The organism is Paenibacillus chartarius (genome assembly GCF_042432825.1).
GTDB classification, from domain to species: Bacteria; Bacillota; Bacilli; order Paenibacillales; family NBRC-103111; genus Gordoniibacillus; species Gordoniibacillus chartarius.
The window spans coordinates 1-57,671 of record NZ_JBHLWN010000090.1 but is presented as its reverse complement, the minus strand read 5'-3'; the positions used below and the strand labels follow the sequence as shown (position 1 = coordinate 57,671).

General features: G+C 53.6%; 48 protein-coding genes (1 of these 48 running past the window's edge). 11 read left to right on the top strand and 37 right to left on the bottom strand.

Features of this window, described 5'->3' with window-relative positions; all coding sequences use genetic code 11:
• From ACFFK0_RS23205 to ACFFK0_RS23195, 3 genes are all read right to left on the bottom strand, one after another.
• On the bottom strand, positions 1–1,163 hold the 5' portion of the coding sequence (locus tag ACFFK0_RS23205; RefSeq protein WP_377472747.1) for a tripartite tricarboxylate transporter permease. Its footprint begins 364 nt before the window's first position; 1,163 of the gene's 1,527 nt are visible here — the first part of the coding sequence; it begins with the start codon at positions 1,161–1,163; its stop codon lies off the left edge, out of view.
• 1 nt (position 1,164) lies between these two features.
• Entirely contained in the window at positions 1,165–1,626 is a 462-nt protein-coding gene (locus tag ACFFK0_RS23200; RefSeq protein WP_377472746.1) for a tripartite tricarboxylate transporter TctB family protein, read from the bottom strand.
• A 62-nt stretch (positions 1,627–1,688) separates the two neighbouring features.
• Complete coding sequence (locus ACFFK0_RS23195; RefSeq protein WP_377472745.1) at positions 1,689–2,759, bottom strand: Bug family tripartite tricarboxylate transporter substrate binding protein; 1,071 nt, start codon at positions 2,757–2,759, stop codon at positions 1,689–1,691.
• A gap of 227 nt (positions 2,760–2,986) precedes the next feature.
• Between ACFFK0_RS23195 and ACFFK0_RS23190 the strand changes: the two genes are divergently transcribed.
• Together ACFFK0_RS23190 and ACFFK0_RS23185 are read left to right on the top strand one after the other, a co-directional pair.
• Positions 2,987–4,576, top strand: a complete 1,590-nt coding sequence (locus ACFFK0_RS23190) for an ATP-binding protein (protein WP_377472744.1) — start codon at positions 2,987–2,989, stop codon at positions 4,574–4,576.
• A gap of 15 nt (positions 4,577–4,591) precedes the next feature.
• Entirely contained in the window at positions 4,592–5,314 is a 723-nt protein-coding gene (locus ACFFK0_RS23185) for a response regulator (protein ID WP_377472742.1), read from the top strand.
• A gap of 56 nt (positions 5,315–5,370) precedes the next feature.
• Here the strand turns inward: ACFFK0_RS23185 and ACFFK0_RS23180 are convergent, their stop codons facing one another.
• The 9 genes from ACFFK0_RS23180 to ACFFK0_RS23140 all read right to left on the bottom strand — a co-directional run bounded on the left by ACFFK0_RS23180 (position 5,371) and on the right by ACFFK0_RS23140 (position 18,529).
• On the bottom strand, positions 5,371–7,938 hold the full coding sequence (locus ACFFK0_RS23180; RefSeq protein WP_377472741.1) for an EAL domain-containing protein: 2,568 nt from the start codon (positions 7,936–7,938) through the stop codon (positions 5,371–5,373).
• A 314-nt stretch (positions 7,939–8,252) separates the two neighbouring features.
• Positions 8,253–9,722 (bottom strand): methyl-accepting chemotaxis protein, encoded by a 1,470-nt coding sequence (locus ACFFK0_RS23175; RefSeq protein WP_377472740.1) that lies wholly within the window; start codon positions 9,720–9,722, stop codon positions 8,253–8,255.
• A 978-nt stretch (positions 9,723–10,700) separates the two neighbouring features.
• Positions 10,701–11,564, bottom strand: coding sequence for a sugar phosphate isomerase/epimerase family protein (locus ACFFK0_RS23170; RefSeq protein ID WP_377472739.1), 864 nt, complete (start codon positions 11,562–11,564; stop codon positions 10,701–10,703).
• Between the two features lie 125 nt (positions 11,565–11,689).
• Complete coding sequence (locus ACFFK0_RS23165) at positions 11,690–12,100, bottom strand: hypothetical protein (RefSeq protein WP_377472738.1); 411 nt, start codon at positions 12,098–12,100, stop codon at positions 11,690–11,692.
• Positions 12,101–12,342: 242 nt separating this feature from the next.
• Entirely contained in the window at positions 12,343–13,107 is a 765-nt protein-coding gene (locus ACFFK0_RS23160; RefSeq protein WP_377472737.1) for a sugar phosphate isomerase/epimerase family protein, read from the bottom strand.
• Between the two features lie 49 nt (positions 13,108–13,156).
• A complete protein-coding gene (locus tag ACFFK0_RS23155) occupies positions 13,157–14,869 on the bottom strand; it encodes a glycoside hydrolase family 2 TIM barrel-domain containing protein (protein WP_377472736.1) in 1,713 nt (570 codons plus the stop codon).
• 153 nt (positions 14,870–15,022) lie between these two features.
• Positions 15,023–15,901 (bottom strand): carbohydrate ABC transporter permease, encoded by an 879-nt coding sequence (locus ACFFK0_RS23150; RefSeq protein ID WP_377472735.1) that lies wholly within the window; start codon positions 15,899–15,901, stop codon positions 15,023–15,025.
• Positions 15,902–15,914: 13 nt separating this feature from the next.
• On the bottom strand, positions 15,915–16,817 hold the full coding sequence (locus ACFFK0_RS23145) for an ABC transporter permease (protein ID WP_377472734.1): 903 nt from the start codon (positions 16,815–16,817) through the stop codon (positions 15,915–15,917).
• A 68-nt stretch (positions 16,818–16,885) separates the two neighbouring features.
• Complete coding sequence (locus ACFFK0_RS23140) at positions 16,886–18,529, bottom strand: extracellular solute-binding protein (RefSeq protein WP_377472733.1); 1,644 nt, start codon at positions 18,527–18,529, stop codon at positions 16,886–16,888.
• 469 nt (positions 18,530–18,998) lie between these two features.
• On the opposite strand from ACFFK0_RS23140, the gene ACFFK0_RS23135 reads away from it, so the two are divergent.
• On the top strand, positions 18,999–19,892 hold the full coding sequence (locus ACFFK0_RS23135) for a transposase (RefSeq protein WP_377472732.1): 894 nt from the start codon (positions 18,999–19,001) through the stop codon (positions 19,890–19,892).
• Between the two features lie 253 nt (positions 19,893–20,145).
• On the opposite strand, the gene ACFFK0_RS23130 is transcribed toward ACFFK0_RS23135, so the two are convergent.
• From ACFFK0_RS23130 to ACFFK0_RS23090, 9 genes are all read right to left on the bottom strand, one after another.
• Positions 20,146–22,488: a helix-turn-helix domain-containing protein gene (locus ACFFK0_RS23130; protein WP_377472731.1), complete on the bottom strand. Its 2,343-nt coding sequence runs from the start codon at positions 22,486–22,488 to the stop codon at positions 20,146–20,148.
• Between the two features lie 351 nt (positions 22,489–22,839).
• Positions 22,840–23,694 carry a helix-turn-helix transcriptional regulator gene (locus ACFFK0_RS23125; protein WP_377472730.1) on the bottom strand — a complete coding sequence of 285 codons (855 nt, stop codon included), beginning with the start codon at positions 23,692–23,694 and terminating at the stop codon, positions 22,840–22,842.
• Between the two features lie 163 nt (positions 23,695–23,857).
• Entirely contained in the window at positions 23,858–26,518 is a 2,661-nt protein-coding gene (locus tag ACFFK0_RS23120) for a glycosylhydrolase-like jelly roll fold domain-containing protein (RefSeq protein WP_377472729.1), read from the bottom strand.
• 71 nt (positions 26,519–26,589) lie between these two features.
• Positions 26,590–28,179, bottom strand: a complete 1,590-nt coding sequence (locus ACFFK0_RS23115; RefSeq protein WP_377472728.1) for a type 2 periplasmic-binding domain-containing protein — start codon at positions 28,177–28,179, stop codon at positions 26,590–26,592.
• Positions 28,180–28,246: 67 nt separating this feature from the next.
• A complete protein-coding gene (locus ACFFK0_RS23110) occupies positions 28,247–29,116 on the bottom strand; it encodes a carbohydrate ABC transporter permease (protein WP_377472727.1) in 870 nt (289 codons plus the stop codon).
• A 2-nt stretch (positions 29,117–29,118) separates the two neighbouring features.
• Entirely contained in the window at positions 29,119–30,012 is an 894-nt protein-coding gene (locus ACFFK0_RS23105) for an ABC transporter permease (RefSeq protein ID WP_377472726.1), read from the bottom strand.
• A 174-nt stretch (positions 30,013–30,186) separates the two neighbouring features.
• Positions 30,187–31,767: a helix-turn-helix domain-containing protein gene (locus ACFFK0_RS23100; protein WP_377472725.1), complete on the bottom strand. Its 1,581-nt coding sequence runs from the start codon at positions 31,765–31,767 to the stop codon at positions 30,187–30,189.
• 34 nt (positions 31,768–31,801) lie between these two features.
• Positions 31,802–33,571 (bottom strand): sensor histidine kinase, encoded by a 1,770-nt coding sequence (locus tag ACFFK0_RS23095; protein WP_377472796.1) that lies wholly within the window; start codon positions 33,569–33,571, stop codon positions 31,802–31,804.
• A gap of 365 nt (positions 33,572–33,936) precedes the next feature.
• On the bottom strand, positions 33,937–34,776 hold the full coding sequence (locus ACFFK0_RS23090; protein ID WP_377472724.1) for a TrmH family RNA methyltransferase: 840 nt from the start codon (positions 34,774–34,776) through the stop codon (positions 33,937–33,939).
• Between the two features lie 199 nt (positions 34,777–34,975).
• Here ACFFK0_RS23090 and sspI point away from each other — a divergent pair, with 199 nt between their 5' ends.
• Entirely contained in the window at positions 34,976–35,188 is a 213-nt protein-coding gene (gene sspI / locus ACFFK0_RS23085) for a small acid-soluble spore protein SspI (protein WP_377472723.1), read from the top strand.
• Here sspI and ACFFK0_RS23080 read toward each other — a convergent pair.
• Together ACFFK0_RS23080 and ACFFK0_RS23075 are read right to left on the bottom strand one after the other, a co-directional pair.
• Positions 35,185–35,433, bottom strand: coding sequence for a hypothetical protein (locus ACFFK0_RS23080; protein WP_377472722.1), 249 nt, complete (start codon positions 35,431–35,433; stop codon positions 35,185–35,187). The genes sspI and ACFFK0_RS23080 overlap by 4 nt on opposite strands.
• On the bottom strand, positions 35,430–35,612 hold the full coding sequence (locus ACFFK0_RS23075) for an HAD family hydrolase (RefSeq protein ID WP_377472721.1): 183 nt from the start codon (positions 35,610–35,612) through the stop codon (positions 35,430–35,432). The genes ACFFK0_RS23080 and ACFFK0_RS23075 overlap by 4 nt, the downstream gene beginning before the upstream one ends.
• Positions 35,613–35,775: 163 nt before the next feature.
• On the opposite strand from ACFFK0_RS23075, the gene ACFFK0_RS23070 reads away from it, so the two are divergent.
• The 3 genes from ACFFK0_RS23070 to ACFFK0_RS23060 all read left to right on the top strand — a co-directional run bounded on the left by ACFFK0_RS23070 (position 35,776) and on the right by ACFFK0_RS23060 (position 37,159).
• Positions 35,776–36,390 (top strand): DUF1796 family putative cysteine peptidase, encoded by a 615-nt coding sequence (locus tag ACFFK0_RS23070; protein WP_377472720.1) that lies wholly within the window; start codon positions 35,776–35,778, stop codon positions 36,388–36,390.
• Between the two features lie 132 nt (positions 36,391–36,522).
• Positions 36,523–36,924, top strand: coding sequence for a hypothetical protein (locus tag ACFFK0_RS23065; protein ID WP_377472719.1), 402 nt, complete (start codon positions 36,523–36,525; stop codon positions 36,922–36,924).
• Between the two features lie 25 nt (positions 36,925–36,949).
• Positions 36,950–37,159 (top strand): hypothetical protein, encoded by a 210-nt coding sequence (locus tag ACFFK0_RS23060; RefSeq protein WP_377472718.1) that lies wholly within the window; start codon positions 36,950–36,952, stop codon positions 37,157–37,159.
• 62 nt (positions 37,160–37,221) lie between these two features.
• Here ACFFK0_RS23060 and ACFFK0_RS23055 read toward each other — a convergent pair whose 3' ends face one another.
• Positions 37,222–38,490, bottom strand: coding sequence for a glycosyltransferase family 2 protein (locus ACFFK0_RS23055; protein ID WP_377472717.1), 1,269 nt, complete (start codon positions 38,488–38,490; stop codon positions 37,222–37,224).
• Between the two features lie 123 nt (positions 38,491–38,613).
• Between ACFFK0_RS23055 and ACFFK0_RS23050 the strand changes: the two genes are divergently transcribed.
• Entirely contained in the window at positions 38,614–39,618 is a 1,005-nt protein-coding gene (locus ACFFK0_RS23050) for a glycosyltransferase (protein ID WP_377472716.1), read from the top strand.
• Here the strand turns inward: ACFFK0_RS23050 and ACFFK0_RS23045 are convergent.
• Positions 39,615–40,625, bottom strand: coding sequence for a polysaccharide pyruvyl transferase family protein (locus ACFFK0_RS23045; protein ID WP_377472715.1), 1,011 nt, complete (start codon positions 40,623–40,625; stop codon positions 39,615–39,617). The two genes, ACFFK0_RS23050 and ACFFK0_RS23045, sit on opposite strands and share 4 nt — an antisense overlap.
• 1 nt (position 40,626) lies before the next feature.
• Positions 40,627–42,168 (bottom strand): glycosyltransferase, encoded by a 1,542-nt coding sequence (locus tag ACFFK0_RS23040; RefSeq protein WP_377472714.1) that lies wholly within the window; start codon positions 42,166–42,168, stop codon positions 40,627–40,629.
• 251 nt (positions 42,169–42,419) lie between these two features.
• On the opposite strand from ACFFK0_RS23040, the gene ACFFK0_RS23035 reads away from it, so the two are divergent.
• Positions 42,420–42,965, top strand: a complete 546-nt coding sequence (locus ACFFK0_RS23035) for a hypothetical protein (protein ID WP_377472713.1) — start codon at positions 42,420–42,422, stop codon at positions 42,963–42,965.
• A gap of 85 nt (positions 42,966–43,050) precedes the next feature.
• Here the strand turns inward: ACFFK0_RS23035 and ACFFK0_RS23030 are convergent, their stop codons facing one another.
• From ACFFK0_RS23030 to ACFFK0_RS23010, 5 genes are all read right to left on the bottom strand, one after another.
• Entirely contained in the window at positions 43,051–44,139 is a 1,089-nt protein-coding gene (locus tag ACFFK0_RS23030; protein WP_377472712.1) for a Gfo/Idh/MocA family protein, read from the bottom strand.
• 24 nt (positions 44,140–44,163) lie between these two features.
• Positions 44,164–44,892, bottom strand: a complete 729-nt coding sequence (locus ACFFK0_RS23025) for a ThuA domain-containing protein (RefSeq protein WP_377472711.1) — start codon at positions 44,890–44,892, stop codon at positions 44,164–44,166.
• Between the two features lie 16 nt (positions 44,893–44,908).
• The gene (locus ACFFK0_RS23020) at positions 44,909–46,069 is read right to left on the bottom strand and encodes a Gfo/Idh/MocA family protein (RefSeq protein WP_377472795.1); all 1,161 of its coding nucleotides are present in this window, start codon (positions 46,067–46,069) and stop codon (positions 44,909–44,911) included.
• A 34-nt stretch (positions 46,070–46,103) separates the two neighbouring features.
• The gene (locus ACFFK0_RS23015) at positions 46,104–47,132 is read right to left on the bottom strand and encodes a LacI family DNA-binding transcriptional regulator (RefSeq protein WP_377472710.1); all 1,029 of its coding nucleotides are present in this window, start codon (positions 47,130–47,132) and stop codon (positions 46,104–46,106) included.
• Between the two features lie 152 nt (positions 47,133–47,284).
• Complete coding sequence (locus ACFFK0_RS23010; RefSeq protein WP_377472709.1) at positions 47,285–48,016, bottom strand: ZIP family metal transporter; 732 nt, start codon at positions 48,014–48,016, stop codon at positions 47,285–47,287.
• A gap of 172 nt (positions 48,017–48,188) precedes the next feature.
• Here ACFFK0_RS23010 and ACFFK0_RS23005 point away from each other — a divergent pair, with 172 nt between their 5' ends.
• Positions 48,189–48,482, top strand: a complete 294-nt coding sequence (locus ACFFK0_RS23005; RefSeq protein ID WP_377472708.1) for a Rieske (2Fe-2S) protein — start codon at positions 48,189–48,191, stop codon at positions 48,480–48,482.
• 244 nt (positions 48,483–48,726) lie between these two features.
• A protein-coding gene (locus ACFFK0_RS23000) for an IS3 family transposase (RefSeq protein ID WP_377472706.1) occupies positions 48,727–50,078 on the top strand; the annotation gives its coding sequence in 2 pieces (ribosomal slippage) (positions 48,727–49,120 and positions 49,120–50,078; 1,353 coding nt in all).
• 73 nt (positions 50,079–50,151) lie between these two features.
• On the opposite strand, the gene ACFFK0_RS22995 is transcribed toward ACFFK0_RS23000, so the two are convergent.
• From ACFFK0_RS22995 to ACFFK0_RS22970, 6 genes are all read right to left on the bottom strand, one after another.
• Entirely contained in the window at positions 50,152–50,715 is a 564-nt protein-coding gene (locus ACFFK0_RS22995) for an NAD(P)H-dependent oxidoreductase (RefSeq protein ID WP_377472705.1), read from the bottom strand.
• A gap of 167 nt (positions 50,716–50,882) precedes the next feature.
• Positions 50,883–51,725, bottom strand: coding sequence for a YheC/YheD family protein (locus ACFFK0_RS22990; protein WP_377472704.1), 843 nt, complete (start codon positions 51,723–51,725; stop codon positions 50,883–50,885).
• Positions 51,697–53,100, bottom strand: coding sequence for a glycosyltransferase family 4 protein (locus ACFFK0_RS22985; protein ID WP_377472703.1), 1,404 nt, complete (start codon positions 53,098–53,100; stop codon positions 51,697–51,699). The genes ACFFK0_RS22990 and ACFFK0_RS22985 overlap by 29 nt, the downstream gene beginning before the upstream one ends.
• A gap of 175 nt (positions 53,101–53,275) precedes the next feature.
• A complete protein-coding gene (locus tag ACFFK0_RS22980; RefSeq protein ID WP_377472702.1) occupies positions 53,276–54,853 on the bottom strand; it encodes a peptide chain release factor 3 in 1,578 nt (525 codons plus the stop codon).
• Between the two features lie 255 nt (positions 54,854–55,108).
• Positions 55,109–56,179 carry a metallophosphoesterase family protein gene (locus tag ACFFK0_RS22975; RefSeq protein WP_377472701.1) on the bottom strand — a complete coding sequence of 357 codons (1,071 nt, stop codon included), beginning with the start codon at positions 56,177–56,179 and terminating at the stop codon, positions 55,109–55,111.
• Between the two features lie 143 nt (positions 56,180–56,322).
• A partial coding sequence (locus tag ACFFK0_RS22970) for an S-layer homology domain-containing protein (protein ID WP_377472700.1) occupies positions 56,323–57,671 on the bottom strand: 1,349 nt, incomplete at its 5' end.

The following is a 57,671-nucleotide window of genomic DNA, read 5'->3' as shown; positions in this document are numbered from 1 at the left end:
AACAGCTTCACAAGCGGCATGTTGAGTACGAGCAGCATCAAGTTGCCGACGAACATGCTTGCGATCACGCCCCATGCCAGCTGCGGGTGATCCTGGAACAGCAAAGGACCCGGCTGCACATTGTACATGATGAAGGCGCCCATCAGGATCGCGGTCGTGCCGGACGACGGAATGCCGAGCGTCAGCAGCGGGATCATCGCGCCGCCGGAAGCGGCGTTATTAGCGGATTCCGGAGAGGCGACACCCTCGATCGCTCCCTTGCCGAACTTCTCGGGATGCTTGCTCAGCTTCTTCTCCATGACATAAGCGAAGAAGGAGGCGAGAATGGCGCCAGCGCCGGGCAGCAGGCCGATAAAGAAGCCGAGCACGGAGCCGCGGGCAATCGGCGCCGCGCTGTCCTTCAGATCCTGCTTCGTCGGCAGGATGCGGTTGATTTTGGCGACCTGGCCGTCGTTGCTTTCCCGCTGCAAGATCGTCTTGAACACTTCCCCGACTGCGAACGTGCCTACCGCAACCGTCAGGAATTCGAGTCCCTGATACAGCTCCGGAATGCCGAACGTGAACCGCTCTACGCCCGAGACGTTGTCGATGCCGATCGTCGCGAGCAGCAGCCCGAAGGCGGTCATTATGAGCGCCTTGACCATCGATTTGCCGGCTAGACCGCTGATAGCGAGAAGCCCGAGCACCATGAGAGAGAAATACTCGGCGGGTCCGAACTTGATCGCAACCGACGACAGCGGACGAGCCATGAAAATGAGACCGATCAAGGCGACGATGCCGGCCACAAACGAGCCGATCGCCGCTATTGACAGCGCCGCTCCCGCTCTGCCTTGCTTCGCCATCTGATAGCCGTCGAGCGTAGTAACGACAGATGACGATTCGCCCGGCGTATTGAGCAGGATGGACGTCGTCGAACCTCCGTACATCGCACCGTAGTAAACGCCCGCCAGCAAAATGATCGAGCTCGTCGCCGCTTCCTCCGGGCCCATGCCGGCTGTCATCGTCGCCGTGATCGGAATCAGCAGGGCGACGCCGCTCATCGGGCCGATCCCCGGCAATACGCCGACTACCGTACCGATCAGCACGCCCAAGAACACGAAGAGGACGTTGTGCCATTGCATCGCCGTGCTTAAACCGTGAAAAACATAATCGATCGTGCTCATGTCAAGCTCCTCCTAACCAAGCTGGAAAACCGGGCAGCGAGCCTTCCAGCACATGCACATACAAAAAATAAACGCCATAGGAGAAGCAGCCGGCAATGAGCAGGGACGCCCACACCTTCCCCTTCTGCATCGTCTGAAACCCGATCATCAGGAACAGGAAAGTCGAAATGACAAATCCGATCTCTTCCAGAAACCATGCGTACAGCACGGCCGAAACCAAAATGATTAGAAACCTCTTGTAGTCCAGCTGCTCCTTACCCTTCTCGGCTTTCTGCTTGCGAAACGTGTCGATCAGCAATCGAACGCTCATGATGGACAAGAATGCGCCGAGCAGCATCGGGAACATGTTCGCGCCGACATTGCTGCCGTAGGCGCTTGTCGATATGCTCTGCGCACCGACGATAAAAGCGATGCCGACGGCGAAAAAAACAATCGCCGCATAGCGGTCAAACGTCGTATTCATCTCTCTTCCTCCTGCCCTAAGGGCAAGGGAGAATATCGGCTATTCTCCCTATACCGTCCGGTTTATTTCTGCATGCCGAGCGCCGTCAGCATGTCTTTCAGCTGATTCTCCTGCTGGCTTAGGAACGCTTTGAAATCGTCAGCCTTCTTGTAGTCCGTTTCCCAGTTGTTGGCTTGCATTTCCTTCTTCCAGACATCGGATTCCACCATCTTCTTAATGGTGGCTTCCCAGTAGCTCTTGGCGCCTGCGCTCATGTTCTTCGGACCGAAGAAGCCGCGCCAGATCAAGAACTCGGCGTCGATGCCCTGCTCTTTCATCGTCGGAACCTCCTTCAAGCTGCCGCCGAGCCGGGACGGTGCGGCAACGGCGAGAATGCGGATTTTGCCGGCCTTCACGTATTGATCCAGCGACGAAGCGTCCGTACCGAGGACGTTCGCATTGCCGCCGAGCAGCGCCGTTACGGCTTCCCCGCCGCCGTCATAGGATACGTACTTCACCTTCTTCGGGTCGATGCCGTATTTGAACGCCGGGAGAATGGATACCAGGTGGTCCATCGAGCCGGGCGCCGAACCGCCGGCAACCGTCAGTTTGGAAGGATCCGCCTTCATGTCGTCGAGCAGCGATTTCAAATCTTTATATTTCGAATCCGCCGCAACCGCAACAGCGCCGTAATCTTTCGTCAGTTGGGCGAGCGGCGTCGTATCGTTGTAGCCGAACGGCGAGTTGCCTTCCTTCTTCAGATGGTTGATCAGAATCGGCGGCGAACTAACGAACAGCTTGTAGTCGTCCTTCACGTCTTTGGTCGCATATTCCGCCAGGAATACGGCCCCGCCTCCGCCCGGCTTATTCTCGACCGTGACCGGCTTGTCGATCGCTTTCGACTCCGCCAGCACTTTGGCGATCGTACGCGCCGTCATGTCCCATCCGCCGCCGGCGCCGGAAGGTGCGACGATGCTGACCGCTCTTTCCGGGTAGCCGGATTTCGCCGCCGGTGCAGCCGGCTCTTTGCCTGCGCCCGCCGGGGCCGCCGTATCCGACGGCTTCGCCGCATTGCTGCCGCAAGCCGCTAAGCCCGCCGCCAGAATGCCGATCGCCGTAACTTTCCAGGAAACTGCCGCAAGACGTTGTATCATTAGAAACCCCTCCAATGTTGTTTTCGCCTACTTGTATACGCTTTCTTTGAAGCGCTTTCAGAATAACATCCCTTCCCTCGTTCCGAATAGTTTAACGAAATTAGTTGCATTAACGCTGTTGTGGACATTTTGTTCATATTGTTCACGACCGTCACCGGCTGAAACCGGGCAAATGGAAAACGCTTTATGATACAATACAAACAAAAAAAACGGGAGCCATCTCAGTCATGAAGCTGCAAACCAAGCTTATTCTCGTTATTTGCTCGCTCCTGCTGCTCCTCATCGTCGGTCTTGGCAGCGCATTTGATTCCATGATGACAAGCGCGCTTGAGGATCAAATCGGTACACGCGCCCTCAAGGTTGCCGAAACCGTGGCCAATATGCCCGAAATTCGCCGTGCTTTTCAAACCTCCGAGCCTTCCTCCATCATCCAGCCGATTGCGGAAGCGATCCGCGGCAAAATCGATGCGGAATACATCGTGGTCGGCAACCGCAGCGGCATCCGTTATTCCCACCCGCTGCCCGATCGAATCGGCAAGGAGATGGTTGGAGGCGACAACGGCCCCGTTCTCGAAGGACGTTCGATTATTTCCAAGGCCTACGGCTCGCTGGGGCTCGCGCTGCGCGGCAAAGCTCCGATATTCGATGAGCAGGGACAAGTGATAGGGATTGTGTCCGTCGGCTTTCTTGCGGAAGATATCGATTTGATCGCGGCCGCGTACCGGTCGCGAATTATGCTGATTTCCTTGACCGTGCTCGCCGTCGGCCTGATCGGGTCGGTCTTCATCGCCCGCAACGTGCGAAGCGCCATTCTTGGGCTTGAACCTAAAGAAATCGGGGAACTATATACAGAGAAGCAGGCCATTCTGGAGTCGATTCGCGAAGGTGTTATAGCCGTAAACAAAGATGGCATGATTACGCTGGCGAACCGTTACGCAACGCAGCTGCTGGACCTGCCCGTAAGCGCTGCCATCAAGGGAAAGCATATTGAGGACGTTCTCCCTAACAGCCGCTTGTACGAGGTCGTCCGTACGGGCGAAGCCCAATTCGACCACGAAATGCTGATCGGCGATCACGAAGTGATCGTCAACCGGGTGCCGATCATAAGCCGCAAACGCGAAGTGACCGGAGCGGTGTCGAGCTTTCGCAGCAAATCCGAGCTGTACCGCCTGGCCGAGGAGCTGTCGCAGGTGCGGCAGTTCGCCGATGCGCTGAGGGCGCAGACGCACGAATTTTCGAACAAACTGCATGTCATCGCCGGACTCATTCAGCTGGAATCTTACCAGGAAGCCGTCGAGCTCATTTCCAAGGAATCGGATGTTCACCAGAACCGGGTTCAGTTCCTGATGCGCGAAATTCCCGATCCGGTGATCGGGGGGCTGCTGATCGGCAAGTTCAATCATGCGCAAGAATTGAAATTAACCTTCGAAATCGATCCCGAAAGCTCGTTTGCGGACATCCCGGAGCACATCGACCGGAGCTTGCTGGTCACCATCATCGGCAACTTGATCGACAATGCGATGGAGGCGGTTCTTGCCGGCGGGGAAAACACGGAACTGTATGTCAAATTGTTTTTGACGGACCTGGGCGAGGACTTGATTATCGAATGCGAGGACCGGGGAATCGGCATCCCGGAGGAGATCGGCGGCTCTATTTTTACAAAGGGCTATTCGACCAAAGGGGAGCAGCGCGGAATCGGGCTGGCCTTAGTGCAGCATGCCGTCGATCGGCTGTCCGGATATATTACGTTTCATCGCAATCCGTCGGGCGGCACCGTATTTACCGTTGCGATTCCGAAGCATCCTCATTCCCGCTGACAAGGAGGCCGTACCATGAACCCGGAGCCGCAGCATCCGATCATTGATGTTCTGATCGTCGAAGATGAAGTCAAGATTGCCGAAATCCACCGGAGGTTTGTGGAGAAGCTGGACGCGTTTCGCGTTGTCGGTATCGCCACGGACGGAGATCAGGCCAAAGAGCAGCTCGACATTCTCAGACCCCAGCTCGTGATGCTGGATGTATATGTCCCTGGCACCAGCGGCTTGGAGCTGCTCACGTACATCCGGCAAACGTACCGGAATACCGATGTCATTATGATTACGGCGGCCAAAGAAGTCGAGACGGTTCGGGAAGCCGTTCGCGGCGGAGCTTTCGATTACATTATGAAGCCCGTCTTACTGGAAAGGCTGAAAGAAACGCTGCACCGTTACCTGGATTTTCATCAGCAGCTGATCCGCCTGGACGAATCCGGAACGATCAATCAGAGCGATGTCGACCGCTTATGGGCGGGACCGGGCAAGAAAGAGTCTCTTTCGAATACCTCCGACCTCCCCAAAGGCATCGACAAATTAACGCTGGTGAAAATCGTGCAAGCGATATCCGCCGCGGCAACCGGCAAGACGGCGGAGCAAATCGCCAAGGAGATCGGCGTCAGCCGTTCGACAGGCCGCCGCTATTTGGAGTATCTCGTCAGCTCGGGCGAAGTATACGCCGACCTGTCTTACGGCATCGTCGGCCGCCCCGAGCGGGTGTACCGGAAGAAATCGCCGGATTGAATGGTACGGTTCGCCATCTCGGGGGTCCATACCGATTTCACTGCGCTGCACTCCTTTTAAGGAATATAAAATTTTGAGCACCACTCCGCCGAACTGTCCCTAATCCACTGCTCCGCTTCGCTCGCCGGCATCGGCCGGCTGAAGAAATAGCCTTGTCCCTCGCTGCATTTGCGGGCTGCCAGGAAGAGGAATTGCTCTCTCGATTCCACTCCTTCTGCCACCACATTCAAATGCAGCCTTCGCGCGAGAGCGATAATCGTCTTAATGATCGCGATATCTTTAGGGGAATCCGGAACATCCTGAAGGAACGAGCGGTCGATCTTCAACGTATCGATAGGGAAATATTTCAAATAGCTTAACGACGAGAATCCGGTTCCGAAATCATCGATCGAAATATGAACGCCCGCCTCTTTGAGCTCTCTCAGCTTCATAATCGTCTTCGCGGCGTTATTCATGACAATGCTTTCCGTCAGCTCGAGCTCAAGCCATTGCGGTTCAAGCGAAGCTTCCTGCAGCGCCCGCTGCACGACTTTCACGAATTCGTCCCGGTGAAACTGGACGGCGGAGATGTTGACGGAAATCCGGAACGGATCCATGCCGTCATCCTGCCAGCGTTTATTTTGCCGGCATGCGGTCTCAAGAATCCATTCCCCAAGCGGAACGATCAAGCCGATCTCTTCGGCGAGCGGAATAAACTCCGCCGGGGACACCAGCCCCGATTCGGGATGCTGCCACCGGACGAGGGCTTCCATGGCCGCAATCGTTCCGCCCGTTAAACCGATTCGCGGCTGATAGTATATTGTAAACTCCCCCCGCTCCAACGCTCTGCGCAAATTCACTTCCAGGCGCAATCGCTCTGTCGACATCGCATGAAGGCTGCTGTCGTAGATTCGGAACGTGTTTCTCCCCTCTCCCTTCGCTTTGTACATCGCCATATCCGCGCTTTTGATCAAACCGTCGCGGCTGTTCCCGTCGAACGGATATAAGCTGATTCCGATACTGACGGAGACGACCAGTTCATGCCCATTGACGACAATCGGCTCGGCGAAGCGACCGATGATGCTCTCGGCAGCGACCCTGACCTCACCTATGCTTTTGATCCCGGGAATGAACAGCATAAATTCATCTCCGCCCATCCTCGAAACCAAATCGTCATGCCGCAAACACCGTGTTAACCGATCGGCCACCGTCTTCAGCAATACATCCCCTGCTTCATGACCCAGCGTATCGTTAATATGCTTAAACCGGTCCAAATCCAGAAACATGACGGCGAGCATGTGGTTGTTCTTTTCTGCAGCCGCGAGAGCATGCTCTAACCGTTCATTGAACAAAACGCGGTTAGGCAGCCCGGTCAGCGCATCGAAAAACGCGAGCTGCTCGATCTGTTTCTCGTGACGCGCACGTTCGGCAATCATCGAGTCAAACGCTTCGATCATCTTATTGAATGCGATCGACACATGTCCAAGCTCGTCCTTTGAATCGATGTCGACCCGCGTCGTCAAGTCGCCCCCGACAATGCGCACGGCAGCTTTCTTTAACGCCAGGACGGTCTGCAGCACGGAAATATGAAACGTGACGAACAGGTACAACAGGAGCAGGATGATCAGACAGGAAAATAAGGCGATATATTGCTTCTTTGCCTGCAAGTGATGGATGCGCTGCTGAAGCAGGCGGTCCAAGACGGGTGATTCCGCATCGTACAACCGAAATCCGGAATCGATCACCTTGGTCGCCCTTTCGAAAAATTCGGAAGGACTGATCGTAATGTTCGCTGCATGGATGATTTGTTCGTTAAGCTCATCCAAGAAGGCATTCGTTTCCGCTGCGGTTTCCCGAATATGAGTGTGGAGGTCATCCTGGAGCCCGGTATTTTCGAAAACAACAGGCATATCGGCCAGGTCCTTCATAAAGGTGCGGATCATGCCGGACAAGATCAGCAATTGCGTTCTTTCCTCTTCGGTAATCGCTCTCCTCGCCGCCACCCCGACTCCAATTCCTCTTGTCTGTCCTACGGTCTCCATGACGGAAGGAAGCTTGCCGATGATGACGTCCATCAAATAATAGCTGTCGTGGTCCGGATCGATTCTCAAGCCGGAGGCATCCTTAATCGTCCCGATCAGTGCCAGTAAATTGGATACGATTGAGGTATGCAGCTGATAGCTTTCTTGTATCAACTCGCTGTGCAGGCCGAAGCTTTCTTGCGGCTGTAAGCGCTGCAGGTTTTGCTTGAGCTGAACCCACTTCCGCTTGATGGAGCTCCAATGAACCGTCGTGTGAAATTGACGGTCCAACTCCCGGTCAACCTTGTCGATGGTAATGATCGAATGCTCGATTTCGTTCTGCTGCCTAACGATCATCTCCTGGAACGAAGCGTCTCCGGACAAGAAAGCGTTGACGATTCCCCTGTGCTGCTGAAGAGCTTCCAGCAGATTGCGGATATGGTTCGCATATTCAATGCCCATTCTTTCATTTTTGGCGAAGCGGATCTCCTTATCGATACCGGAAAATAGCAAATATTCCGTTTGCACGATCGGCAGTAAAAAGAGGGTGCCGATTAACACAAACTTTTGCCAATATTTCAGACGATTCATGATTCGGACTGCCGAAATGTGAAATCCACCCATTCAACCGACTCCCCGCCAACACCGGATCGAACTTCTAAATATTCGATGCATCGCCACAACGAAAAGCCTTGCCGAATACTTGCAAAAACAAGCGAGCATCGTCACCTGTATTGCAAATCTTCGGCAAGGCTTCATTGCCTTGTTCAAGACCGACGTCGTTGTCGGCCTTCTCCCTAATTATTTGATTTTGATATTATCCGACAAACTTCCTTTGTGTTCTTGCGCTTATGTAGTTCTTTAGAATCAGTCTTCAGATGAAGTATAAATGTAGTATTCAGCAAACACAAGACAAAAAATGTAAGTTCATCGTTTCGTTATCCGCGGTCCATCCACTCCGTTGCCAAGTCCATCGCTCGCTTAAAGTTGGTTCTCCCTTTTGTAATTAACGCCTGCTTGGCGGACTCATATTCTCCCTCCAGCATCCATGCAGCGTTCCGGTCTTTAATTTCGGCAAAATGAAGCCAGGCTTTACTTAGCTGATCCAATTGGTGCCGGTCCTCGTTAGTTGCCGCTTTAGCTCGAATATCCTGGAAACATGTCTCCAACCGCGCCTCGTAGTATTGCTTCTTCCGGTGCCACTCGCGGATTTGTTCGATGTCACGCGACTCGATCATGGAAACCATAACGGCACGGATCGCCATCGCGCATTCCACCCATCGCTCCAGCTCCTCCTGCATAGGGTGACTCTCTTGGCGCGAAGGCAGCCGGAATTGGGAGACGGACGACCGAAGCGAAAGACTTCTGCGGGCCGATTCCTGAATATTATCGTTGATCACAAGCAGGTTTTGCTGCTGAAGCTCCGCAAGCGCCAATACTTCTTCGCTTCCGGCGGCGATTTGCTGCAGCATCGCAGATGTTCGATTGACGGAATCCGTAGTCGAGAGCGTACTGCTCGCAATCCCTTCCAGTCTTTCGTCCACTTCGTTCATTTCGCCTATGATATGGACAAGAAACGATTCTACCTTGCCATACTTGTCTGCTGCGGTTTTCAAAGTCGATTCCGTTGTCCCCAGCGCGGCATGCATATGGATGATAGAATCCCCCAAGACGTCGGAGCAACGGGTTACCGTCCGTATCGATTCCCGGATGCCGGTCGTCTCCTGCTTCGTTTGGGCGGCCAATCTCGTAATCTCTTGGGCGACAACTGCGAATCCTCTTCCATGTTCCCCTGCCCGCGCCGCTTCAATATTGGCATTCAGTGCAAGCAATTGCGTCTGACTGCTGATTTCTTCAATCAGCAAGGTCATGTCGGCGATTTTCTTTATCGCTTCACCAAGACGATTCATCCGCTCGTGAACTTGCCCGCTTTCGCCGGAGATGACCCGCATCTGCTCCATGGCGGCGGATATCTCTTTCTTGCCGCTGGAAACCTCCTCCGATAAGCTGGCCGAAGAAGCTACAAGCTCCCCGTTCTTCTTCTTGACTTCCTGCAAATAGCGATAGCTGCTGTTCATTTCTTCCGAAATGTCCGCAACATGCTCCGCCGCCCCCTGCATGCTGACGGCAACTTCGCGGATCGTCCCGGTGACACCTTCAATTTGCTCTGAAATCATGGCGGATTTCGCGCTTGTATCCTCCATCTTGATATGTAGCTCACGGGAAGAGCGGTCGACCACACGAATCAGCGAAACCAAGCTTCGGACGGTTCTCTTTATTACCGACCTTATCCGTGATCGCTCTTGAATCGGCACTCCGGTGCTTTGCATGCAGAAGTCACCTTCCGCCATCTTTGCCAGATCGCCTTCAAGCCGCTTGTATTCGGAAGTACGCATGAGCCTGATCATGAGCTGTCCATCCTTTCGATAATGTGAAATTGCAAAACACAAATAAGCCGCACATCAGCCAGTGGAGATGAGATGACTGCGCGGCACTTTGGCGATTCGATGAGTTCATTATAGGGCGGAAGTTAAATGCATGTCAATATATATAACATAATGTCGATAAATTTCTATCTAGATAATGATCTTATGGATATTTCGCGTCACTTAAATTAACATCATCGGATTCACTAAAAAAACTAATCGAAGAATAAACGAATTTTCATGATGAACTCCGCGTTTAGCCGTTTCTCCCCTGTGCGATTCTCGAAAACCACTTAAGGTGAAATGATAAGAATCAGTGATGACTTCCTTGGAAGACTGTTTGTATACATAGTAAATCATCCGGGTTAGATCTGCCAATGCGAGCCCGCGTTCCTCCCGGATGGCGTAAGTGTTCGATCCGAGGTCGCAATTCATGCGTACGCCGTCGTAATAGATGCGTTCAACCGGAGTATGGCCGTGTACAACGGGTTTATTTTGCGCTAGTGAGAGGAGACTTTCTTTGGGGATGCTGTAGAAAACATATTCAGACACCCAGAGGATGTCCCTGCACTAACCCATTCGATATGTTCTTCCGTGTATGTCCGTCATGAAATAGTTCAAAATACCGCCACCCCTATCCCCGAAAACTGGAAAACCGCCCTTCTCATTCAAGTCACGTCGGTTTCCAATACGCTACATTACAGGCATTTCAATACTTCGCAATAACGACCTTACCCAACTTCTTTTCCCCGTAAATAGCTAGATGATCACTACACATGATCATAAACTCATCATCGTCCAAGGCTCAATGCATGACGAAGCCCCCTAACCTCTCTCGAGGAAGGGAGCTTTTCCAAGTCATACGTTAATTTCGGGACAGCAAGTATTCGGCATCCCGGATCAGGTAATCCGTGCAGGGAGCGGCAATATGCTTGCCACGCTGCGCCTGAGCTTGTGGCGCTATGCGACAATATCCTTCCAGATCGAACGAGCCATTTGCGCGAACAATAACGATTGCGACCAGCGGTCAGAGAGCTCTTCCCGGCGGCTGCCAAACTCATCGGCGGTAATCGCATACGGCGGGGGCCCCAATTCGCAAATGAACGGAAACGGTCCGACTTGGCCGGCCGTCTCCAGCCAATTCGTCATGCCGCTTCTCCACCAGCGTTCGAAGTGCCGCATCATCGGATGCTCACCGCTGCTTCCTACATCGACCTGGATTTGCTCCCCGTTCGACACTCGGGCATGAATGCTTGAAGTGCGCGTCAGCAGCTTCTGGAGAAGCGCTTCCGCTTCCTCCGACACGGTATGCATCTCGCCGGCTACAACATAATGGGAAAAATCAATGGTTAACCGTAAATCCCCGATATGGTCTACGTAACGTGCCGTCCTGATCAGATCCTGCGTAATCGTACCGCGGTGCGTTTCGATATACACGGGGATCCCCGCATTCCGCGCCAAATGATGGATGTCGGACAGGAGCGCTTCCGCCGCCTGCCCTGTCAGAAACGGCGTCAGCACTTGCGCGTTAATGAAATCGATGCGTTCGAACTGTTTGGCTTGGTCCAGGAATCGAGCCATATCTTCTGCGCTTTTGGGATAAGCGTTTACGCTGAAGGACAGTCCGTATCGTTCCAGCAGCTTTCGCCAAGCATCCGCTTCCTCCGGGGCTGGCACGAAACCGTTGATCCCGTCAAACCCAGCCTCTGCGATACGGTGAAAGCGTTCCTCCAAGCTACGGCTCTCTGCATCTCCGTCGAGCCCTGTCATCGTCCACCATGACATTTGCACCTCAAGGCTCGGACCATTGCTGCGGGTAGGCATATCGCTCATCATTCCTCCCTATGATCATTGCATGACGTTCGTGATGATACCCAAAGTATAAGGGACCCTAAGGGAGAATAAAACGCACAAATCTGCTGAATCAACATATAATCCTGCTATCTTGTCTACGATAACAGTTCATCCCGCTTCCGTTTTGAAATTTGCCGTGCCGTGTAAGAAAGCAGCTGCGCCGCTTTCTCCAATCTGATTTTATGCAGCGTATTGATGATCGTATCCCCTACTTCCTCCTTAAACAGATGCGATAATCGCGAGGTGGACAGGCAGCTTCGTTTGGCCAAATCGGGAAGTGATATTTTCTCAGCGAACGAATGCTGCATATAAAGCGGAATATCGGCGATCCGCGGGTCCATCGCGGCTGCCCCGCCGGATAACGTGGCAAGCCGCAAATGTAAGAGCGCTTCTTCAAGCGCCACCATCGACAATCGCTGGTGAATCGGAGTCGTTCCTTGGCTGCTATGCTTGTGCATTTTTTTGATCGCTTCTTCAACGTCGGAGCGGAAAGGGTGATTCTTCATCGGAATATGCACAAGCCGTTTGTAGCGTTCCGGCAGCCTAAGCCAGGTGCTCCATTCCGGATCCGGGAGAAAATGCGCCCGACATAATGTTGATTTTCCACATAATGACCCGAAATCAAGATTCCATATGCCTGCATTTCTTTGATAGCATAATCCGTCGGATGTTTAGCCACTTTCACTTCCCGTCGATGAACGGAACCTATTCCTGCTCAACCATTCGCTTGCCTCTGTCTCCAGACTAATCACTTAAACACATTTTTCATAAAATCCAGCGCCCTCGGAAGCTCCTGCTCCGGATGATTCAAGCTGCACTCTGCCGAAATTAAGCCCGAGTAGCCTGCATTCTTGAGCGATTCCGCAAATTGCGGATACGGGTATTGCCCCGTGCCCGGACTCAACCGTCCTGTATCAGCCAGATGAATATGTGCCAGCCAGTCCTTATGCTCCACTAGTGTATCAAGCGGTTCGTTCTCCTCGTCCATATGATAAAAATCCGCCAACACCCGAATGGAACGGCGGTTGAGTTCCCTTGCGAAGGCTGCTGCATCCGAAACACGATGAATGAGATTCGTTTCTTTCTGATTGAGCGGCTCGATCGCTACCGTCACACCGGTACCATCAAATTCGTCGCCCATCCAGCCCAGCAGCTGCACAAATTGTTCTTCCGCGCGATCCCGTCCCCAGCCATCCGGCACGTTCCGGGCACTACCGCTGCCCACAACCACAATACGTGCGCCGATCCGGTTCAGAGCGGAGGCCGCCTTACTTACATATCTGCGAACCCGCTCCGTATCCACTTCGGGACCGACAACTCGTAAGCCGCCCGGGAAAAATACGTTAAACGCAAGAACCGGCAGCGGACTATCCATATATTTCGGCAATATCTGAGTAAATTCCGATTCGTCCTCCAGTTTCAACGAAGTGACCGTGCATTCGATGTAGTCAAAGCCTAGCCTGCGAAGCATCTCCGCATCCTCAATACCTCTGCACCATCCGAATGAGTACATCTTACCGATCCCCTTCCTTGATATAAGAGCTCTCGGGAGCTGAGATCCTTCACAGATCTCCCCAAGATCGATACATGCTGCGAACCACGCGGAACGACTGCTTAGGCTTGCGGTATTCGCTCACAAGCCCTTTGTTATTAAAGCTGCGTGCACGGTCGCGGAAATACTTGCCGTCGCTCTTCAGGTCGCCGCGAATATCGGCAAACTGCCAAATGTACGTGCCGCCGATTTTCGGGTCGTTTCTGAATATCCCGAGAGCCTCGCTGACGATGTGCGCTTGGTAATCCTCGCTGAATAGACGGGGCTCCCAGCCGACGTCTCCGTAAATGCCGGCGCCGCCGAATTCGGTCATCAGCACGGGCCTGTCTCCTGCACCTAAGGCTTCGGCCCGCTGATGGAACTTTTCCAGCATGTCCTTAAAGCCTTCCACATTTCCCTCGTACCATCCGTAATATTTATTGATGCCGATCACATCGAACAGAGGAAGCACGATATCCTCAAGCGGGTGCATGGTTGCATACGTAATCAGGCGGGACGAGTCAAGCTGCCTCGCAAGATCGACGAGCCGCTTCGTCAAGTCGTACGCTTCCTGCGTGCGGGTATCGATCTCATTGTGAACCGACCAGAAGATGACCGACGGATGATGGCGATGGGTGGCGATCATTTCTTCGATCATGGTCAGCGCACGCTCTTGAAAGAGCGGTTCTGCGACGGTCTCGTTCGGCAGGAACGCCCCCCACATCGGAATCTCGCTCCAGAATACGAGCCCCTGCTCATCCAGCAAATCAAGCCAGTAAGGGCTTTGCGGATAGTGCGCCCCACGAACTGAATTGCAACCCAGCTCCTTGATGATGTCGAGGTCTTTCTGCATCAGCTTCGGCGGGAAGGCAAAGCCCCATTCCGGATGCTCTTCGTGCCGATTGACACCTTTCAGGTATACTGGAGCGCCGTTAATCAAGATCCGATGATGGTCCGTTTCGATGCGCCGGAAGCCGATGCGGTCGATTTGATCGTCGCCGTCAATGGCGGCGCGAATCGTATAAAGCTCAGGCCGGCCCACATTCCACAGCCTCACCTGCGGCCAGCCTTGAATGACCGTATGAATGAGTGATTGACCGGCATCGACGGTAATCTGCTCTGTGTGTACGACATGATCGTCTGCGGATATGACAAGGGTTGTCGTGTGAGCGGTTTGTGCAAGCGACTTGAGATGAACCTGTAACTTCACGTCCGCATCGAAGCCCTTCAAGTCATAGTCGATCTTCAAGCTCTCTATATACAGATCCGGCAAAATCTGCAGCTCGACAGGGCGAATGATGCCGCCGTAATGGTGCCAATCCACATGCTCCGTGGGGATCGTAAGCCGATCCAGCTTGCTGTCCGTACGGACGATAAGCTGGTGCTCTCCTTCCGGCAAAGCCGGGATCACAAATTCGAAAGGAGTATACCCTCCATAATGATAGCCGAGATGCTGGCCGTCCAAATAAACATCAGCGTGGCCTAATACGGCGTGGAAAATAAGTTTAACGTTTTGCTGCTGTACGGTCTGGAACGTTGTTCGATACCAAGCGACGCCTTCATATTCAAATAGATTCAGCTCGTTGTTCCAGCAGCCGGGGACGTACAGGTTGCGATCCGCTTGTGGAAATCGATCATACCATTTCTCCTGAAGGCCAACGTTCCCGCTGTCGACGGCAAACTCCCAGGAACCGTTCAACAGCTCGGTTCGGCGTGCGTAGTGCTCTCGAAATGTGCGTATCATAGGAAATCCTCCTTAAGTTACCATCACTGCGGTTTGTTGACATGACGGATAGGTATAGAAGAAATAGTAACACGTTGAAAACGGTTTCGGAATGGAAAAAAACGCGAAGAGCTTGTAAAAAATGCTCCTTTTCGGAGCCCTCTCAACGATGCTTCATCCTTTTAACGCCCCGACCATGACCCCTTTGACAAAGTATTTCTGCAAGAACGGGTACACGCACAAGATCGGCAAGGTAGAGACTACGATTGTAGCGTATTTGATCGTTTCCCCGATTTGGAACATTTCTCCCGCGGACGCTCCGCTCGTCATCCCGTCAGTCGAATTCGCAATGAGAATTTCTCTGAGAATCAACTGAAGCGGGAACAGCTCCCGATCTTTAATGAAAATGGAGGAATAGAACCATCCGTTCCATTTCTCAACGGCATAATACAGCGTCATCACGGCAATGATCGGCATCGACAGCGGGATAATAATGCGGAACAAAATCACAAAGTGATTCGCACCGTCGATCTTGGCGGATTCCTCCAGGCTATCCGGAATAGCCTTGAACGATGTCCGCATGATAATCAAATTGAAGGTGTTAATGGCAAACGGAATAATCGGCGCCCAAAGCGAATCGAGCAAGCCGGCCTCTTTGACAACCAAGTAGAACGGAATGAGACCGCCGTTAAAAAACATCGTGAGTACAATAAACAGCATGAAAGCTTTATTCCACAAGACGTCCTTGCGCGACAATACGTATGCACCCATCGCCGTAAGCAGCAGATTGACGATAACGCCGAACACGACAATGAATATCGTATTCCGGTAGCCGTTCAGAATCGCTTTGTTGGCAAATACGCTTTTATAAGCTTCAAAATTAATTCCTTGAGGCTTCCAAATCATGCCTCTGTGCGAAATCACGTATGTCGGATCGCTTATGGACGCAAAGATTACATGCAGCATAGGATACACGGTTACTACAATTAACGCCGATAAGATAATATAAATACCGGCTTCAAACATTCGATCCGAAACGCCTCTTCTCAACATGTGCCTCTCTCCTTTACCAAAGACTGCTTTCACTGAACTTCCGGCTTACCCGGTTTGCTGTGATCAGAAGCAACAAATTGATAACCGAGTTAAACAAACCGACGGCCGTGCTGTAGCTCCACCCGAATTCCAGCAAGCCTTTGCGGTAAACGAAGGAAGAGATGACATCAGCGGTATCGTAAATAGACGGGTTGTAAAGCAGAATGATTTTTTCAAATCCGACGTTCAGCAGGCTGCCGATCCGCAAAATAAGCATGATCATGATTGTCGGCATGATACCGGGGATCGTAATATTCCATATTTGTCTCCACCTGCCGGCCCCGTCCATTCTGGCCGCTTCATATTGCTCTTGGTCGATGCTCATGAGTGCGGCTATATAGATAATCGATTCCCAACCGATCTTTTGCCAGATCTCGGATATAATGTATATGGCTCGGAACAATTCCGGCTTTTGCAGCATCGCTTGACCGTCCCCGCCGAAGAAGGTCCACATCAGATTCACCACGCCGTCGCTGCTGGTAAAATCTTTGATCATCCCGCAGATGACGACAAGCGAAATAAAGTAAGGCATGTACGAAACGGACTGGACGATCCGTTTAAAGCGGCCGTTTCGTATTTCGTTGATCAAGATCGCTAAAATGATAGGGGCCGGAAATTCAAAGCAAATGGAATAGAAACTAATCACTAATGTATTTTTCAGGATCCGCCAAAAATAATAGCTTTCGAAGAACGACTGAAAGTTGGCCAATCCTACCCATTCGCTCCCTAGAATTCCCTTGATCGGCGTATATTCTTTGAAAGCAATGATTGCACCGTACATGGGCGCGTAGTGGAAGACGAAATAATAGATCAATACGGGAAGCATCATCACATATAAATATTTGTTTAATGCGAAATCTTTAGCAATTTTCTGCATGCTCTCACTCCTTACATACCCGCAACACTGGCAGGGGGATTATAGAATCCCCCTCCCGTGTGCCAATATTATCGTTTGTTGTAGCGGTCCAAGGCGGCTTTCTTGATTTCAATCGCTCTATCCAGTTTCAGAGACTTTAATTTCTCCATGTATTTATCGAAGCTTTCGACCGGTTCCGCACCCATAATGATCTTCAAGGTCATTTCATCGATCAGCGTATCGACATCCGTCATGATTTTGGCAAGCTCCGAGCTTTCCTCAGGCGTTGCCGTAACCGGCGGAAGGACGTACTTATCGTTCTCCGTCTGCCATACCTTGAGGGCATCCTTTTGTTCCTGAAGTGCGTAATATTGCTCCATGACGCGCTTGTCTTGAACGAAAGGACCGTTGTAATTCCCCCGCGTATTGAGCGACAGAGCTTGAGCAGGAGCCAATTTGTCCGGATTCTTCATAATCAGGTCTGTGAATTTCGGATATCCGTTCTCCATCTTGTAGCTTACGCCTTCCGTACCGAAGTTGAAGAACATGTTCCCTTCCTCACTGTACCCGTAATCGAGCAGCTTTACAGCCAGTTCCGCATGTTTGGAAGTCGCCGATATCGCAACCATCCCCGCAGAGCCGCCGCTATTGCCTATGAAAGCAAAATCTTTCTGCCCGAACTTCGGAGTGTCGCCTTTCTTCAATACCGGATACGGCGCCGGCGCCAATACGGCCTTCGGATCTTTCGCGGTCAGAAGCGGCGCCCACTTGCCGATTCCGCCTCCCGCGTTGCCTATGGTGGCACCGGTTGCCCCCGATGTAATATTCGCATCGATGGCCTTGGTATCGACAGTCGCAATGTTTTTATCGATCAGTCCTTCGCTGTACCATTTGCGGAACGTAGCCAGAAATTCCTTATATTCCGGCTGCGCCGGTCCGAACTTGATTTGTCCGTTGTCCAAATAGAACGTGCGATTGATGCCGAAAGCACCGATGAAAGCGCCGCCATACAAGTTTTCAAGCGTTCTTGGTGCGCTTATGAAAGAGAGCGGTGCCGCTGCCCCCTTCTTCTCTTTAAACGCTTTGAGAACGGTATACCATTCATCGATGGTCGTAGGCGTTTGCAGCCCAAGTTCATCGAGCCAGTCTTTTCTCAACATCGGACCCTGATATACCTTTAATTCATCGGCTCCGCGTACGAACGGGAACGAGTAATAGCTGCCGTTGTCCGTTTTCGCCATCTTGTCGACATCCGGATGCTCTTTCAAATATTTTTTGTAGTTCGGGGCGTACTTGTCGATCAGATCGTTCAGCTTCAAAATATACCCGTCTTTGATCGCTTTTTCCGGTCCGCCCGGAAAATCCAGCCAGTTGTATTCGATCATGTCCGGCAAATTTCCGGAAGCGAGCATGATGTTGAGTCCTTCTTTGGATTGGTTGACGACGGGAGAAGTGATGTTCAGCTTCACTCCGGTTTTTTTCTGCCATTCCTGGAAGAACGGAACTTCCGCAAGCGAAGATTTGACGCCAACCAGATTGGGGACAATCTCCGCCCAGTAGGAAAGCGTTTTATCCGTTTTGATCGGATAGGTGGTCACCCCCGAGCTTTGCTCTTGGCCGGTTGCCGGGCTGGACTCATTGACAGCCCTTTCGTTGTTACCGGAACAAGCGGCCAAGCTGCTTGACGCCATCAAGATCGCAGCGAGCGCAGCTGCCTTCTTTTTTCTTTTCATATCTAACGAACCTCCCCTGTGATATTGAGAACCGCTGGTCTCGCTCTTCATGATAGGGCCTGATCCCCCGCTCGGTATATCGATACTTTCGCCAACCTCGCTGACAAAAATCGTTTCGAGGCTGGCAATATCGCCAAATCCACTTGCAAAATTGACAAAACGAGCTTGTTTCAAGTACAAATCGCGGTTGAAATGTCTGTCATTGCTCCCATAGGCCCCCCCTTCGCACCCCTTTGAGCTAATATCCCTTTGGCTCAGAGCATTTTCACCCCAGTGCAATCTCGCCCTTTGACTCAGTGCAATCTCGCCCTTTGACTCAGTGCAATCGCGCCCTTTGACTCAGTGCATTGCCGCCCATTGGCTCAATACATCCTCGCCACAATTTGTTTAATAATTACATTTTAATATTTACACACGAACATTTGTTTGATAAACTGAATTTATAAACAAACGTAGTTGGAGGATTCGGATGATGCCGAAACAGAGAATGACCCTCGAACAGCTTCAAATGCGTTTTGGAACCGAGGAAAAATGTATAAAACACCTGATTCATCTCAAATGGCCTGACGGATTCCGCTGCCCTCGTTGCGGATATGCCTCCGCATATCTCACTCAAACCCGAAGACTGCCGCTCTTTGAATGCCGTTCATGCCGTCACCAAACTTCCCCCATTGTCGGAACGATCATGGAAGGAAGCCGCACTCCTCTGTCCAAATGGTTCATCGCTCTTTACCTTGTCTCCCACAATGCCCAAGGAATCAGCGCTGTCGCGTTAAGGCGCAAGATCAGCGTTACCTATAAGACCGCCTGGCTCATTCTTCATAAAATTCGTCATGCTATCGGCAAACTGGATGCTTCCCTCCCCCTGACCGGCATTGTTCGAGTGAATGCGGAACAATACGGGCGCCCCTATAACCCTACAATTTTCCGCCATCGACAGGAGCACCCTGTTTGGATCGCCGCGTCCTTGATATACGCAATCGAGCCCCGATATATGAAAATCAAACTCATCAATAACTCCCATCTCAGAGGAAGAAACATACTTAAACAAGCCGTTGCTGCATTCCGCGAGAATCATATTTCTTCTAATGCTGCCCAAGTCACCTTCATCCCACGCAGGTATGACCCACAGTGCCCCAAAGTTCTCCATTATCGCTGGAAAGAGCTTCGTCGCAATCTCTGGCTCACTCATCGAGGCATCGGACGACGTTATTTGCAGGCATACTTGGACGAATTCTGTTTTCGTTACAATTTAACGGAGCTGACGGAGCATTTCTTCGATTACATGACGCAAGCCTGCATCAACTCCCGTGTCATTACACTAGCTGACTTATCCGGTGCTTTGTTAGAATCGGCCGCTTAAATCTGAGAAGCTATTTGTCTTTGTGCGGCCATCGGACTACCATTTATAAGTTTCGGTTATGAATTGCAGTGGACACGTAACAAAAGCTTATCGTTTCTGGTTCTGAGCTGAAGGGATAATAGCTCAAAGGTGACTGAACCATGAATATACGAAAGGAACGCCTTATCCGTCGCGGCAGAAAAAACGAGCATTCGCGTTCCGGTCTCAAAGTTTCTAGCGGATGCATATCCAAGACAAGCTGCGATTTGCAGCTTTATTGATCTTCCATTTCCTTAAATTTTCCGGGAGTAATGCCCTCGTATTTCTTGAACGTTCGTATGAACGAAGTGACCTCGGAAAAGCCCGTAAGTTCCGCAGCTTCGTGAACGCTGAGCTTCTGCTCGCGCATCGCGGATTTCGCTTTGCCAATCCGATACTTGTTGATATAATCCAGCAAGCCTTCCCCGGTCTGGTCCTTAAACAATTTGGACAAATAAAACGGCTTCATATCCATCTGTTCGCCAATCAGCGATATATTCAAATTCACATCTTGATAATGGGACTCGATAAAGACAATAACCTGTTCGACCAGATATTGAACCGCTTGCTGCCTTGAATGTTGAATGTTGGTTAATCGTTTGGCGGACGTATAGCTGCATACCTTCAATAAGATGTCCGTCAAATGATGTCGCATGTCTTGAATCGTTTCGCTGGCCATCAATCTTTCGATCGCTTTCGGATTTTGCGCAAGGAAGGTTTCCTGAACGTCGCCGATTTCATTAATCGTCTTGATCAGCGAACCGGTTAAATCGAACATCAGACACCTGGCTAACTGGACCGGCTGGATTTGCTTGCCGAGGTTCTGATCCATAATATGGTCAACCGTTGACTTGGCCTTCTCAAAGTCGCCGACTTTCACATAATTAATTAACTGCTGCTCAACGGAAAGCGGATAATAATAGCCTTTGTGCGTTCCCGCATCGAAATCCTTGCTGATCTGGTCATAGGTCAGAATTTCTTTGCGGCCGATGACCAATTTGTATTCCATCGCGTCAAGAGCTTCGTTATAGGCTTGATTGATACCGGGTATCGTGCTGTGAATCGAGCTGATGGACACGGTAAGATTGATTTTAAATGCCCGGTGCAAAAAGCTTTGCACTTCTTTGGCGATATCCTTCAAATCGTCCTTCCATGAATCCTCGCTTCCCGAGGCCAAATTGATCAGACACGCTGCAGCGTCATCCACTTCCGCGACGAATCCCGCATGCCGCCGGCTGGCCAGATCTTCCACTACGTTGGCAATGATAAAGTGAAGCAGACGTTGTTTTTCCTGAAGACTCATTCCTTTATAGCTTTCATAGAAAAGGTCGGTTTCCTCCGCTAAAAAAAGCATGACCGCAAATTCGTCCGAAATGAATTTCATGCTGTAGGCAGTCAGCGAATCGTCAAGCGGAATTTGCGGGTCGGTCTTGCCCTTGAGCAAGCGCATAATGAGATGCGACCTGAGGACGGACCGGTGCCGATTGAAGTTACTTGTGATTTCGTCCATTTTCATGAACGTATGTCCCAGCGTCTCTTCGATATAATGAAATTCGTTCCCGCCCTTGTTGCCCCCCGAATGTCCGGCCTTCTCATCCAATGTCCTCAGCAGCCGGCGGATCGGGCCATAATTTCTTCGCAGGAAAATGAAGGTGAGCAGTCCCCCTCCTAACAGGCTAACGACAAAGCTGGCATAGGTGAAATTGCGGACCTTCTCCGCCTTCTCCCAAAACAAGCGGCTCGGGATCATGGAAATATACTTGCACTCGGATTGAGGAGAATGCAGATAGAATACCTCATACCGCTGGCCTCCAACATTCAAGTAAAAAAAGCCGCTGTTCCCCGTCAGCTTATCGTAGGGAAAATCCGATGGAAGCTTAGGCGTTGAAGCGTCGTTGGAAACCAGGATTTCGTTATTCCTGTTTAAGATCAGTACCTGTCCTTTATTGAACAGCTCCACATTGCCGAGTGCCCTGAGTATTCTTGCTTGATCCGTGATCACCACGTTCATGCCCAGCGGTTGTTCCGGCTGATCGGAACGGTAGCTTTCCAGGTAAGCGACCGCCTTTCTCTTCTCGCCGTCCTGGCCGATATGGAGAATGGGAACAAAGCCTGGCGTTTGGCCGCGTGTCATCAGCTCCCGCCATCTTTCATAGGTGAAATCGGCATCTTGATGCTCCCGCACGTACGCTTGCTCGGCATCGCTAATAACACCGGGAAGCAGCACAGTCTGAGCGGAATTAATGTAGATATAAAAGTTGTCAATGAATGAATACGTGCTTCGGTACATTTTTAAATCCTGAGTGATTTGATACAGATCATAGCGGTACTCGTTTTGATAATGTTGATACTTGTTAGAGTACATTAACTCCTGTACTTTGATGTTCCAGGTCATTTCAAAGCTGAGCCGCTGCATATTCGCAAATTGGTTGTCCGCTATTTCCTTTAACTGATTGAGCAAAGAGCTGCTGGCGCTGTGAATTTCGCTCTCCAATGTTTTGGCGGATTCGTAATAGACAACAATGCTGATCAGAATCGGCAATAGCAGAACTGTCAGATAAGAAAAGAACCAGGTCAAAACCACGCTGCGCTTTCGAAATCTTATCCGCTTCAGAAACATACACCCCAATCCATGTCCCTCGATGTACTCTGTATGAATACATGCTCACATTTATGCGAAAACCGCCCCACGGGAGCAAGCTTGCTCCAAGGGCGGTTCATCCTCCTTATTTGTTCGATGAGTCAAAAGCATAGATAGTATGGATAGTATCACGGATCATCATAAATCGGAATGTAAGAAAACAATATCGGCTTGTAATAAACGATCCAGCTGCTTATTAATAAAACTATGTCATTTCGCTTGAGGTAAAACGAAAAAGAAGCCTGCGTCGGGCGTGCTGACCGCGGGCTTCTTTGGGCATACGAATATTCAATGGTGTCGTTCGTCCAAGCTCCGCTGCCTGCTTCGATAAATGCTTGGCGAAACGCCATTGAGCTGCTTGAACATTTTGCTGAAGTGATACTCTTCGTAGTAACCGCACAGCTTCGCAATTTCCTTAATAGGGTAATCCGTGAATTTCAAATAGCGGCATGCCTGCTGGTTACGCAGGTGATTATGATATTCCTTCGGTCCCATACCCGTGTACTTAATGAACAGCTTTCGAAGGTAAGAGGCCGAAATGTTATATTCCCCGGCCAACCGCTCAATTCGCTGGTTTTCCGTATATCCGTTCTCCAAGTGTTTCTTGATTTGCTCGAAAGCGGCGAAAGCGCCTGATTCAGCCAAGCTCCAGTCCGGTTGCTCGATTTGATGGAGCATATGCAGCAGTATATTCAGCTTAGACTGAGAAACGACCGCTCCGGCAGCGTTGTTCGGGAACCAATCCTGATGGATCTCCTGGAACAAGCGCGCCAGAGCATCCACCTGATCTTGACCGTAGCGGCTTAAGAAGGGAAGATTCAGTTTCCCTATTGGCGCTACTCCCTTCCATACCGCATCATATTCGACCTCTGCACAATCGAAGAGCACCATGGTCATGCGGAGCGGAGCGTGCGGCTCCGAGCGCATGGACATCTCGAGACCGGGCTTAAGGTAAGCCAGCATCCCGGCCTGCACCTTGTGTTCGGTATTCGTCAGGAAGGTTCCTTCTCCCTCATGAATCCAGTAAAGGCTGTGTACATTCACCATATTGCGAATATCTTTCCAGCCGGGATACGTTACTTTATTGAGTACAAAATGAATATGCAACACGAGTTGATTTAAATTATAGGTTACTGCTTCCAAACTCGTATCTCTACTCCTTCGATCATTCATGTTACTTCCATATTAACAAAGCATCGCCAAGATCGCTACGAAGATTTTTGATGAAAAAAGATGGGGAGCAGTTCATACACAGGCCGCTCCCTCCCTTGCATCTAAACGTATGCAAACTCCTCCCGTAAACCAACTAGTCCGTGGACGTCATGGTACTCTTCACCCGAACGGGCCCGATGAGTCCGCTCGGTTCCTGCTGTGCAAAGGCCGATAAGAAGTCGTGCTGATCTTTCGCGAGCGTATTCGTAACCTCGACGACAAGCTTGTTTGTCCCCTGCTTGATCAGACCATTGATCTCCAAGCGGTACGGCGGACAGAGGCGTATTCCTGCTTGCTCGCCGTTTAACCATACTTCTGCCGTTTCATAAACTTCGCCCAAATCTAACAGAGCCTGTTGCCCGGATTCGGTCCACCCGAATTCCGTTTCATAACGGAAGGTGCCGGTAAATCTAGGCAGGCCACCAGGCCCGCTCATATTCGTTAAAGCCGTCAGTTTTCCCCATTCCTTGAAATGAGGATAAAGTTCAGCTTCAGCGATGGCTACGGTCCATTCTCCCTTCAGCTCAAGCTCGGAACCTGCCTCGTACTGCGGCGGCACAGCATATCCTTCAAGACCGGCTCCATGAAGCAGTACGATGGATTCATACGAATGAAGCTCAAGCTGCACTGCTGTCGCACCTTCCTCCCCGGTTGCATTCAAACGAGTCAACCGATTCAGGAAGGCATTATAGGCATAAACATCACCCTCGACGGGCATAACGATCTCCGCGCGTATCGTTTGATGCGGGTGTTCGTTAAAGAACATAAACACATCCAAACCGTCATGTACGTAATGATAGTTCCGAAGATACGGTTCGTGCTTGCCGACTGTAATATCATAATGTCCGTCGGCAATAAGTTCTTGCGCAAGTTGGTCTAAAGCCACAACCTTCACATTCGGGTGATCGGCCAGATGGGAAAGTTCGGCGGAAACCTCGCCCCCCTCGCTTGCTCGCATCGGCAGTCCGTCTACAAAACGTATAGCCAGTCCTTGTTCGGCAAGCTGGTTCAAACGACGAAGCATCGCCTCCGGAAGCGCTTCTGCATAAGGGACGATCAAGCACTCGTAATCCTCTTGATTGACATGCAGCTTCCTGTCGATCACGCTTGCCGCTTCCAGAAGAATATCAACGGAAACTACTTCGCAATCGATCTGACGCTGCATCAAGCTCTTCACGGGCTTCTGGAATAGCATCGCTTCCCCCGACCATTCGGCTTCGGCATGATACATAACCGCCGCGGTCGCCACATGTCTTCCGCCTGAAATCAGGTGACTGATCCGATTCATATACCGGTTTAAATGCTTATAGTAGCGGAACTGCGGATTTTTCCCGCTTGCGTACATATGCGGCGGACAATCCGGATCCGGAAAAGCTTTCTGTGTAAAAGAATGCGGGACAAAATAATTGACACCGCGGACCAGCATATGATCTGTAATCCATTTCATCAGCTTAAGGCCTTCCGCCCAGCCATACGCCCCATACACTTCGCACATCGTCCGGCCTTGTTTTTTCGGATCAAGGTGGCCAAGCGACACTCCAAGCTTCGCGAGACCGTAGTGGAAAAATTCGCTGTCCGTATCCCCGCCCGGCTTGCTGAAAGACAATTCATCGAAGCCGGGCACGATTTGCCACAGCACTACATCGAGGCCCGACATGTCTTGTCCCCACATCGAACGGAAGAAGTGGCCTGGGCCGGGACCAAGCCTTGCATGAACGTTGTTGTCTTCGAGTACATGACCGATGTATTCCACCCCGCGCGCTCTGCACCACTCTCCGATTTGATTGCAGAAGTTGTCCGCGTAGAGCTTGCTGACGATATTCATATAGGTATACCGCACACTGTTGGACATTTCCCCATCATGCCAGAGCAGATACAGGTACTTACGGAAGTTCGCGCCCAACGCCTCCTCAAGCAAGGCCGGCATTTCACTGCTCCAGGGGAGCGGCACCCCTTTTTTTCCGGGCTTCGAATGAAAGTCGAAGGTCGTCTTATCATTGTAAAATCCGGGCTCGTCCGAAAAGAATCCGGCAAATGTGTTTCCGAAATCCGCCTTGTATCGTTCGTAAACCGCCTCATAAACGGTATCGAGCAGAATACGAACAGACCCCCGATCCAGCGGGTTCAGATGATCTTCCTGCTGCTGGCTGCCGCCATCCATATTTTCTGAAATTACAAATACCCGCCAATACCCCTCTGGGATATCCCAGTACAGAATACCGTCTTGCACAAGGTCGGTGATGTCGATGCTGTGGCCAAGTAATGTTCCATCGGATGGATTACGGCGGACCGCGACAACGGAGACGAGCTTGTTTTTGCCTTTCGCGTATCGGCTGTGCGAGAAGGTTGGTCGAAGCCCGCTCATCAGCAGCGTATCCAGCAGCAGCGATGTTCCTTGCGCAGGACCGATCGTATCGATATACCGTTCACCCAAAAACTTGCGATGAAGCTCTTCCGGAGCCTCCTTCACTTTGCCTGCCGCATGCCCCGTCGGGAAATGATCGTCATCGAGCAGCCATACCTTCATGCCGCGCTTTCGAGCTTCGTCCATAATGATGTCCATATCCGTCCACCATTTCGGACTGAGAAAATCCGGATGAGGTCTTGCCTCGATGCAGACGGCGCCGATCCCGGCTTCATGAACGCGGGCCATCTCTTCCCGGATCACGTGTTCCTCTTCGCCATGCTGCCAAAGAAAAGGAAGGATATAATTATGCTCTCGACCCTCAAGCACTTCTTTAAGACGATTGTTCATAAATGCCTCCCGTTATTGAAATATCCGCCCGTCTTCGAATCGAAGCAAGGCGGATATTCTTGATCAACCTATTATTTTTTCACTTTCGCATACCATTCTCTCGCGCGCTTCGTTACCTCTTCGCCGCCCGATTTGTTCCACTTGTCTACAAATTCGTCGAACTTGCCGATCGGATACTGGCCGGTGATGATCTTGGTGGCGTATTCGATATACAGCGTGCGATTGTTGATGTCCGGGAAGCCGTCGTAGACGCTGGCCGGCATGCCGTCGCCGGCAATAACCTTGGCATACTTCTGTGCCTCTTGCATGCCTTTGACGGCCTGGTCAGCCTCCCACATCGTGTCCGCCGATGCAGTGCTTTTGATGAGATCGGTTGTAAACTCAAGTGTCGCCAGACTTGAAGACGTATTAAAGATCCCAACATTCTCTTGAGTGCTCTTGTCATCAGGAAGCTTGACGGCTTTGCCGTCCTTCATCGTATAGTGCATGCCTTCGACGCCAAGGTACAAATCCTTAAAATTCTTCTTGTCGTACACATTGTCCAGCAGCTTCAAAGTGGCCATCAGCTTCGCCTGGTCCTTGGTGTTCTTGACAACCCATTGCGGGTCCATTCTTCTTTTCCACGTATAGAAGCCCTTATAGCCCGGAACTTCCGGTATAGGGAGTACAGAGAATTGGCCCTTCACGCTGCTGTTCTTTTGCAAACCATCCAGATACAGAGGGATTTGCTCAACCCAATGGAAGTAGTTCCCGGCCTTGTTCGCCGTAACCTTGCCGTCCCACTTCGCCTTGTCGTTCAGAAGCGATTCCTTATCCATTAAACCATCCTTATACAGTTTGGCGGTAAATTCCAAGGCGGCTTTCATATTCGGCGTTACGGCGGAATAAGTCAGCTTGCCGTCGTACAGATCCCAATCCGGGTAGCCTTCGAACATAGCCACACCGTACATAGCAAATAGATGATCCATCCAGCGCGCCTCTTGACGGCCGCCGGTAGGGAGCTCGTCTTTTTGTCCGTTGCCATTAGGATCCTTGTCCCGGAACGCCTCCAGAACTTTCACATATTCCTCTTGCGTCTTCGGCATCGGCAAGCCCAGCTTGTCAAGCCAATCCTGACGTATCATGCCGCCGTATCTTCCGTAGTCCACTATATTAGGAATATAATAAATTTTCCCCTGACCGGTAGGATCATTTGCTTTGACGATATTCCATACATCCTGAGGAATGTTTTGCCACACATTCGGCGCATATTTCGGCAGCAGGTCGGTCAGGTCGGCGATAGCCCCGTTTTTGGCCAAGTTGTTTTCGATGCCCCCATAGGGAAGAAACAAATCGGGCATTTCGCCGGATGCGATCTTCAGGTTCAGCTGGTTTAAGTAGTTGGTTCCTCCATTCCATTCCACATACGGATGGATCACACCGACGCCCAGCTTCTCTTTGAAGAATTCATACGTTTTGCTGCCTTTCGTGATAGGTTTATAGCCGATATTGGTTCCCCATACTTCAACATCAACGATCCCATCCGATTTCGCATCCACGCTCTTGTTCGGCGCCGCTGCCGAAGGACTTCCGGAAGAGTTCGTGCTGCCCGCACAGCCGGTGACGACCGTAAAGGCAAGGGCGCTGACTGCTGCAAGCACTACTAGCTTTTTCATTGCCATGATAGGTTTCCCCCTTAAAATGAGTATACTATGTTTAGGCTCAATGAGCCGTAAAACCGATAGCCGATTAACCCTTCACGGAACCGATCATGGCTCCTTTGACGAAGTATTTCTGCAAGAACGGATATACGGTGACAATCGGGATCATGGCAAAGATAACCGTCACCGCTCTAAGCGTCCGTTCGTTATAGGCCATGTTCGCGTTGGAAATGGCGCCCGGAATCAATACGTTATCGTCGGTGATGAACTGCCGGATCTTGATCTGCAGCGGGAACAAGCCGGGATCCTGCAGGAACATCAGCGGATGCTGGAACTGGTTCCAGATGACCACGCCGTAGAACAAGGCTAGAGTGGCCAGCACCGCCTTGGACAGCGGGAGTACGAATTGGAACAGCATTCGGAAATACCCGCAGCCCTCCATGAAGGCGGCTTCCTCCAGCTCCTTGGAGAATTGCTTGAAAAAGGTGCGCATAATGATCAGGTTGAACGGATTCAGGATATGCGGCACAATCAGCACCAGCAGGTTATTATAAAGGCCGATTCCGCGAACTGTGAGGAAGTACGGCACGATGGGCGCCTTGAAAATCATCGCCACGACGGCACCAACCATGATGACAGGCCCCCAACGGAATTCCGATTTCGACAGCGGGTAGGCCAGCAAAGCGGTGATGAGCAGTGCCAGCATCGTACCGATCACTGTCGAGCCTAATGTCAGGAAGAACGATTTCCATAACTCAGGACGAAAGACCATGTAATTCCAGGAGGCAAGCGTAAATTCTTTCGGCCATATCGTGACCAGATTCAGATCCACAACCCTTCTGGAGCTGAATGAGGTGGAAAGGACGGACAAAATCGGGATGAGCGCGATGAAGGACAAGAGCAGCAGAATGGCGGTAATAGCAGAACCGAATATTTTTTCTCCTCTGGATTCGTGCATGGTTACCACAGCCCCCCATCCGAAACCTTTTTCGACAATCTGTTAAAGATATACACAAGAATAAATCCGATTACCGACTGGAACAAACCGACCGCCGTCGCGAAGCTGTACTGCGCTTGCTGAATGCCGGTCCGGAATACGTAAGTATCCAGAATATCCCCTACGCTATACGTCATCGGCGTTTGCAGATTGAACACCTGGTCGAAGCCCAAATCAAGAAAATTGCCGATTTCGAGCAGCAGCAGCACCAGCACGGTAGGCAGCAGCAGCGGGAACGTAATGAGTCGAATCTGCTTGAAGCGCGATGCGCCGTCGATCATGGCCGACTCGTAGAGCTGCGGGTCGATGGCGCTAATTGCTGCCATATAGACTACCGTTCCCCATCCCGCATCTTTCCATATGGAGGTAAGCACATAAACCACACGGAAATATGCGCTTTCCTGCATCACAAGGACGGGATCATAATGAAACCATCCGAGCACCACGTTAAACAATCCGCTAAGCGAGAACAAATCGAATACAATACCGGCAACGATGACCCAAGACAGAAAGTGCGGAACATACAGAGCCGTCTGAATCCCTTTCTTCAGCGCCGATTTCCGGATTTCGTTGATCATGAGCGCCAGCAGGACAGGCACCGGGAAAACGATTACAATTCGCAGAAAGCCGAGCACCAGCGTATTGCCGAACACCCGGGCGAAATCGGGATAACGGAATAGGGTTGCGAAATGTTTCAATCCTACCCATGGGCTGTCCATAAATCCTCTGAACACCGAATAATCCTTGAAAGCGATCACAGAACCCGCCAGCGGAATGTACTTAAACACGATAAGAAAAATAATGCCCGGAATGGCCATCACATACAGCGGCCAATACACCTTCATTCGATGAGTCAACCCGATTCCCCCTAGAATCCGTTTTGTTGTATTTGCTTGTATTCGCTTACACATACTATACACGCGAGGAGTCATCGGGCTCAAAGGGTCGTTTTTAAGTATTTTACAAGGTCATTTTTTAGCTTTGAAAAAAAAAGCCCTCTCGCCGTCTCACGGCAAAAAGACTTCTAACGGTCAAACATTTGAATTGCGGCGGTATTCGCTCGGTTTGCAGCCCGTCAGTTTCTCAAACAGACGGGAAAAATGCTGTGTATCCGAGTAACCTACCGTTTGGGAAATCTCATATACCTTGAGATTCGTCTTCTCCAGCAGCTCCTTCGCCTTGTTAATCCGGACCTGCGCCAAAAAATTCAAATACGTATCGCCCGTCTTTTGTTTGAATAACTGGCTTAAGTAGTAGGGATTGATGAAATAACGGGCTGCCAGCTCCGCTAGACTGATCGATTCATTGTAGTGCTCTGCGACATACTTCTTAACCTCTGCAATAATGTCTTTTTTCTTGGAAATATTATGCTCCAAATTGAAAGCAATGATTCCCTGTATGACCTCAACCATCCATTGCTCCAAACGCTCTAGTGTCCGAAACCGCGATATTCCCTCCAGTGAGAGGATATGACGCCCTAGAAAATCGTTCTGCTGCAATTGCTGAAAAGACATTTTACGCACGCTTGACAGCACAATATTCAAACACAGTAATTGGAGCTCTGCCGGACTCGCTATGAATTCCGCCTCCATCCAGCAGAAAATCTCGCCGATGAGACTTATGCATTTCTCTTCGTCCATATTGTTCAGGGCAGCCTCCAGCTTGTCGATTAGCTCCTCCGGAACGTTACGGCGCTCGCCCGTCAAGCTTCTGATCTCGGGATACGAAATGACAGTCCTGGCCCCCTGGATCACCTTATAGCTCAACGCATGACGTGCTTCCTCGAAGGATGAGCTAATTTCAACCGCCTTGTCCTTGACCATTCCGATTCCGGCAGTCATGGACAACTGCAGCTCTCGAAACACCGCTTCCTTCAGTCGGTTGAGGGACCGAGCGATCTCCCCGGACTCGATATCCTCGCCATGAGCAACCACAATAGCTAGCTGAGAACCTGCATAGCGAAACCGGTATACACCCCGAAAACGATTCAATGCACGGTCTACGTGGCGGAACACCGGATTCATCCGATTTTCGGCCAAAGTGCCGCTGCCGCCGTCAAATTCGAGAAGAGCACAGACAAACCGGGTGTGTTCTTCCGGAATGCCGGCCATTCGAAGCCACTCGCCGACATAGACCGAATTGTCTCCACCCGCATCGATAATGTCCCGCAGAGTGCTCTCCAGTATGCGGCTGCGAACTTCTTGTTTCAGTTCATCCACCTCTTGCAGCTTGTCACGATCTTCCCGGATTCCGTTCATCACTTTGCAGACGCAGTCGCGCAGTTCCTCTTCCTCCACCGGCTTGTTCATGTAATATCGGACTCCGAGCTGCATGCCCTTGCGTGCGTAATCGAAATCCGCATATCCGCTCAGCAAAATGAATTCGGCCGGACACCCGGCATCCTTTAGCATCGCGATCATTTCCAGACCATCTGCATGCGGCATCCGGATATCCGTAATGACGATATCAGGCTCGCGGTCTTGTATCAGCCTTGCGCCTTCCAGACCGTTATAGGCTTCACCTACTACTTCACATTCAGGAATATATCGGCCGATCAGTTTTTTCAGACCGGTCACAATGCCCTTCTCGTCATCCACCAAAAATACTTTCATCTCAGGCACCTCCCATAGATCCCCCGGCGCCGCATCAGCACTTGGGAATAAGAATCTCAACCGTTGTTCCTATTCCTTGTTCCGAGTAAATGTTCAGAGCATACCGATCTCCGTAATGCAGCTTGATTCGTTCCGCGATATTTTTCAGACCCAGCCCTCTTCCTACGGTCTCCTCCGTCTGCTCGATCTTGAGCTTATCCGAATCCGCATCCACCAGCTGAGCTTGCAGCTCCTCCAGCTTGTCCCGGGACATGCCGGTGCCGTCATCCGTGATCCGAATCATAATCCCATCGTCCGTCGACCCGACGCCTTCGATCACGATGTTCATATATCGGCTGTAATCCCGAAATCCATGGTTGATGCTGTTCTCCACAATAGGCTGGAAGACAAGCGGAATGATGCCGCACTCCAGCATCTCATCCGGAAGTCGGACTTCCAGCCGGAACCGGTCATCAAACCGGATGTTTTGCAGTTTCAAATAATTCACCGTATATTCCAATTCATGCTTAATCGAATGCTGCCCGCCTTCCTTGCCCAAGGCGAGCCGAAACATCCGCGCGAGAATTTTGATCATACCGGCTACCTCATCGTCTTCCTTCACCAGCGCCTTCATGCGGATCGATTCCAGCGTGTTGTACAGCATGTGGGGGTTGATCTGGTTCTGAAGCGCAAGAAACTTAGCCTGCCGCTGCTTGATCTCCGCAATATAGACGTCTTCGATCAAGGTTCGAATCGTGACGATCATTTTATTGTAGCTGTTGACGAGACTTCCGATCTCATCATGCGCCTGCACCCTCTCGATGGGCATGTACTGTCCGGCTTCGGCCTGCTTCATGCTCCGCCGCAAGCTTTTAATCGGCTTAGTTATTGCATAGTTGAGACCTAACGAAACGAACACCATAATCACGAATCCCATTAGGATTACGATCCCTGTTACGGATTGAATCTTTCGAATTTTAAGTAACAGCTTCTGGCGGGGAATCTCCGTCTTAACAATCAAATGGCCTAAGCTTACGCCTCCTGAAATCACGATTCGATCTTTGTCGCTCACATCCTTGGTATAATCAATTTCCGAATCCAAAACTTGTTTCCAGGATACCCGGCCGCTCGCGGCGTCGGAATGGTACACGGTTTTCCCAAACGAATTGCTAATGATCACACTCATGTCATATTTATCGCGAGCGAGCACAAAATCGGGATTCGGCGCGAGCAGCGTGAACGGATCCAGATCGATGAGAAGCCATCCCGCAAACGCCCCATCGGACGTAAGCAGTACCCTTCCCACCGTAACGATTGCACCGTCCCCCCTATCCTCGTAGTAGGAGCGGTCATGCAATTCAGTGACAAAAAACGTATCGTCCGAGTTCCGGTACCGCTTGTACCAATCTTGCGATAACAGCGCGCTTTCGTTCACCGTGCTGGTCGTATTGGTATATTGGTAAACGGCGTTATCGGGACTAATAAGCATCACTGTACTGATATCGGATTTGAGCAAGGACACCCGCATCAGCATTCTGCGAAACGTTTCACTCTGAAGGATCCTATCGTCCATAGAGATTTTCTGATTATCCCTAAGCCTGGAGATGAAATCCTTGTCTATCAATACCGACTTTGTGATTTTGTCGTATTCTTGCATGAGTTGATTCAAAGAATTCTCGATTTGGGACGTGTACAGAGTGGCAAACTCCTGGGAGGAATCCTCAAGCCCCGCAACGGATTGACTATAAATAATTGTACTTACAACAAGTACCGGTATCATGCAGCCTAATAAATACCCGCCCATCAATTTATTCTGGAGCTTCATGTTTCTAATCGTTGAAACCATTCTTCGTATCCAATTGATGTGCTTCATTTACGCACTTCCCCGGTTATATGGCGTCTCCTTTTATTTTACTTGTACGAATGAAACAACGCGAATACCTATTATTTCCATATTATGAAAAATACATAGACAATCCTGTTTGCGTTGTATTCGCTTACATTCACTATACGATCAGGCTGACAATCGCACAAAGGGGCGTTTTTAAGTTTAAACCATGTCATTTTTAAGCTAAATGGCTGCAACCCGATCCATTCCTCTTTTGGGAAGAAAAAAAGACTGGGCAATCGATCGGTATGAAAACCGAGCAATGCCAGTCTGTTGTTTGGGAAGCATCACATTACCGCGATTCATCCCGATCCGGTTCGGGCAATCCCCCGCTGCCGCGCCGCCTCAAACATCAGCACCGTCGCCGCCATCGCCACATTGAGCGACTCGGCTTTCCCGTGCATCGGGATAATGACAGGGTCGGTCACGAGCGCCGCAACGGCCCCGGACATTCCCTTGCCCTCGTTGCCGAAGACGAGCCAGGTCGGCTGCGTCAGGTCGGCCTCGTAGCACGACCGGTTCGCCTGCAGGCTCGTCCCGACGATACGGGCGCCGACTCTTCGAGCCAGCGGCAGCAGCTCGCCAAGATCCGCCTCGACGATCGGCAGGTGAAATAGCGAGCCCATCGTCGACCGGATCGTCTTCGGGTTATACAGATCGGCGGTGCCGCGGCCGAGAACGACGGCGTCCGCTCCTACCGCATCGGCGCCGCGGATGATCGTGCCGACGTTGCCGGGATCCTGCACGGCGTCGAGGACGATGACGAGCGGGCTGCGACCGCCGCCGTCCCCGTTCCCGGCCCCCGCTCCGCCGACAAGAGACGCCGCCTGTGCCGCCGTGCGCTCAACTACGGCGACGATGCCCTGCGGCGTCTGCGTGTCGGCCAGCTTCGCGAGCACCGCTTCGCTGGCGCCGACCCATTCGATCCCCGCAGAGGCGCCCTGCTCGCGGATCCCTGGCGGTAATCCTTTATCGAGCGAAAACACCACAGTCGTCACCGGTGCATGGTACTTCAGCGCTTCCTCGACGAGATGCGGGCCTTCGATCAAATACCGCTGCTGGCGGTCGCGTCCTTTCCGTTCCAGCAGCTGCGCCCATTCTTTCACCCGCGGGTTCTGTGCCGATAATATTTCCGTAGCCATGGCTTGCTTCACACCTTCCCTACGTCGCAGAAAATCCGAATGCCCCCATTATACCTCATGGCCGCCGCAATAATCCAAATACCGCACCGGCTGGCGATCGATCTCAGGTCAGGGATTTTGCAGCATGAAATCCTCTTCCTCCGGGCATCCTAAGACGGATGCAATCCGACAAGTACATATAAAGCGAGGAGTTGCCGACATGCCTATCACCCTTAACCTGAGACAAGCTATCATTCAACGCATGCAGGACAAGACGCCGGAGGAGCTGCGCGATGTGATCGACGATTCCATCGGCGCCGAAGAGCGTGTGCTGCCGGGTCTAGGCGTTCTGTTTGAATTAATATGGCAGCATACCGGCGATGAAACCAAGCAGGAGCTCGTCCAAACGCTGCAGCAGCATCTGCCTCATTAAAAGCTGCAAAACGGATGATCGCCGCGGCTGCGCCCCGGCATCGTCCCCATCCTGAACGATTCGATGTTCGGCCGGAGCACCTCCAGAACGTCATGGAACGTCTCGAATGCAAAGGCCGGCTCTCCCGATTGCTGCAGCTGCCGCGCCAAATACGCCCGGGCGAAAGTCCAGTCGGCGAATGCCGATCCATACACATCGCTTGAGCCGTCACCGATATAGATGACTTGCCAGCCGGCCTCCTTCATTCGATCCAGTCGTAGTAGCCGATTTCGCGCCGCGCGAAGCGCGCCGAAACGGCCCTCACCGCCGGATGCTCGCTTACCTTCAGCGCCTCCATCAGCTCATCGCCGACGTCCTGCTCCATGAGCGTGCCGTCGAAGTCGGTGACGATGGCCAGGCGTTTTTTTTGCACGAATGTATCCATCCCCTCTCCTCCTTGCTCTCATCATACCAGCAACCGTGACGAATCGCACCCTCCCAATTGCCCGCACCAACTCTCGTATTCTACATACAGTAGGAAGTAGCTTCCTGACACCGCTTCTTCATGGCGTCTATATATTTTCACCTTGAGGGAGGAATGCAAGTCTATGAAAGCACTCCACCAATATCAAGATATCTTCAGTCTCGGTTCTTCATGCCAAGCGGCCTACCAGCTGCGCCGAATGAAGCTGCGCCGGGAAGCCGGTCCGCTCGACTGGTTTATTTCTTCCTCCGTACCCGGCTTGGTCAAGCTGCTTCAGCTACGTTTTCACGGATTTATGGAGCTTTCCAGCATGCAGCTCATCGGTCGGGCGCATCGGCATTATGTCATTAGAGATACGGTGTACACGATCGATTCGTATCACGACTTCCCGTTTACACAGCCCGAGGGCGAGTGGCAGCGAACGCATGACGAATTCAAGCGGAAAATCGACCGCCGTTCCGAACGCCTCATTCAAGCGCTGGAACAAAGTCCTTCCTTGCTGCTGGTGCGGACGCAAATGACGAAGGAGCAGGCCGCTGCGCTTCAGCAGGCGCTCCATTCGCTGATCCGCACTCCGGATTACTTGCTGCTTGCCGTCAATACGCACGAAGATCCTTCCCGGCGGGATACCGTACCCGAAAGCTGGGGGCTTGACCATGTTGCCGCCGTAACGCTTCCGAAGGGAGCGGACTGGCGGGGATCCGATGCGGCGTGGTCGGCTTTGTTCCAAGTCCCGTGAAACAAATGAGTTATTTTTTACGCGACAACGATATTCATCCATACTTAGCGATTTTTTCTGGAATAAGATGAACGGATTGCGCCGATGAGCGCAAATTCCTGATGAACCATCGGGATAAGAGGAGGAAAAGGAATGGCAAGAACGATCGTATTGAGAGGCACGTACAACCATCTTAAAGGCAAAATCCCGGTAACGGCCGTCTCAAGCTTCGGCTTCACTCCCGAAGTGAATTTGCGTGGGATGGATATCGCACAATGCATCTCTTATTTGCTGGAGGAACAGTTCACCATCCAATTTCAAAGCTCGGACACCACCGGCTACACCGTATCGTTAACCGATCAAGCAGCGAATCCGGGAACCGGGCCGATTGTCGACCTGCTGGAGGATCGTGTCGGAGAAACGGTAACCGTCGTAACGGACGCAGGGGCGATCAGCGGCACGCTGCAAATTCTCGGCACCGACGTCATTCAGATTCTGGAGCCGTCCGGCAGCATCGCCGTGGTCCCTATCGTGCAAATCCAGGCCGTCATCTAACGATTGATCAAGGAGGCTTTCATTCATGAATTTTGAAGAGCTTATGGCTGGTTATGTAGGGCGTACGGTCGAGGTGTTCCTGACCAATGAATTTTTCACGGGTCAGCTGGCTTTCGTCGGCAGCGGCTATATCACCGTTAACGTCGCGCAAGGCTACTACACGGCCGTACTTACGAACATCTTGATCGGACAAATTGAATATGTCCGGGTCTTGCCGCAGCCCCAATTGGATTGACCTTTAGTAACGCACCGTACGAACAGGGGGAGCTTGCGGCAGCTCCCCCTGTTCGTAACGCTTCATTCGGACCGCTTCCGTCCGGACTTCTCTTCCAGCCACTGCTTCCACGCCGGGTACGCTTCCCGGTGACGCTGCGTAATGCTGGAGGAGCGCAATCTGCGGTGATAGAGCGGTAGATCGACATAAGCGAGGCGGAATCGATCCGCGAGCTTGGCGATCATCCAGAAATCTTCGTACAGCCTCCCGTTCGACGGGTCTTCTACGGTCCAGCCGCCAAGACGCCGAATCGCCTCCGTGTCATACAGGCGGGGAGCGATTGGAACGGCCTTCTCGAGAAAATGCCGTCTGTCCCATGCAGCCGGTGCCCGCCGCACACCTTTATACCGAAGCGCCAGACCGCTCAGCTCGGCCCATTCATGGCAGTCGCCGTACCACATGGCGATATCGTCCCGTCCTGACGCTGCCGCCGTACGCAAAGCCTCCAAGCAGCCGGGGGCAAGCCAATCGTCCGCATCCAGCTCCAGAAGCCAGCGGCCTCGCGCATCCTGAAGCGCGCGGTTCAAACAGCTGGATTTGCCCTGGTTCGCGTTCATACGTACATAGAACACACGGGAATCCGCCAGCAGTGCGTCGATGCGTTCCCGAGTACCGTCCGTCGAGCCGTCGTCGACAATGATCAGCTCCCACGCCGGGCAAGTTTGCGCCATTACGCTGCGTATCGCCCAAGGGATATAATCGGCTTCGTTATGCGTGCACAGTACGACGCTGATGTCCGGTTGTTCCCCTCCCCACAATGTCGGCGCCCGCTCCAGAATCGGTGCGATCAGCTCCCGCTCCTCGGCCGTGCCGTCCCGGCGCTCCCGCTTGCTCCCCTGCCGAACACCGTCCCCGGACAGCGTCAGACCGTGCCAGCCGAGGCGGGCGCATTGCAGTTGTTTATCGTGCAGCATCCAGCGGGGAAACGGCAGGAACGGCCGGCCCGCAAAGCCGTTCGTCAAGCCGCTCCGCACACATTCACGCTTCCATACGATCGCTTCCTGACCGTCCCCGAGCATGATCCAGCCGGTCCGTTCCCCTCGCTCCAGCGTCCGTATGGCGCGCTCAAGCTCGTCCTGGATAACCCCTGTCAGCGTCGTTCCGGCCTGCACAGTCAGCCAATAAGGTACGTTAAGCGAGTGCATGAGACCGTTGATTCGGTCTGCCGGACACCGCTCGAAGGCCTCATCGATAATGTGCAGTTGAGCTTGTGGCAGCGCAGCGCGAACGCTGGATGCCGTCAGCTCAAGCTCCCAGCTTCTCCCGCTGCCGATCAGAAGTACGTCCACCATTCCCGCTCCTTCAATCTTGTCATTCGCCATAGCTTATGACCGCAGCCCAATCCTGGTGCGTGTTCCGACGATGCGACATACAATGTGCTTGTAGCCGGTCAACAACGAACGGAAGGTGATCAGATGGCAATCCTTGTATATCCCCCGACGATCGATTGGGATTGGATGATGCAGCGGCCGCAGCAATTGATGAAATATTTTGCAAGAGCCGGCCATACCGTATACTACTGCAACCGGACTTTAGAGGATGCCCCCGCCGAGGAAATCGAGCCCGGGCTATTTATTGTGAAGCATCATGAACGCTGGCTGGAGCGCGAATGGAAGCCAGCCAAAGCGCGGCTGCAAGCTCCCGTTATCGTCTGGTGCTCGCTGCCCCAATTGGCTTCGTCGCTTCGTCAATATGATCCGGATCTGATCGTGTATGATTGTGTGGACGAGTTTGCGGAATGGGCGCCGTACGAACGGGAGATGGCCGCTTGCGCCGACGCTGTGGTATGTACTTCGGAGAGGTTAAGGGAACGTCTGGACGGCCGATATCCGGGAAAACGCTTGGCGCTCGTCCGCAACGCCTACGACCTCGATATGGGGCTTCATCTGCCGAATGAAGACGATGCGGCAATGACGCCGGCCGACCTTCCGGCCGGCCCGACGATAGGTTATATCGGAGCTTGGGCTCCGTGGGTCAATCCGAATTTGCTTCTGTACACGGCAAGGCTGCAGCGGCAGGCTCAAATCGTTGTCATTGGGCCGGAGTTCGGTAGACCGTTTGCGCCGTATCGTTCCGGAATCCGGTTTCTGGGCATGAAGCCGCACCGGCAGCTCTCCTCCTACCTCCGGCGATTGTCCGTCGGACTGATCCCGTTCCGTCTGACGGCCGTCACGCTCGCTACGAATCCGGTTAAGGCCTACGAATACCTCGCCGCGGGCATTCCCGTGGTTTCCACAAGCTTGCCGGAGTGCCGCATGATGATGCCGTATGTGGACACAGCGGCGGATGCGGCGGATTTCCACCGCCTTACGTTAGAGCGTCTGCAGGATGCCGGAGACAGAGAAGCGCGCAAGCGGTTCGCGCTTTGCAACACGTGGGCCCACCGCGTACAAGAGATTGAAGCGTTCCTATTCGGTTAACGGCCGCATACCGCCCGAATCTGCTCCCGCAGCGACTGCAGCTTAGCCGTTCCTGTCGTTTCTTTATCGCGGATCAGCGGCAGCACGCGATCGACATCGGCCTTCCCTTGGCTTAGCAGCATCTCCACCCGGTCGGCCAGCACGGAATGCGGCGCTTCGTAATCGGCGAAATAAGCGGACAGTCCGAGCGACCGGAGCAGGCTTCTGACCTTGCCCATTTTGCTGAGCGACAGGACGGGAACGCCGCCGCGCAAGGCGACGAGAGCCGGGTGCAGCTTGAACGATATCAAATAATCGACTGACTGGAGGCAGCGATACGTAATATCAAGATCGGTCGCCGCCTCCGCAACGACGATGTCCGCCGCAGGATGAGCGTCCTTCACCGCATCCCGGATCCGTGCACACACGGCGAGATCCGTATACGGATTGTTCACATGATGAACGACGGGAATCAGCACGAGAGCAAGATTTTGCCGCGAGATTTCGCCCAGCAGCTTCACGAACGAATCGAAGGGAAAATCGTCATAGGCAAACACGCACACGCCGACCGTCTTTTTGGAAGCGGAGAAGCGGAACGGGTATCGGGGCTCCTTGTAGCTGAAAGCGATATCCGGCACCAGCTCGACGGCGGAATGAAACGAATGGCTTCTTGCGGTTTGTACGGACCATTCGTCCCTCAGGTACAATCCGTTCGTTTCCTGCAGCCGCTCGCGATACCGGTTCACCGCTGCCGCGGGCCACGTGTTTTCCGGGTAAAAATCGACGATGCCGACGCCGTACACCCACGTAGGCAATCCTCTCAAAGCCTCCGGAAAGTAATAGTTGTTGTAATGGTACGGCGTAATTAAATCGCCGCCGCCGATAATGACCGCATCCACCTGAGCGATGTCCACGAGCGGAGAGTACGGAAACACGGCATCCTCCGGAAATTGCTGGGCCAGCGTGCGCAGAAACAATTCATCCCCGAAATTGCCGAACCCGTAATATCCGCAAACACACAGATTCACACTATCCCCTCCACTCGTTGTGCGTCTCTTTGGTAATGAACGTCATTCTTGCCTGCCCGATGCCGATCAGCTGGTTGTGATCCGTTCGAAGCTGAAACGAAGGGCGATGGTTTTGACGAAAGTAGGAGGTCACCTCAATCGATATCGTCTCGCTGACGAAGTCGGCAGGCCGAAAGCGCGTAAAGGTCGTCATCGGCGGTTTGTTCTCGTACGTTAACGTCGAACGGCTCCATGGCGTATACCCGACGCCGATCTCAATGACTGCCTCCCGGGAGGACTGCTCGGATGCGTTGACTTCGAATTCGAGATAAGCCTTCTCGAAGTCCGGCAGCGACGCCGAGCTATCCAGCTGGAAGCAACACTGATATTCTCCTCCCGTCAGCGTTCCGATCATCGGCGGATCCTGCGGCAGCGCCATCTTCCGGTAATACGAATTCACGGTGCCGTGGCGCAAGCTCTTGGAAGTCGATGCGTACGTACCGCAAAGCCGGTCCAGCGCCGACACCGCAGACGCGTCCAAGACCGGCGTGAAAAACTCGGGACAATGGGCATGCAGCGCCATATGGATTTGGTCGAATCTTTGCTCCCAGCTGAACGACCTCGCGTACTGGGACAACCGTTCACGTTCCTCCGGCGTCGTGGTGAGCGCTAGCCGGACCGCTTCAATGAAGCTCTCGTGATCGTCCGCAACGCTCACCGTCGGCGCCAGCTTGCGCACCTCCGGCAGTCCGGTCGATACGACCGGCTTGCCGGCCGCCAAATACTCGTACACCTTGATCGGATTCGTGCTTTCCGTAATCCGGTTCAAGCGGAACGGAATCAGGCAAACGTCCAATCCCGCCAGCAGAAGCGGCAGCTCCTGGTAATCCATATAGCCCAGGTTAAACACGTTAGGTCCCAAATCGTCCGCATCGCTTCTCAGCTTCGGTCCGACGATGACGAGCTGCGAATCGGGGAAGGCGGCTGCCGTTTTCCGTACCAATTGTTCATCTACCCATGGCGCCCACGCCCCTACATAACCGATCCGGTAGCCGGCAGTCGGCGGCAGTGCGGACAGCGCCGGCGATCGCCCCGAAGGCTTTGCGGCAAAATGGTTCCAATCGCAGCCGTTGCGAATGAGCACATTCGGCTTATCCGGAACCAGCGCCCGCATTTTTTCCTGTAAATGCTCTGCCGTACACACGATCAAGTCGGCTACATGCGCCCACTTCTTCTCATCGGCTTCCCAATCGGGAAAATCGTCAACGCAGTCGTAAACGGTTCGGTTCGGCCGGAAGCGTGACGCATGACCCAGCATTTTGCTCCATGACGACCACAGCAGCCGTTCGCCCTGCAATTGACCGTATAATGCTTGCATGAAAAATTCGAAATGATGAATGACATACAAGTTCGGAGCCGCCTTTTCAATGACGGGACCTTCCTGATTGCGTTTGTTGAAGTACAGGACCGGAATGCCGTGAGAGGCGAACATGCTCATAACATGCTGGGGTCTTTGCTTCATGTAACCCCAGTCGATGGTTGGCGGATAAATCACGATACCCATGCGGAAACCTCGCCTTCTGAACATTTCGAAACTGGCATAGACACGGATTCATACCATTTATCATAGTGGGACACAGTAGGATTGGTGATAGACGGAATGATTATTTTCGGGCAAATTCCAATAATCCGCCTGCGCAGCCTAGTTTTTCACTCTAGTTATATTCGCCTTAATTTAAAAAGCTAGATAAGCGTCCATGCTAATCGCCCTCGAGGGGAGTAGAATAGCCACTGAAAATCCCTTGGAGGTGCCTCATGAACCGTAAAGCAAACTGCAAAAAAAAGTGCACAATCATTAAAAAGACAACAACCGTCAAAGTCGCCTGCACGCCGAAGCCGGTATGTCCGCGTCCGCTCTGCAAGAAAAAGAAGAAGCTCGTTGTGAAGAAAAAGCGGGCCGCCGTGAAACCGCGCGTCGTGGTCAACCGCCGCATCATCGTAAGACGGCCGACAATTACCGTACCTGTCCCGCAGGTCAATGTAGAGGCACCGGACGTCACCGTAGCGCCAGCCGTCATTCCTGCTCCCGTCGTCAATGTGAGTCAGCCGGACAATGCGTGCGAAACCGAACTGCGCCTCAATTTGCTGCGATATCGAGGAACTACCATCGAGGTTATTGACCCTGCCTTCGGGGGAAGTCCCTTGAATCGAATCGGCGTGCTCGAGTCCGTAGGTGAGGGCACGTTCGCCATCCGTCCGACGACCGACAACCCGACTTCGGAAGTAGTCTATTATTCCATTTGCCAGATCGTCGGCTTCCGTCCTGAAGTAACGGTCCCTTCTCCGGCCCCGATCGGATAACGGAAAGCAGCTTGATTCGGAGCATAATAAAACGAAAGATCCCCTGTCTCCAATGGACAGAGGATCTTTTGTTTACCGCCGGTGCCTATAGTTTCGCATCAGCCGCAAGCGGAGCCGGCTTCGCGCAGGTGCTTGTCATCTCGTAATGCTTCCCTTCGGCGGAAGCGTCATGGAAGCCGTGCATCGCCTCGAGTACATGGAAGGCCAGCTCGCCGCTCGCCCGATGGGTCCGGCCGCTGCGGATCGCGTCCGCCATATCGGCGACCCCCGCCCCCCGGCTGTTGCCGGAATAGCCGTGCGTCAGCGGCAGCTCGCTGAACTCCTTCTCGCCCAGACGCTTGATCAGCACCGGACCGCCGAACGTATTCGGATCGGGAACGCGCAGCGTCCCCTTCGTTCCGTAGATTTCCAGGTTCGGCAGCTGAGTGCCGGCAGTGATATCGAACGAAGTGATTAACGTCGCGATCGGACCGCACGCGAAATCGAGCACCCCGGCGACATGGGTCGGCACCTCGACGTCGATCGTTTGTCCGCGCTTCGGCTCGCTGGTAATCGTCCGCTGCGGCGATGTGATGCGGGCGGAGCCGGTTACGCGCCGGATCGGCCCGAGCATGGCGACCAGCGCCGTAATATAGTACGGTCCCATATCAAACATCGGTCCGCCGCCGACTTTGTAGTAAAATGCCGGGTCCGGATGCCAGTGCTCGTGACCGCGGCTCATCATAAAGCCGGTTGCCGCCACCGGCGTGCCGATTGCCCCTTCCTCAATGAGCTCGATGCAGGTCTGAATCCCGCCGCCCAGGAACGTATCCGGCGCGCAGCCGACGCGCAGCCCTTGGCGTTCGGCCAGCTCCAGCACCGCACGTCCCTGCTCGCGGGTAACCGCCAGCGGCTTCTCCACGTACACGTGCTTGCCCGCTTCAAGCGCCTGCAAGCAGACGTCCGCATGCGCCGCCGGAATCGTCAAGTTAATGACGAGCTCAATGTCCGGATCGGCCAGCAGCTCTTCAACCGAGCAGCCCCGGATGCCGTATTCGGCCGCCTTCGCCTTCGCCCGTTCCACGTCAAGATCGGCGCAGGCGACGACCTCGTAGCTTTGGTAGACGGAGCCGTTCTTCAAATAGATGCCGCTGATGTTGCCTGTGCCGATAATGCCCACTTTTACTTTAGTCATATATGCCGCCCGACCCTTCGCTCGCTAGTATTGACTGTCCGCCATGCCCGAATATGCCGTCTTCGCTTGACCCGCCGCAGCCGCCGTTTTGCCTTCCGCCGCCCACAGGAAGCCGCGCCGCATCATCAGCTTCACCGGCTCCAGCTCGATAATGTTCGCCTGATGGCCGAGCGCATTATAGAACACGCGCCCTGCCCCCCACCGCTTCGTCCAAACGACAGGCATGTCAACCGGACCGTTCGGCGAGTGAGGCCCCTGTACAAGCGGGAAACGCGTCGTTGCCAGCACCTCGTTCGCCGGATCGACGTGCAGGTAGTATTGCTCCGTCTTCACCATGAAATCTTCGATCCCCGCCAGCAATCCGCCGGAGCTGTGCTTGATATGCACAACATACTCAACCCCGTCGTTGCCGGGATGGGCTACCCATTGGCCCCCCGTCATGAACTGCCAATCCACGTTGCTGCGGAACGAATCGCACATGCCGCCGTGACAGCCCGCGATGCCGACGCCGCTCTGTACCGCTGCCGAGACGTTGTTCACAAGCTCGCCGCGGATGTCTCCCATCGTCCACACCGGCACGATCAAGTCCAGCGACTTCAGCTTCTCCGCATCGGCGAACGCCTCCAGCGTATCCGATACTTCGACGCCGAACCCTTCCTCCTCCAGCACCTCGCGGAAGATGTCCGCGACCTCCTTAGGCTGGTGGCCGAGCCAACCGCCCCATACGATTAACGCCTGCTTCCGATTCGCCATCGCTGTTCTCGCTCCTTTATACTTCGCTTGTCTTCACCCAGCGCCGCTCGGCGATGGAACGGTCAACCGCTTCCAATACCTCCTGGCACTTTACACCGTCGCGGAAATCCGGCGCCGGCTGGCGGTTCTCCTCCAGCGCCTTCATCAGCTCGACCGTTTCGTGAATGAACGTATGCTCGTAGCCGATCGTATGGCCCGGCGGCCACCACGCTTCGCTATAAGCATGCGCCGGATCGGTCGCCAGCACGCGGCGGAAGCCCTGCACATCGTCCGCGTCGCTCGTGAAATACACTTGCAGCTCGTTCATCCGTTCGAAATCAAACTTCACGCTCCCCAGCGAACCGTTAATTTCAAACGAGTTCGTGCAGCGGTGGCCTGGCGCAAAGCGGGTCGCTTCGAACGAGCCCAGGGCGCCGTTCGAGAATCGGGCCATGAACAGCGTCGCATCGTCGACCGTAACCGGGCCGCGCGGCGCATCCTTGGCTCCCTTCGCGCTAAGTCCTGTCATCGAGCTCGGCAGCGGGCGCTCTTTGACGAACGTCTCGCTCATGCCGATCACCTCATCGATGTCGCCGACAAGGAAGTGCGCCAGATCGATCAGATGCGCGCCGAGGTCGCCGTGCGAGCCCGAGCCGGCGATCTCCTTCTGCAGCCGCCAGACGAGCGGGAAGTCGGGGTCGACGATCCAATCCTGCAGAAACCAGGCGCGGAAGTGATAAATTTGGCCGAGGCGCCCTTCGGCGACGAGCTTCTTCGCCAGCTGCACCGCCGGAGCGAACCGGTAGTTGAAGCCGACCATATGCTTGACGCCTGCGGCTTCGGCCTCGGCGAGCATCTCGCGCGCATCTTCGAGCGTCAGCGCCAGCGGCTTCTCGCAGAACAAATGCTTGCCCGCCCGCGCCGCAGCGATCGCAATTTCCTTATGAGCGTCGCTCGGTGCGTTAATGTCGATCAAATCGATATCGTCCCGCTGCAGCAGCTCGCGCCAATCGGTCACATAGCCTTCCCAGCCGAACTGCTCCGCCGCCTGCTTCACGCCCGCTTCATCGCGGCCGCAGATCAGCTTCATGACCGGCTTCGGCACCTGCGGGAAAAACATCGGCAAGTCGCGATACGCATGACTGTGCGCCTTCCCCATAAACTTGTAACCGACCATACCGACCCGAACGTCTTGCATCCCCATCGTCCACACTCTCCTCATTATGAAAATGTTACATAAGCCGAGAAGACCCGCGCACCACAAGCTTGGTCAGCAGCACTTCGGCGAACGGTTCCGCTGCGGCGTCGCCGGTCCGCTTGGCCGCATCGAGCAGGTGCAGCGCCGCCTTCCTTCCCATCTCGTAGAACGGCACCGCTACGCTCGTGAGCGGCGGGTCGCTAAGCCGTGCCGCATCGCTGTCGTCATAGCCGACGATCGCGATGTCGCGGCCGGCAAGCCAGCCCCGCTCGCGAAGCCCTTGCTGCAGGCCGAGCGCCATCCGGTCGTTGGCGCAGACGACAGCCTCCAGCGCCCCGCGCCGCTCCCAGACATGGGCCGACGCCGCGTAGCCGCTCTTGCGGCTGTAATTGCCGCCGAACTCCCCGCCCTCCGGAGCCTCCAATCCCGCTTCCGTCAGCGCCTTGATGTAGCCTTGACGCCGGTCGCGCGAATTGGAATATTCGGGCGAACCGTTCATGAAGCCGACGCGCCGATAGCCCTGCTCGATCAAATGCTTCGTTGCCTCGTAGCTGCCCTGCACGTGATCGGCGTCGACATACGAGAAGCCTTCGCCGTCGTAGCGCTGATTCACAAGACAGAACGGCATTCCTTCCGCCTTCAGCGTGCGAAGCGCTTCCAACTGGTGCGGCACGTCACGCGCGCCGAGCACGATGCACGCATCGACCTTGCGCGAATGGTACAGCTGCGCATAATCGGGCGTTTCGTCCGGCGAGCGGAGCAGAACGAGCATATCGCGGCCCTGCTCCCGCAGCGCTTCGCCGATACCGCTTAAGATCTCGGCAAAATAATACGCCGAGAACAGATGCACCTTCGGCATGTGCGGCAGCACGACGCCGATGTTGCCGCTGCGGCCGAGCGCGAAGCTCTGGGCAATCGCGTTCGGGTGATACCCGAGACGCTGGGCCGCCTCCAGCACCTTGCGCTTGGTTTCCTCCTTCAGCGGCCCGACATCGTTGAAGACGCGGGACACGGTCGCCTCCGATACCCCGGCCAGCTCCGCCACTTCCTTGCGAGTTGCCACGTGAAGCCTCCCTCTCTAGATGACTGTAGCCGTTAATGTACACGCGTACATTTTCACATGTGACGGATCTCCTGTCAAGGCTCCGGCTGGAAATTTTCGTCTTGACGAAGCGAGGCGCTTCGGCTTGGGAGCCGAGCGCCTCGCTGGTCCGGCTAGCGGAACCACTCCGTCATGGCGATCATTAGCAGCAGCCCGATAATGAACGTGAACGTCGCCGGGCGTTCATGCCCGTGTCCGTGACTTTCGGGAATAAGCTCTTTATACACGATGAACAGCATGGAGCCCGCCGCAAATGCCAGACCGTATGGAACGAGCCCGGAAAAGAACGAAGTCAAATAATAGCCGAGCAGCGCCGTGACGATTTCCACCGCCCCGGTCGCCGCTGCAATCAGGAATGCCGTCCAGCTGCGAATGTTTTGCGTCACGAGGAAGAGCGCCACAAGCAGTCCTTCCGGAGCGTTCTGCAGGCCGATCGCCACCGCGACGAGCGCACCGAGGTTTTGCTCGCTGGAAGCGTAGCTGACGCCGACCGACAGCCCCTCCGGTAAATTGTGGAGCGTTATGGCAACGATGACGAGCAGCGCATGCCGGTCGATCTGCACGTCCCCCACCGTGTGGGGAACATCTTGGTGCGGGATCGTACTTTCGAGCAATGTCAGCATCAACGTTCCGAGCAATACGCCGACAGTAAGCACGATCAGATTGGATTCTTTCAGGGCCTGCGGAATAAGGCCGTAGGTCGATGCGGCGACCATGATCCCGGCGGCGAATGCAAGCAGCATATCTCTGGCTCTATGACTGAATTTCCGGATAACTAGAATCGGCAAGGCGCCGAGTCCCGTGGACAAAGCGGACAGGATACTGCCGAGAAGCATTGTCGTCAACGTTCTCACCCTCGAAGTATAGGATCTTTTCATAATACGGCTTATAATGGCCTATTATACCAACAAATTCATAGGTGTGAACATGTTGATTTCCGGCGGCTTGTTCCACGGTTATCAAGAAAGGTACAATACGGAGAATATGACACCATTGATATGAAAGAGGGATTTCGTCATGAACCAGGTTACGATCGGCACGGCCGATCAATTTGACAGCTTTCCGGCGGAAATTGTGCTCGATCGCCGTCCTTATTATCTGATGAAGGAGGACGGCGCTTATCGGCTCGTCTCGCGCAGGTGCCCGCACGCCGGTTATACCGTGGATATCGAGGACGGTGAGTTTGTCTGTCCGATGCACGGCTGGACGTTCGAGACGGACACCGGCCGCTGCCATAACGTACCGAGCGCCATGCTGGCTATGTATGAAGTCATTGTGGAGGACGGTACATTGATTGCCATACTGCCGTAAATAAGGCTTGGCGGGCACCTTTCAAGCTCGGAGGGGCTCACCCTGCCAGCGGCACCGGCGTACGCTCGGTCTCCGAGCTCTGCCGCCGCAGTTCGGTCAGCCATGCTGGAAAATCTCTTTTCGCAAAAAACCTTCACATCCACAGAATGAACTGTGACCCGGAGGGTGGACACTTTGAAAAAAGTGCCCACCCTCCGGTTTTTTGCGTTTATAATAGGGTTACTGAAAAGGAGCGAGGTCTAATATGACAGATAGCAATAAGTCCCCACGGAACAGACATCGTTTTACGGCGCATGAAATTAGACAGCTAGAAGCGAATCCAAATGTTCTGCATGTATCTGAGATGGCGATAACGTACTCTCCCGAATTTAAACTCGCAGCATTAGAATCTTATCGGATGGGGAATTCGCCCCAGCAGATTTTCATTGAAGCCGGGTTTCTGTTATCCACTATCGGTAATCGGAAGCCTCAGGAGTGTTTAAAACGGTGGCGTGCAACCTACTCTGAATATGGAGAGAAGGGTCTGCTTGAGGAACGCCGCGGTAAGGCAGCTACAGGTCGGAAATCAACTCAAGACCTATCCGTTCAAGAACAATTAGAACGTGCTGAGGCGCGAATTAAGCTGCTTGAAGCGGAGAACGATTTCTTAAAAAAGCTCGAGGATCTAGAAAGGCGGGTGAGGCCGAACAAGAACTGAGCGCCTCCGCGTACTTTGAGCTAATTAACCAAACCATTCGTCTACACCAGATAACGGGCATGACAAGCTATCTCTGCGGACTTGTTGGGGTGAGTAGAAGCGGATATTATCGCTGGCTGAACGCAGAAGAGAAACGTCAGCACAGGGAATTCTCAGATGAGAAGGATCTCGACCTAATTAAGCATCATTTCAATAAGCTCAAGTGTAAAGCCGGGGCTCTAGTGATAAAGATGCATCTCGAGCAAAATGATCATGTAACTATGAACCACAAAAAGATTCGAAGGATTATGGAGAAGTATGGGCTTAGGGCGAAGGTTCGTCAAGCAAACCCTTATAGAAGGCTGGCTAAGGCTACTCAGGAGCATAAGACTTGCCCGAACCTACTGAAGCGTCATTTTGACCAGGGGGAGCCGGAGAAGGTCCTATTGACCGATATCACCTACATCCCATATGGAAACGGGCAAACGGCCTATTTGTCTTGTGTAAAGGACGGAGCTACCAAACAGATCTTGGCTCACCATACTTCTAAATCTCTAGAGATGCCTATCGTGGAACGGACGCTAGACAAGCTGTTTGATCGTCTAAACGGAATTCATCCTGAGGCGATCCTGCACTCTGACCAAGGGATGCATTACACCCACCCCAGCTTTCAGAAACGGGTCCAAGCTGCAGGCATTAAACAATCGATGTCCCGCAAAGGGAACTGTTGGGATAATGCCCCAATGGAATCCTTCTTTGGTCATATGAAAGATGAGTTAGACGATACTGCGACGCTCACTTTTGAAGAACTTTGCGACCTTCTAGAGGATTATATTCACTTTTATAACTCTTGCCGATATCAATGGGATTTAAAAAAGATGACTCCTGATGAATACAGGAGCCACCTTTTAGCAGCTTAGCAAGAGGACTTATTTCTCTGTCCACAAACCGGGTAACAGTTCAGAACATGGAGGTGAAGGTTCTTTCTGTTCACTATTCACTGATGGCCTGAAGCAGGCGCCGGCGCGGGTCCAGATTCGGGTCCAGGATGTGGGCGGCGTAAGCGTCGGCGCTTTGCCGCACCGCTTCGTCATCGGCATGCGCCGCGCCGTAGAATACGAAGCTTGGCAGGAATGTCATCCCGATCAGACCGGCCATCGCCTGCATCGGCTTCGTCAATTCGCTGACCGTATACTGCTGGAATCCCCCGGCTTGGTAAGCTTGCTTCTGCGAACCGGCGGAGATCGCCAAGATCAGCTCCTTGCCGGCGAGTCCCCTCCCTCTGCCTCCCATCAGCCACTGCGCTTCAAGCACGTCCTCCATCCACAGCTTGAAGAAAGCGGGTGCGCTGTACCAGTAGAACGGATATTGCACAACGATTCGATCGTGGGCGAGCAGCAGTTCCCGCTCCCGCTGCGCGTCAATCGTTCCTTCCGGATAGGCGGCGTATACATCGTGAACCGTAACCCCGTCGACCTGCTTCAGGCGTTCCGCCCAAGTCCGGTTCACGCGAGACTGGCCTAGTCTCGGATGCGCGACAATCACAAGTATGTTCATAATTTGATTCACTCTCCTTGCCATATACTTTATCAAATAAAGTTTATTAAGTAAAGTACATGCAGCCTCCACCCCGCCTCTATGCCTCAGATCGAATGAAAAATAGCCCAATCCGCTTATCAGCCGCTACGCAGCGAAAGACCGGGATTAGGCTATTTCTTACGGCATTATGCACGCCGTTTTGGAGACAGTACTCTGCCAAGTCCGTGCCGGGCCGACAGCGGCTTCAGCTTCACCGGAGGCTTATGCAGCTGCCACAGACGGTACACTCTGCGGAATACGCTTTTATCCTTCAGTTTACGGAAAATATACGGATCCGGCGCCGTATTCACTTCGAGAATCCAAGGCCGGCAGTTTTCGTCTACCGCCACATCGACGCCGATTTCCTTCATCCCGCGGAATTGCTTTTCCAGCGCCCGCCCGGCTCCGACCCCCAGCGTGCGCAGCTCCTGGATGAACTGTTTCAGCTTTGAGCCTGACAAGTAGTGGGCCATCAGCGTTTCAACCGGCTTTAGCGTACCTCCGTTGTGCACGTTCGTGACGACTTTGCGCGGATCCGCCACCCGGCCGATAATGCCAGTCGTCTGCCAGCTGCCGCTCTCCGTCTTCTGGACCATGACCCGGATATCGAAGCGATGCTTCCGATACGTCAACAGATGAATCCCTTGCTGGATCAAGTACGGCCGTTTGGCTGCCGTATGTGCCAGCAGCGACCGGCTAAGCTCCTCCATCGAGTCGAAGCGATGCAGGGTTAGCCCGGATTGGTATTGATACGGCTTCTCCGTATAAGGACGCCATTCGACCCGAATGACGCCGTTGCCGAATGCGCCAATGTTCGGCTTTACGTAGACCATGCGGTGGAGCGGCAGCATTTCGCGAAGCGAAGCCGCTGTGAGCGGTTTCGTTGCCGGCACATAGCCTTTCACTGCCGCATCGTTCAGCAGCGCACGAGTTTTGGTCCATTTGCTGTGCACATAACGTCTATACCGAATCGTTCGCTTTTTTTTCACGATGTCCCTCCTGAAGCTCATCCTCTTGTTCGCCGCCCTCATCTTCACGCTTTGGGTCAAGCGCCCGCGGCGGCATGACAGCGGAATCCCATATACCGGCTACCGTTGCAACCTGCTCGTCGCCGGGCTTCGCCGATTGCCCATCCGGCTCGGACAACGCTTCGTCCCAAACCAGCACATCTTCAGCACCGGCATTCGCTTCATAGGCGGGATCCTCGCCTGCCGCCGATACTTCCCGCGTCCGAAGCAGCGCCTGCGATATCGAGCCTCTGCCGTAAATCATCCCCAGCTTCCGGGCCGTAGCCCCCCAGCCGAACTTCATCACGGCATCGCTCCGCGCTTGCTCCGACATGCGTTTGGCAAGAGACGGCTCCTTCGCCAATCGAACGAGGCAATCGGCAAATTCGCCGGGCTCCCTGAACCGGTCCACGAGGTAGCCGTTCTTGCCGTTCACGACAATTTCTCCGATGCCGCCGATATTCGAGCCGACCACCGGCAATCCGGACGCCATCGCTTCTACATTCACGAGTCCGAACGCTTCGTGCTTCTGGGACGGACAGACGAAGCAGTCCGCGGCACGATAAAGCCGGTGAATCGTCCGGTGCGAGATCAGACCGGTGAACCGCACCGGTACGCCCAACCGGGCCGCCAGCCGCTTGAGCTTCCCGACATACGTCGCTTTGCCCCCTCCGGCTACGATCAGCTTTGCCCCGGGCACCTGCTTGCGCATCTGCTTGACCGCCCTGATCAGGACGGGGACGCCCTTACGCGGAATCACACGCCCGACGAACAGCACCGTATACGCCCCGTTCACCCGATATTCGCGGCGCAGCTTCCGCCGCTCCTCCGGCGTCGGCTTGCGAAACCGCTCCACGTCAACACCCAGCCATACCTTGCGCAGCTTCTTGCGGCTGACCGGGTACCTCCTGCTCAGCTCCCCAAAGAGCGACGTGCTGTTGGCAATGATCAGATCCGGCTTGCCGAGCAGCGCTGCCGCGGCGGACGGCGACAGCCTCGGCGGCGTCACGAACGTTAAGGAATGAAGAAATAAGGCGATTTTTTGATGAGGCAGCGCTTTTTTGATCGCCGCAGCATACTTGGGCCGATTGTCGACCTGGATCATATCGAAGGAGCCTTTCCTCAGTTCGGAAATCACCGCTTTTAAGTAAACCGCAGACGAATTCGCCTTCACCCTGACGTACGTAACCGGGCCGTCTCGCTCCAGCACGGGAAGCCGGGGATGACGGCGGCCTATGACCGTTACCTTATGCTCCTTGGCTAGTTGCCGCGCGATGGCGTGAATGCATATTTCGACGGACCCGCCCTTCAGCGGCGGAACCGGAAGCGCCTCCGGGGCCACAATGGCGATATGCATAGTGAATCCCTACCTTGGTCCACTGACGTAACTTCAACGTGATATTGTATGTACGCCGTACGGCAGCGGCTACCGGCGGCAAGTCCATTTTGCCGCAAATGGGTGCATACCCGATGAGCGCAAACAGCCTTCTCCCCAAGCCGGTAGCTTGGAAAGAAGGCTGTCTTACGCTTTATTACGGAGCCGTAGGCAGGAACTGCGCCGTCGGATTTTTTTCTTGCGCACTGCGCAGCGCATATTCGCTTTCAAACAGCGCCACATAGTTGTCGTTCTTGTCTTTGACAAGCGTTGAGTTGATACGGAACTTGCCCGGGTCGACCTTCTCGTCGACAATCCATCGCGCGAACTGGTAGTTCAGCTTCTGCAGCTGGATGTCGACGCCGTATTCGTTTTTCATCCGGTACTCGAACACCTCGAACTGCAGCTGGCCGACGACGCCGAGAATAATATCCTCGAACCCGATCGTCCGGAAAATTTGAATCGTGCCCTCTTCCGTCAGCTGGTCGAGACCCTTCTGGTACTGCTTGTGCTTCAGCGCGTTCTTGACCGTCACTTTGCAGAACAGCTCCGGCGAGAACGTCGGCAGCTCGTCGAAGCGCAGCTCCTCCTTCTCGGAAAGCGAGTCCCCAATCCGGAAAATGCCAGGGTCGAACAAGCCGATAATGTCGCCCGGGAACGCTTCTTCGACGATATCCCGGTCCTGCGCGAGAAACTGCTGCGGCTGCGACAGCTTGATGTTCTTGCCTTCACGGACGTGGCGCACGGTCATGCCGCGCTCGAACTTGCCCGAGACGATGCGCAGGAACGCAAGCCGGTCGCGGTGCGCCGGGTTCATGTTGGCTTGAATCTTGAAGACGTAGCCCGAGAAGCCCGGCTTCGTCGGCTCGACGACGCCTGCCGTCGAGTTGCGCGGCGTAGGCGCCGGCGCCAGCTGCAGGAAGTTCTCGAGGAACGTCTGCACTCCGAAATTGTTGACGGCGGAGCCGAAGAACACCGGCGTCAGCTCGCCGCGCATCACTTTATCAAAGTCGAACGGATCGCCCGCAACGTCCAGCAGCTCCAAGTCCTGCACGAGCTGGTCGTACAGGAATTCGCCGGCCACTTCCTTCACGATCGGATCGTTATAGTCCTCGACCTTCCGCACCTCAATATTCTTATGGTCGTCGCCCTGGAACAGCTCCAGCTGCGTCTTCTGCCGGTCATATACGCCGCAAAGCGACGAGCCCATGCCGATCGGCCAATTCATCGGATACGAGCGGATGCCGAGCACCTGCTCCAGCTCCTCAAGCAAATCGAACGGGTTCTGGCCTTCGCGGTCCAGCTTATTGATGAAGGTGAAGATCGGAATGCCGCGCATCCGGCATACCTGGAACAGCTTCTTCGTCTGCGCCTCGACGCCCTTCGCAACGTCGATCAGCATCACCGCGCTGTCCGCGGCGGTCAGCGTCCGGTACGTATCCTCGGAGAAGTCTTGGTGGCCCGGCGTATCGAGAATGTTGACCCGATGGCCGTTATAATCGAACTGCATCACCGACGAAGTAACCGAGATACCCCGCTGCTTCTCGATCTCCATCCAGTCGGACGTCGCGTGCTTGCTGGCCTTCCGCGCTTTAACCGTACCGGCGAGCCGGATCGCGCCTCCGAACAGGAGCAGCTTCTCGGTGAGCGTCGTTTTCCCTGCGTCAGGGTGGGAAATAATCGCAAACGTGCGTCGTTTGGCGACTTCTTGCTCTATCGTAGACAATGGTAGCACCTCATTTGGTTAGTAAGCTATGCGCACAAGAATAAACGCTTGCGCCGTCCTCAAGGACGGCGCGTTTGCGGCGTTAAGCTGGCCGTGTAACGTAATGCCGGTTGCTCAACGTCGTGCCTCCAGCTTTAAGCCATCGTAGCGGAATCAGCCAGAGTATAGAACGAAGCTCATACTTTGCGATGCAGGAACAAAAGCCCTTGATCCCAAGGGCAATACCTTCATTGTATCAAAATAAAGCCCGCAGCGGCAAGCCATTTACGCTTTCTTCGCCGGCTTGACGAGCGGTATCGACCAGTTCGCTTCATCGATAAACGTCCGCTCGCTGAATTCGCGTCCGCGCAGCACGACCTTGTCGGCGTACACCTGAATGTACATGCCTTGCGAGCGGTCCTTCGCCTCCTGCTGGAAGCTGCGGTTGGACGGCCGGCCGACGGACGAGTTGTGAAAATAATGAAACGTCTCGCGGACGTAATGATTCGTTCCGTTGCGGAAATCTTGATGGCGGTGACCGCACAGCACAAACACGTTGCTGTACGGCTTCACGATGCTGCGGAACTCGGTGCTGCGGATCAGCTGATGGCTCCCGCCCTTCTGGCCGGCCGGAGCGAGCGGCTGATGCGTCATAATGAACACCGGCTTCCCGTCCTTCGTCACTTCGGCCAGGCGGGATTTCAGCCAATTCAGCTGCTCGTCGGAATACCAGGCGCCTTCCCCGACGTCCGGCTTCTCCTGCACATATGTCTCCTGGGACAGCAGCAGAATCGTATATCCGTTCACATTCATTTCGTTATACGTCTTCTTATAATTCATAAATTTGAGGAACTGCTGGCGCGACAGCTCATCCGTCTTCCCGTTCGGAAAGCTCTCCTTGTCCCAGCCGTCGTGCTTATTGATCCAAACCGTATAGTAATCGTGATTGCCCATGTTAGCGCCGAAAGGAGGCAGCTTGTAGCCGCTTATAATTTTCGTCAGTTCCCTATAATCCCGCTCCGTCCCGGTATCCGTAAGATCACCGGTCATAATGAGCGCCTCGATCGGCTGATCGAACGCTTTCATATCTTCCATCGCCAGCTTGAGCTTTCGCGACGTTTGCGGGTCGTTAAGCGTAATGTGCAGATCGCTGAGAACGAACATGGAGAGCAGAGGTCCGGTGTGGTTTGGCGCAGACTCTCCGGCAGGCTGCGGCGCCGGCTGCCTGCCGATCGGCTCGGGCCTCACGGCAGGCTCGCTCCGGCCGCGAAGAAGCCATGCGTCCAGCCCGCCCCCAGCGGCGGCGACAAAGGCGATAAGCGCTAATAGTCGTCGGAGAAACATACGTCGGTTCAAGGCGGGCCCCTCTTTCACAGTGATAATGAAGTAGCTTCATTATAGCGTTTCAGGTTCGCTTATCCAAGCGGAATCCACTTGCAAAACAAACAAGCTGACGCCTGCGGGCAGGCAAGCGTCAGCTTGTTTGGGTGGCGAACCGATTACTCGACGATCTGAAGTGTCTGCATCATGCGCAGTACGACGGCCGCTCCTTGTGCCCGGTCCGCATGGTAGGACGGTGCAAATTCATTTGCCGCAACACCTTGGATGATGCCCGCTTTAACGGCTGCCGCCGCCGCATCGCTAGCCCAGTCCGGAATTTGGCTGCGATCGCCGAAAGCGGCCAGCCATTGCGGCTTCTCTTCAGATTTGATCTCTTGCGCATAACCGTTTGCTCTCATCGCATTGAATATCATTTGGACCATTTCCTGCCGGGTAATTTCTTCATTCGGCCGGAAGGTACCGTCTGTATATCCGTTAATAAGTCCTGCCATCGCTGCAGCAGCAATCGCTCTGGCATGCACGTTGTCGGCCGCCACATCCGGGAATGCCGAGTCTGCTTCCGCTTGCGGAACAATCCCAAGAGCGCGTGTCAGCAGCGTAGCATACTCCGCACGCGATACATTCCGATCCGGCACGAATAAGTCGCTGCTCTCGCCGGTAACGATCAGTTTGGAGGCCAGTACATCGATGCTCTCTTTAGCATAATGACTTGCCGGTACATCCTTAAACGATTTGTCGTTCTCTACGACCGCATATGCAAGGTTCCCCCGGTTCGGCAGATTGGCCATGCGTTTTCCGCCTTCGTCCGTAAAGGTAACCGGCACCGGAAACATTTCGTTCGTTACAGGATCGATAACGACACCCGCGAGATGCTTCGTCGATATTCCCGCAGCAGTCTCCGGCAGAACGAGGCTGTTCTTCAATGCCGGCTGCACGGACAGCTTCCGGCCGTCTTCCGTCGTCACTTGAACCTCAACGGTTACAGGAGTTGTCAGCAGATGAACGCCGTTTTTCGCAATCGCTTCAACGGCCGCTGCCGATTTTGTAACGATCACAGCAATTTTCGCTTGCCCAGGGGCAATGGACAGCTCCTCCAGCTGCTTCTTCATGCTGTCTGCCGAGACGGAGACGGTCGACAGCCCGGATTGAATGACAAGTGCTGCATCCTTGGCTGCTGCCGAAATTTTACCGAATGCGGCTGCATTGACGATCGTTTGAGCGGTATCCCCTGTCGTTTTGGCCTCCACCACGATTTTGCTGTCATGGCTCAATTGAGTGGAGATCAGTTCATCCATCTTCGCGGAGTCGATAAAATCATTCTCAGGTGTTGGAGCCGCCGGAGCCGGCTCGCTGCCCGGGCTTTGACTGGAAGTCGAGCCGTCGCCCGTCGTCGTGCCTCCGCCGTCCGTGCTGTCGCCCGTCGTCGTGCCTCCGCCGTCCGTGCTATCGCCCGTCGTCGTGCCTCCGCCGTCCGTGCCGTCGCCCGTCGTCGTGCCTCCGCCGTCCG

Bases quoted from the DNA above. Each gene is read 5' to 3' on its own strand.
- ACFFK0_RS23035 (WP_377472713.1), top strand. From the start codon at position 42,420: ATGAACCGTAAAGCAAACTGCAAAAAAAAGTGCACAATCATTAAAAAG.
- ACFFK0_RS23185 (WP_377472742.1), top strand. From the start codon at position 4,592: ATGAACCCGGAGCCGCAGCATCCGATCATTGATGTTCTGATCGTCGAA.
- ACFFK0_RS23025 (WP_377472711.1), bottom strand. From the start codon at position 44,892: ATGGCGAATCGGAAGCAGGCGTTAATCGTATGGGGCGGTTGGCTCGGC.
- ACFFK0_RS23145 (WP_377472734.1), bottom strand. From the start codon at position 16,817: ATGCAGAAAATTGCTAAAGATTTCGCATTAAACAAATATTTATATGTG.
- ACFFK0_RS23170 (WP_377472739.1), bottom strand. From the start codon at position 11,564: ATGCCTACCCGCAGCAATGGTCCGAGCCTTGAGGTGCAAATGTCATGG.
- ACFFK0_RS23040 (WP_377472714.1), bottom strand. From the start codon at position 42,168: ATGGGTATCGTGATTTATCCGCCAACCATCGACTGGGGTTACATGAAG.
- ACFFK0_RS23100 (WP_377472725.1), bottom strand. From the start codon at position 31,767: ATGAAAGTATTTTTGGTGGATGACGAGAAGGGCATTGTGACCGGTCTG.
- ACFFK0_RS23135 (WP_377472732.1), top strand. From the start codon at position 18,999: ATGATGCCGAAACAGAGAATGACCCTCGAACAGCTTCAAATGCGTTTT.
- ACFFK0_RS23160 (WP_377472737.1), bottom strand. From the start codon at position 13,107: ATGTACTCATTCGGATGGTGCAGAGGTATTGAGGATGCGGAGATGCTT.
- ACFFK0_RS23030 (WP_377472712.1), bottom strand. From the start codon at position 44,139: ATGACTAAAGTAAAAGTGGGCATTATCGGCACAGGCAACATCAGCGGC.
- ACFFK0_RS23050 (WP_377472716.1), top strand. From the start codon at position 38,614: ATGGCAATCCTTGTATATCCCCCGACGATCGATTGGGATTGGATGATG.
- ACFFK0_RS23140 (WP_377472733.1), bottom strand. From the start codon at position 18,529: ATGAAAAGAAAAAAGAAGGCAGCTGCGCTCGCTGCGATCTTGATGGCG.
- ACFFK0_RS23065 (WP_377472719.1), top strand. From the start codon at position 36,523: ATGGCAAGAACGATCGTATTGAGAGGCACGTACAACCATCTTAAAGGC.
- ACFFK0_RS23200 (WP_377472746.1), bottom strand. From the start codon at position 1,626: ATGAATACGACGTTTGACCGCTATGCGGCGATTGTTTTTTTCGCCGTC.
- ACFFK0_RS22985 (WP_377472703.1), bottom strand. From the start codon at position 53,100: ATGCATATCGCCATTGTGGCCCCGGAGGCGCTTCCGGTTCCGCCGCTG.
- ACFFK0_RS22995 (WP_377472705.1), bottom strand. From the start codon at position 50,715: ATGAACATACTTGTGATTGTCGCGCATCCGAGACTAGGCCAGTCTCGC.
- ACFFK0_RS23055 (WP_377472717.1), bottom strand. From the start codon at position 38,490: ATGGTGGACGTACTTCTGATCGGCAGCGGGAGAAGCTGGGAGCTTGAG.
- ACFFK0_RS23175 (WP_377472740.1), bottom strand. From the start codon at position 9,722: ATGATCAGGCTCATGCGTACTTCCGAATACAAGCGGCTTGAAGGCGAT.
- ACFFK0_RS23095 (WP_377472796.1), bottom strand. From the start codon at position 33,571: ATGAAGCTCCAGAATAAATTGATGGGCGGGTATTTATTAGGCTGCATG.
- ACFFK0_RS23115 (WP_377472728.1), bottom strand. From the start codon at position 28,179: ATGGCAATGAAAAAGCTAGTAGTGCTTGCAGCAGTCAGCGCCCTTGCC.
- ACFFK0_RS23090 (WP_377472724.1), bottom strand. From the start codon at position 34,776: ATGGCTACGGAAATATTATCGGCACAGAACCCGCGGGTGAAAGAATGG.
- ACFFK0_RS23020 (WP_377472795.1), bottom strand. From the start codon at position 46,069: ATGCAAGACGTTCGGGTCGGTATGGTCGGTTACAAGTTTATGGGGAAG.
- ACFFK0_RS23150 (WP_377472735.1), bottom strand. From the start codon at position 15,901: ATGTTGAGAAGAGGCGTTTCGGATCGAATGTTTGAAGCCGGTATTTAT.
- ACFFK0_RS23195 (WP_377472745.1), bottom strand. From the start codon at position 2,759: ATGATACAACGTCTTGCGGCAGTTTCCTGGAAAGTTACGGCGATCGGC.
- ACFFK0_RS23120 (WP_377472729.1), bottom strand. From the start codon at position 26,518: ATGAACAATCGTCTTAAAGAAGTGCTTGAGGGTCGAGAGCATAATTAT.
- ACFFK0_RS23070 (WP_377472720.1), top strand. From the start codon at position 35,776: ATGAAAGCACTCCACCAATATCAAGATATCTTCAGTCTCGGTTCTTCA.
- ACFFK0_RS23080 (WP_377472722.1), bottom strand. From the start codon at position 35,433: ATGAAGGAGGCCGGCTGGCAAGTCATCTATATCGGTGACGGCTCAAGC.
- ACFFK0_RS23180 (WP_377472741.1), bottom strand. From the start codon at position 7,938: ATGGGTGGATTTCACATTTCGGCAGTCCGAATCATGAATCGTCTGAAA.
- ACFFK0_RS23110 (WP_377472727.1), bottom strand. From the start codon at position 29,116: ATGCACGAATCCAGAGGAGAAAAAATATTCGGTTCTGCTATTACCGCC.
- ACFFK0_RS23005 (WP_377472708.1), top strand. From the start codon at position 48,189: ATGAACCAGGTTACGATCGGCACGGCCGATCAATTTGACAGCTTTCCG.
- ACFFK0_RS23165 (WP_377472738.1), bottom strand. From the start codon at position 12,100: ATGAAGAATCACCCTTTCCGCTCCGACGTTGAAGAAGCGATCAAAAAA.
- ACFFK0_RS23060 (WP_377472718.1), top strand. From the start codon at position 36,950: ATGAATTTTGAAGAGCTTATGGCTGGTTATGTAGGGCGTACGGTCGAG.
- sspI (WP_377472723.1), top strand. From the start codon at position 34,976: ATGCCTATCACCCTTAACCTGAGACAAGCTATCATTCAACGCATGCAG.
- ACFFK0_RS23075 (WP_377472721.1), bottom strand. From the start codon at position 35,612: ATGGATACATTCGTGCAAAAAAAACGCCTGGCCATCGTCACCGACTTC.
- ACFFK0_RS23190 (WP_377472744.1), top strand. From the start codon at position 2,987: ATGAAGCTGCAAACCAAGCTTATTCTCGTTATTTGCTCGCTCCTGCTG.
- ACFFK0_RS23155 (WP_377472736.1), bottom strand. From the start codon at position 14,869: ATGATACGCACATTTCGAGAGCACTACGCACGCCGAACCGAGCTGTTG.